Here is a 57,303-nt window from a genome sequence, read left to right on the forward strand (position 1 = left end):
GTGTTGAGGAACCCGGTGACCATCCCGCCCTGCGTGAAGGCGATGGCGAAGTTCTCGAGGTTGAACCAGTTCGAGGGCGGCGTGAGCGCTCCTGCACCCCCGAACGACGGAAGGATCGACCATGGCGATCACCGACGCTCCGCCCATCGAGGTCGGAGCGAGCAAGCGGATCCGGCCCCGCCGCCGGCAGCGCCTCACCGGTAGGCGCATCACCCCCTGGCTCTTCCTGGCGGTCCCGCTGGCGTTCCTGGTCGTGCTGACGTACATCCCGGTCGCGAACATGTTCTGGTACAGCGTCACCGACTGGGACGGCCTGGACCCCGACAAGACCTTCGTCGGCCTCGAGAACTACGTCGAGATCTTCACGCGGCCCGAGATCTTCCGGGTCTTCTTCGTCAGCCTGTTCTACCTCGCCGGCGCGATCGCGCAGCTCGGCCTCGCCCTCTTCTTCGCGACGCTGCTGAGCTTCCGCACCCGGTTCCGCAACTTCTTCAAGGGCGTCATCTTCTTCCCCTACCTGATCAACGGCGTCGCCATCGGGCTGATGTTCCTCTACTTCTTCCGCCCGGACGGCACGCTCGACGCGGTGCTCGGCGTCTTCGGCGTGCAGGACACCCCGCAGTGGCTCGGCGACCCCTCCGTCGTCAACGTGTCCCTCGCGGCCACCTCGGTCTGGCGCTACATGGGGCTGAACTTCGTGCTGTTCCTCGGTGCGATCCAGTCGGTCCCGGAGGAGCAGTACGAGGCGGCGGATCTCGACGGCGCGAGCGCGTTCGACAAGTTCCGCTACATCATCGTGCCGAGCATCCGGCGCATCCTCGGGCTGTCCTTCATCCTCGCGATCGCCGGGGCGCTCTCGGCCTTCGAGATGCCCTACATCATGACCGGCGGCGCGAACGGGTCCGAGACCTTCGTGATCCAGACCGTCGACACCGCCTTCCGCTACTCCAAGGTCGGCCTCGCGTCGGCGATGGCCGTGGTGCTGCTGGCGATCGTGCTGATCATCACGGCCGTGCAGCGGCGCGTGTTCCCCGACGAGAAGGCGAGCCAGGAATGACCAGCACCCAGCAGCGCCCCCCGGCGGTCACCGGTCTCCCGGTGACGCGGCAGGCGGCCGTGAAGGAGCGGCGCACCCGCCGGTCGGCGGGATCCGTCCTCGGCTCGATCGGGAAGTACGGCTCGCTGATCGTGGCCTGCCTCTTCGCTCTCGTGCCGATCGTCACGATCGTGATGCTCGCGTTCAAGACCTCGGCGGAGTACCGGGGCACCGGACCGCTCACGCCGCCCTCGAACTGGTTCAACCTCGAGAACTTCGCCATCGCCTTCACGCAGGGCGGGATGGTCACCGGGTTCCTCAACACCGGGATCATCCTCGTCGTCTCGATCGTGGGCACCGTGCTGATCGGCACGATGGCCGCCTACGCGATCGACCGGTTCCGCTTCCGCGGGCGGAGCCTGGTGACCGGGCTCTTCCTGCTCGCGACGCTGGTCCCCTCCGTCACCACGCAGGTGGCGACGTTCCAGGTGATCAACGCCCTCGACCTCTTCAACACCCGATGGTCGGCGATCCTGCTGTTCACGGGCACCGACATCGTCGCGATCTACATCTTCCTGCAGTTCATGCAGTCGATCCCGGTCTCGCTGGACGAGGCCGCGATGCTCGACGGAGCGAGCCGCTTCACCGTGTACTGGCGGATCGTGCTCCCGCTGCTGAAGCCCGCGATCGCGACCGTCGTGATCATCAAGGGGATCGCGGTCTACAACGAGTTCTACATCCCCTTCCTCTACATGCCCTCGCGCGACCTCGGCGTGATCTCGACCTCCCTCTTCCGCTTCATGGGGCCCTTCGGGGCGCAGTGGGAGGTCATCGCCGCCGGCACGATCCTCGTGATCGTCCCGACGTTGATCGCGTTCCTCTTCCTCCAGCGCTTCATCTACAACGGACTGACATCAGGAGCTACGAAGTGACCCACACCCTCGACACCACTCCTCGCACCGCGGCGGCCACCAGCCGTCCGCTGCACGACGGCTGGAGTGTCCGCGCGACCCGCGGGCCGATCCCCGCCGAGCTGGTCCCGGCCGTCGTCCCCGCGGTGGTCCCCGGCCTCGTCCACACCGATCTGCTCGCGGCCGGGCTGATCCCCGACCCGTATCTCGACCAGAACGAGAAGAAGGTCACCTGGATCGGCGAGACGGACTGGGAGTACTCCTCCTCGTTCGACTGGGCCCCCGACGGCCGCGACGTGCACGAGCTCGTCTTCGAGGGCCTGGACACGGTGGCCGTCGTCATGCTGAACGGGCGCGAGATCGCCCGCACCCGCAACCAGCACCGCACCTACCGGATCCGCGTCGACGAGGCTCTGCAGGAGGGGGCGAACGAGCTGGTCGTCGCCTTCGCCTCGCCCGTCGCCGAGGCCGACCGAGCGAGCCTCGAGATCGGCTACCGGCCGCACACCTACTCCCACCCCTTCAACGCCCTGCGGAAGGCCGCCTGCAACTTCGGCTGGGACTGGGGGCTGGACGCCGCCTCCGCCGGCATCTGGAAGCCGGTGACCCTCCAGGCCTGGAGCGGTGCGCGCCTCGCCTCGGTGCGCCCCGTGGTCACGGTCGACGGGACGACCGGCCGCGTCGAGCTGCACGTGGGGCTCGACCGGGCCTCGGACGCCGAGGTGGAGGTGCGCGCCTCCGTCGCCGGCGCGGAGGCCGTGGCGAGCATCCCCGGTGGCGAGCGCACCGCGGTCCTCCATCTCGAGGCGGCCGACGTGGCCCTCTGGTGGCCGCGGGGCTTCGGCGGGCAGCCGCTCCACGACCTCGAGGTCGCGCTCCTGCAGGGCGGAGCCGTCATCGACGAGCGCTCCCAGCGGATCGGCTTCCGGACCCTGGAGGTGCAGCTCGACCGCGACGACGAGGGCACCTCGTTCCGCTTCGTCGTCAACGGCGAGCCCGTCTGGATCCGCGGAGCCAACTGGATCCCGGACGACGCCTTCATCACCCGGGTCGACCGCGAGCGCCTCGCCCGCAGGATGGACCAGGCCGAGTCCGCGAACCTCAACCTCCTCCGCATCTGGGGCGGCGGCTACTTCGAGTCCGACGACTTCTACGACCTCTGCGACGAGCGCGGCATCCTCGTCTGGCAGGACTTCCTCTTCGCCTGCGCGGCCTACGCGGAGGAGGAGCCGCTCCGCAGCGAGGTCGAGGCGGAGGTCCGCGACAACGTCACGCGGATCATGCCGCACCCGAGCCTCGCGCTCTGGAACGGCAACAACGAGAACATCTGGGGCTTCGAGGAGTGGGGCTGGGAGAAGCGCCTCCAGGGCCGCACTTGGGGCCTGGGCTACTACCTCGATCTGCTCCCGCGCCTGGTCGTCGAGCTCGACCCGGCGCGCTCGTACACGCCCGGGAGCCCCTGGTCGGGCGACCCGCAGATCTTCGCGAACGACCTCGACCACGGCTCCGTGCACCTCTGGGAGCTGTGGAACCGCGTCGACTACCCCGCCTACCGGGACGCCCACGCGCGATTCGTCGCCGAGTTCGGCTGGCAGGGGCCGGCGTCGTGGTCGACCATCCAGCGCTCGATCTCGGACTCGCCGCTGACTCCCGAGTCGCCCGGGATGATCCACCACCAGAAGGCGACCGACGGCAACGACAAGCTGACCGACGGTCTCGTCGCTCACCTCCCGCTGCCCGACGACACGGAGGACTGGCACTGGGCGATGTCGCTCAACCAGGCGCTCGCGGTGACGCTCGCGATCGAGCACCAGCGCTCCGAGAGCCCGCGCTGCATGGGCTCGATCGTCTGGCAGCTCAACGACTGCTGGCCGGTCACCTCGTGGGCCGCGGTGGACGGCGACGGCACCGCCAAGCCGCTCCTCTACGCGCTCAAGCACGTCTTCGAGGACCGTCTGCTCACCGTGCAGCCGCGCGGGGAGGGGCTCGCCGTGGTCGCCGTGGGCGACTCCCCCGAGGAGTGGGCCGGCGAGTGCGTCGTGCGCCGCCTGGCGTTCGACGGGACGGTGCTGGCGGAGGAGCGGCAGGAGCTCGCGGTCGGGGCGCGCTCGGTGCGCACCCTGCCGATCGGGTCCGGCGTGGCGACGCCCGAGGACGCCGCCGCCGAGCTGCTCGTCGTCGACTTCGCCGGGACGCGCGCGTTCTGGTTCTTCGCCGAGTACCGCGACTCCGCCCTGGAGGCCGCGCGCCTGCGCACGAGCGCCGCCCCCGTCGAGGGCGGAGTGCAGGTGACCGTCACCGCCGAGAACCTCGTGCGCGACGTCACCCTCCTGGTCGACAAGGTGGACCCGTCCGCCGTCGTCGACGACCAGCTGGTCACGCTGCTGCCGGGCGAGAGCGTCGTCTTCACGGTGCGCGGCTCCGGTCTCGACACCGAGGCGCTGGTGTCGCCGAGCGTGCTGCGCACGGCCAACCAGCTCGTCGCCGACTGGGCCTGATCCGCGGTGAGCACGCAGCCCGCCCTGGCCGTCGACGTCGGCGGCACGAAGATCGAGACCGCCCTCGTCGACGCCGGGGGCGGGCTCGTGCCCGGCACGCGGCACCGGCGCGCGACCGGCCCCGCCCTGACTCCTGAGGAGTTCGAGCGGGCGCTCGCGGAGTGCGTCGCCGCCTCGACGGCCGGGGCGGACGTCGTCGGCGTCGGCGCCGGATCCGCGGGGCCGATCGACCTCGACGGCGGCCGGATCCGACCGAAGAACCTCCCGCTGCTCCACGGCGTCCCGCTCCGGGAGGCGCTCGAGCGGCTCGTGCCCGGTCGGCCGGTCGAGCTGCGCCTCGACGGGACCTGCATCGCCCTCGCCGAGCACTGGTACGGGGCCAACCGGGGCGCCGTCTCCTCGGTGAGCCTCGTCGTGTCGACCGGGATCGGCGGCGGGATCGTCCTCGACGGCCGGGTGCTGGCGGGCCGCTCCGGCAACGCCGGCCACCTGGGCCAGGTCCACGTCGCCGACGCCGACCCCGAGGAGGGGAGCGACGGGACGCTCGAGAGCATCGCCTCCGGACCGAGCACCGTCGCCTGGGCCCGGCGCCGGGGCTTCGCCGGGAGCACCGGGGAGGAGCTCGGGCGCGCGGCCGCGGACGGCGACGCCGTGGCCCTGTCCGCGGTCCGCCGCTCCGCCGAGGCCGTCGGCACGGCGATCGCGGGCGCGGCGACCCTGCTCGACGTGCACGACTTCGCCGTCGGCGGCGGTTTCGCGGGCGTGACCCGCGACTACCTCCACCTCGTGCAGGCGAGCGCCCGGGAGCACGCTGTCCTGGACTACGCCCGCGGTCTCGACGTCCGCCCGTCCGGGCTCGGCGGGGAGGGGCCTCTGATCGGCGCGGCCGCCCTGATCCTCCGATCGACGGCGGCGGCGCGCGAGCCCGCCCTCGTGCCGTGAGCGGCATCTCCTCCGAGCATCCGCTCCGCTCGGCCCTGCGCCCGTCGCGGCACCGGGTCGTCGGGGCGGCGCTCGCCTACGTCGTCAAGGACAGCCCGCTGTGGATCCTGCCGCTCGTCACCGCCGCCGTGGTCGACGCCCTCGTCGACGGCCGGTCGCCGTCGGCGCTCGTCGTGCCGGCCGCGGCCGCCGCGGCGACGATCCTCGCGAACATCGGGGCGAACGCGGTCTACGTGCGGCTCTCCTCGTCCGCCGTCCGCGCGCTGGGCCTGCGGCTGCGGGAGGCGCTCGCCGAGCGGCTGCAGAGCCTCTCGCTCGACTACCACTCGCGAGGCAGCGCCTCCATCGCCCAGACGAAGGTGGTGCGCGACGTCGAGAACCTCGAGCTGATGCTGCAGCAGGCCTTCGGGCCGGTGCTGACAGCGCTGGTGGTGCTCGTCGGAGCCGGAGTGGCGACGGGCACGAGGGTGCCGCAGTTCCTGCTGGTGTTCGCGCTGACCGTCCCGCTCGCGGCCGCACTCGTGCTCTGGCTCCGTCGGCGGACAGCGGCCGGCAACGAGGCGTTCCGGCGCCACGTCGAGACGATGTCCGGCACCGTCGGCGAGATGTCCGCGCTCCTCGAGGTCACCCGCGCCCACGGCCTCGAGAAGGTCTCGGTCCAGCGGGTGGTGGAGGCCGCCCGCCGCGTCGAGCGGGCGGGCGTCGCCCTCGACCGCCTGAACGGGCGCTTCGGGGCGCTGTCGTGGAGCAGCTACCAGCTCATCACGCTCGGCTCGCTCTTCGGCGCAGCCGTCATCGCGATGACGGGCGTCCTGCCGGTGACGGTCGGCGAGGTCGTGCTGCTGAGCTCCTACTTCGCGCTGCTCACCGGGACGATCACGGCGGCGTTCCAGACTGCTCCGCTGGTCACCCGCGGCCTCGAGTCGCGCCGCTCGATCGCCGAGGTCCTGGCAGACCCCGACGTGGAGCACAACGAGGGCGAGCCGGTCGTCGACGCCCTCGCCGGAGGAGTCGAGCTCGACCGGGTGAGCGTCGACTACGGCGACCGGCGCGTGCTGCACGACGTGTCGCTCCGGATCGCCCCGGGGGAGACCGTGGCCTTCGTCGGCCCCTCCGGCTCGGGGAAGTCGACGCTGACCCGGGTGGTCCTCGGATTCGTCCGCCCCTCGCAGGGCCGAGTACTGCTCGACGGCCGTGACATCGCCGCCCTCGACATGCGCACGGCCCGCCGCTTCGTCTCGGTCGTGCCGCAGGAGTCGGTGCTCTTCCGCGGCAGCATCCGCGACAACGTGCTCTACGGGACAGGGGACGCTGACGACCACCGGCTCGAGGCGGCGCTGCGGGCGGCGAACGCGGAGTTCGTCCTCGAGCTGCCCGACGGCTGGGACACGGTCGTAGGGGAGCGGGGCGCCCTGCTGTCGGGAGGCCAGCGCCAGCGCCTCGCGATCGCGCGGGCCCTGATCCGCGACCCCCGTCTGCTCGTGCTCGACGAGGCGACCGCCGCACTCGATCCGCGCACCGAGCGCGAGGTCCGGCTCGCCCTCGACCGGCTGCGCGAGGGGCGCACGACGCTGATCGTCGCCCACCGCCTGAGCACCGTCCGCACGGCCGACCGGATCGTGGTGCTCAGCGAGGGGCGCGTCGTGGAGCAGGGGACGCACGATGAGCTGCTCGCGACGGGCGGCGCGTACGCCGCGCTGCACGCGACGGCCTGAGCGGGCCGCCGCCGCGCCGATCCGTCGCCCGCGGCCCGTGCCCGCCGCGGGGACAGGCCGCTGCTGACGGATCGATCGCGGGTGCGGCCCAGCGGGAGCCTCGTTAGCGTGGAGGTCCGCGCCGATCGCCGGCGCCGAGGGGAGCCCCATGGACCAGACCGAGGAGATCGACGCCCGGGCGGAGGCCCTGCGCGCCGACCCCGAGAGCTTCGCCGCGATGGACGCGCTCTGGCGCAGCGTCTACGCCCTGCCGATGTGGTGCTTCATCGCGCGGGGGCCGGACGACGCGCCCACCCCCTTCGTCGGCGGCCTGGAGTCGGGGCCGATGGTCTTCGCCTTCACCACGGGGGAGCGGGCGCGCGCCGGGGCGCTGCACGCCGGCCTCTCCGACGAGGACGCGTCGCGCGTGCTGAAGGTACCGATGCCGGCCGCGCTCGAGTGGATCGCGGCGATGGGATCCTCCGGAGTCGCGGGAGTGGTCTTCGACCTGCCCCGCTTCGGGTACTTCGCGCCCCTCCAGAACCTGCTGCCGATGCGCGACTTCATGGCGGCTAACCCGCCGGCCTGAGCCCCGTCGGCCTGAGCCCGGCGGGTACCAGCTGATCCGCTGGTTGTCGCCGCCCCGAACTGGTCACTGGACGACGCCCGAGGATGGTGGGCCGGAGGCGCGCCCGTCCTCCGAGGACGAGGCCGGGAGACGCCGAGGGGGAAGCTGCACTACGACGGATCGGTCGAGATCGACGTCGAGGAACGGGTGCTCGCCCACCTGCAGATCGTCCTCACCGCGAAGCTGCGCCGGGGGGAGTCGTGCCTGCTCACCTGGCGCGACGAGAACGGGATGAGCGACGGCCGCAGCGCGATCTGGCTGCACCCCTCGCACACGCTCCGCTACACCTACGCCGGCGGCCGCATGCCCCGCATCAACCCCGCCTGGATCGCGGCGCTCACCGATCTCGCGAACTCGGCCGGCGGTCTCCGCTCCGTCCCCGAGCCGCCGGAGCCCGTGCATCCCCCCGGCGGGAGCGCTCGCCGGTGACCGGCGGCCGGCCCCGTGCCCGGCCTCGGGCTCAGCAGTCGGAGTCGGCGGTGTCCGCGTCGAGCGCCGCCGCGGTGCCGAGCGCGATCAGCGACTGATCCGTCGCGACCGCGACCCTCGGGAAGCCGAGCGCTCGCAGCAGCCCGGCGCGCTCGCGGTCGCCCGCGTAGGCCCCGGCACCCTTGCTCGCGCACCGGGCCGCCGCGGCGATCCTCGGCAGCGGGTCGTCCGGACCGTCGGCGGCGAGCAGGTCGGACAGGTCCCGTCCGAGGCCGATCGCGAGGTCGAACGGGCCGACGAAGACTCCGCTCACGCCCGGCACCGCGAGAATCCGATCGACGGCGTCGAGACCGGCCTGCGTCTCGATCATGACCCAGAGCGCGGTGCGCGCCTCGGCGGCCGACGGGGGAGCGGCGCCCCAGAGATCGGACATCGGCCCCCAGCTGCGGCGGCCGAGCGGCGGGTAGTGCGCGGCGCGGACGGCCGCGAGCGCCTCCTCGACCGTCTCGATCATCGGGACGACGACGACGTCCGCTCCGGCGTCGAGCGCCCTGCCGATCAGCGCGTCGGAGAGCCCCGCGACCCGGACGCCGACGGGCGGCCTCCCGCTCACGGCGCCGAGTGCGCGAAGGGAGGCGAGGACCGCGGCGTCGTCGAACGCGCCGTGCTGCGCGTCCAGGCACAGCCACGCGGGTCCGCCGTGCGCGATCTGCGCGACCGTCAGCGGCTCCCCGAGCCGGCACCACACCCCGTCGGCCCGACCGTCACCGAGAACCCGTTCCGCATCCACGGGTCCGATCCTCGCGCACGGAGCGCCGCCTAGGCGAGGACCGCCAGCGCCGTCGACAGGATCCCGAGGACGACGCCCGCCCCGAGCAGGATCAGGCCGGTCAGGCGCAGGGCCCGCACCGCGTCGCTCCACCGGTGCAGGCGGATGCGGTGCGGATCCTCCTCGCGGTAGTACACCTCCCGCTGGTCCGACCACGTCGGCGTCAGCGGGTCCCCGGCGGACAGCGGACGCGATCGCACCTCGCCGGCCCGGGTCACCCAGTGCAGCGCGAGGGGCGGCCCCTCCTCGAGGTAGGCGGTCGTCGTCAGCCAGCGTCCGTCGATCAGCGCCGCGACGAACGCGGCGAGCAGGAACAGCACGCCGAGGGGGAGGGTGACCAGCGAGAGGGCCTCGGAGATCGTCTCCAGCATGCAGCGTCCCTCCGACCGGATCCGGTGCTGAGCGTACCGAGTCGGCGGCCGGCGCGTCCGCAGTGCAACGCGCCCCGCCGCCGAGCCCGCGGGCCTCAGCCCCAGGCGACCTCGAGGTCGACGACGAACGTCACTCCGAAGCGATCGCGCAGCATCCCGTAGAGGGGCGACCAGGCCGCCGGGGCCAGGGGCACGACGACCGCCGCCCCCTCCGAGAGGCCGTCCCAGAGGCGGTGCAGCTCGTCGGCGTCGGAGCCGCGCAGCGACACGAACACCGGGATCGTGCCCGGGTCGTAAGCCGTGTGCGCGGGGACGTCGTACGCCATGACGCGGAAGCCGGCCTCGGAGACGACCTGGCCCCACATCAGCTGGTCGGCCTCGTCGGGCGCGGTGACAGCGTTCGCGTCCGCGTAGGACATCGCGTCGAGCCGGCCTCCCGTGACCGAGGCGTAGAACTCCAGCGCCTCGCGGGCCTGCCCGCGGAAGTTGAGGTGGGTCGTCGTGGTGATGCTCATGGTGCGCTCCTCGCAGTCGTGCCGGGTCGATCACCCGGTGCCCCGACGCTCCCAGGAGAAGAGGACGGTAACGGTCCTCTTCTCGGAATACCCTCGGGACGTGCCCACGACGACCGAGCGGCTCCTCCTGCTCCTCTCCCTCCTGCAGACCCGCCGCGACTGGCCGGGCGGAGTGCTCGCCGAGCGCCTGGGGATCGCGCCGCGCACGGTGCGCCGCGACGTCGACCGGCTCCGCACGATGGGCTACCGGATCGACGCGGCGAAGGGCCCCGACGGCGGGTACCGGCTCGAGGCCGGCGCCGAGCTCCCGCCGCTGCTCTTCGACGACGAGCAGGTGCTCGCCCTCACCGCCGCCCTGCGCGCGCCGGTCGCGGGGCTCGAGGAGGCGTCGGCCCGCGCGCTGGCGACGGTGCGGCAGGTCCTGCCCGCCCGGCTCCGGCCCCGAGCGGATGCGCTGCGCTTCACGGTCGCGGCGGCGCCGGCCCCCGCAGTCCCTCCGGAGCGGCTGGTCGCGGTCGCGGCGGCCGTCCGGGCCTCGGAGGTGCTCCGCTTCGCGTACGCGGAGGCGGTGCGCCGCGTCGAGCCGCACCACCTGGTCGCGCGTCAGGGCCGCTGGTACCTCATCGGCTTCGACCTCGACCGCGACGACTGGCGGGTGTTCCGCGTGGACCGGCTCGAGCCGCGCTCGCCCCGCGGCGCCCGCTTCCGCCGCCGGGTGCTGCCGGGCGGGAGTCCCGCCGAGTTCCTGGAGGCGCGGTTCCGCGGCGGAGCGCCCGGGGAGGGGTGGCCGTGCCGCGGCTCGGTGGTGCTCGAGGCGCCCGCCGCCGAGGTCCTGCCCTACGCGGGCGACGGGGAGGTGGAGGACCTCGGCGACGCGGGCTGCCGACTCGCCCTCGGCGCCTGGTCGTGGGAGGCGCTCGCCGCGTCGTTCGGCCGGTTCGACGCTCCGATGGCCGGGGCCGAGCCGCCCGAGCTGGCCGCCGCGTTCCGCGTGCTCGCGGAGCGGTACGCCGCGGCGGGAGCCTGACCGGAGCGTGGCGGCCGTCCGGCGCCGCTACTTCACCGAGTACCGGGCGCTCCCGGTACTGCCGTCCGCCGTCGTGACCGTCAGCGTCCAGCAGGTGCCCCGCTTCGCGGGCACCGTCCACGCCTTCACGTAGCGGTTCGTCGCGGTGTCGTAGCGGAGGCGTCCGGTCAGGGTGGTCGTCGGCGCTCCGGTGAGGACGGCGCCGGCGGTGCAGGAGGTCTGCTTCTGCGTGACGCTGCGCACGTCGGCGAGGGCGGAGTGGCGGAACGTTCCCGCGGAGGACGTCGAGGTCACCTGGAACGTCATGCCGGTCGCGGCTCCGGCGGCCACGCTCTTCACCGAGGTGCTGAGCCCGCCGATCGTCCACGGGGTCACGGTGTAGGACGCGGTGAGGGTCGAGACGTTGCCCGCCCGGTCGGTCGCGGTCGCCCGGTACACGTGCGGTCCGACGGAGCGGCCGCCGCCCGTGATCACGCAGTCGCCGGTGAGGCCCGAGAGCGCGTCGTCCGCGAGGCAGCGCGCCTCCGGGAGCACGGTGCCGAAGGGGTAGGACCCCTCGGGCCTCGACGTGAACGAGAGCTGCGGCTTCGTGGTGTCGATGGCGATGCCGCTGCGGGTCGTCGTGGCGCGGTTGCCCGCGTTGTCGACGGCGGTGCCGGTGACGCTCTGGCCGGGGCCCTCGCGCAGGATCCGCGCGGGGGTGCAGCTGCGGATCCCGGAGCCGCTGCCGTCGGCGCAGGAGAAGCCGACGGAGACGGGGGAGCGGAACCAGCCCGCGGCGTTCGGAGCCGTCGGCGCGGTCGTCGCGGCGATGGTGGGGACGCCGGTGTCGACGATCCGGTAGGTCGCGGCGGCGGTCGTGGTCAGTCCTCCGGGGTCGGTCCAGGTGCAGGTCGCCGTGCGGGTGCCGAGGCCGTTCACGAGCGTGCCGGTGACGACGGCCTCCTCGCTGAACGTTCCGCTCTCCGCATCCGTGATCGCGCAGGCGGCCCTCGGCTCCGAGCCCTTCTCGTAGGAGGCGCCGTCGGTGGCGGAGGCGACCGTCACGACGGGCGGGGTGTTCGCGGGGACCACGGTGACCGTGTGCGGCACGCCGGCCGTGGTGCCGTACGCGTTCCGCGCGCTCACCGTGAAGGTGGAGTCGCCTGCGGTGGTCGGCGTGCCCGAGACGACGCCCTCCGGCGAGAGGGCCACCCCCGCGGGAAGGGCGCCGGACGAGACCTCGAAGGTCGCGGCCGGGCCGGACGCCGTGAAGGTCGCGGAGTAGCGGGTCCCGGTCTTGACGAGCGTCTCGGCGGTGTCGGCGGTGAGGGTCGGCAGCGGGCCGATCGCGAAGGCGTGGTTGAAGCCGACCGCGATGCCGGTGGCGCCCGTGATCCCGGCCGGGACGTCCAGCTCCGTGTCGCCGTCGGGGTGGAGGGAGACGACGGTGCCGTCGGACGTCAGCAGGACGCTGAAGCCGATGCCGGCGGCGATCGCGGTGATGCCGCCGAGATCGGCGGGGACCCGCGGCAAGCCGGAGTCGGCGGGGTCGCCCCAGGTGACGACGGTGCCGTCCCGCTTCAGGGCGAGGCTGTGGGAGTAGCTGACCGACACGGCGACGACGTCGCGGAGGCCTGCCGGGGCGGTGTACGCGCCCCTGTCGTCGCCGCCCCACGCCACGACGGTCCCGTCGGCGCGCAGCGCGAGGCTGTTCCAGCCGCCCGCGGCGATCGCGACCACTCCGGAGAGACCCGCCGGCACGTCGGTCGCTCCGAACTGATTCGAGCCCCAGGCCGCCACGGTCCCGTCGCCCCGCAGAGCGAGGGTGTGGTAGCTGCCCGCGGCGACGGCGGTCACGCCGCCGAGTCCGGCCGGGACGTCGGTCTGGCCCTGACGGTCGTCGCCCCACGCGACGACCGTCCCCTCCATCGTGAGGGCGATGCTGTGGAGGTACCCGGTCGAGATCGCCGTCACCTCGCGGAGCCCGGCCGGCACGTCCCGCTCGCCCTCCAGATCCGCTCCCCAGGCCTCGACGGTGCCGTCGGTGTGGAGCGCGAGGGTGTGGCTGTAGCTGCTCGCGACGTCCGTGAGGTCGGACATGCCCGCCGGCACGTCCCACTCCCCGTTGAGGTAGCGCCCCCAGGCGGCGACGCCGTTGGCGAGGTGGTCGTTCCCGACCGGCACCGGGTCCGGCTCGGCGGAGGCGAGGGGAGCCGCGGTGCCGGCGAGCAGGGCGACGGTCGCGGTCAGAGCGAGCAGAGTGCGGCGCAGACCCGCGGCGGTGCGGGCGGGGCGCGGAGAAGCGGGGTCGGTCACGGGCTCACGCTAGGGGTCCGCTCTCGTCCACGGCGGGGGCGGGGGCGCCCTGTAGCGGACATGTCCTCTAGAGGGCGGAGCGCCGCTTCTCCAGGGCGGAGCCCGGGCCCTCCAGGGCGGAGCCTGGCCCCTCGGGGCCCGCGGCGGAAGGGCTTGCCCGGATCCGCGGCGGGCGATTGGCTGGAGGGCAGGAGAGAGAGGTGTCACCATGACGCAGACCTTCCCCGCCTGGTTGCGGGATCAGCAGAAGAGGGACGACGAGGTCGGCCGCTTCGCGCAGGCCTTCGGCGGTCGCGACGACCTGCCCGAGCACGGCGGCCGCGCGATCTACGACGGCTACTTCGCCAGCGAGCCCGAGTCGGCGCAGGCCGATCTGGACCGCGCCTGGATGGAGTTCGAGGCGCACCCCGAGCCGTCCGCCACGTCCGACGAGCCGGAGGGACTCCGATGAGCGACCAGACCCCGAGCCCCGTCGAGGACCCGGACGACCAGTCCGACAAGCCGTCGCAGGCCGAGGGCGAGGACGAGCGCGACACCCCGCACGAGGTCCTGCCCGCCGAGGGCAAGCCCTCGAAGGCCGAGGGCTGAGCCGACGCACTGAGCCGACGCACTGAGCCGACGCACTCCCCGGAGGGGCGCATCCTGCAGAGGGTGCGCCCCTCCGTCGCGTCAGCGCCCGGTGACCGCCAGCAGCTCGTGCGCCGCGGCGCTGTCCGGGTAGCGGGAGAGCACGCGCTCCAGATCGCGCCGAGCCGGAGCCGTGCGCCCGTCCGAGAGGAGCGTGCTCGCGCGCTCGAGCAGCGCCTCCGCCCGCAGCTCCACGGGACGCGCGCTGGTGACGGTCGGGCGCACCACGCGGTCGAACGCCTCGAGGGCGCCCTCGATCAGGCCGAGCTCGCGGAGAGCGACGCCGCGGCGGATGAGCACCGCGGCGGAGGCGGCGTCCACGTTCTCGACGGGCGCCGAGAACTCGGCCACGTCGCTCCAGCGGCGGCGGGCGGAGTAGAGGGAGGCGAGCGTCGACGCCGCGAGGGTCGACGGCTCCAGGGTCTCGACCGCCACGACCGCCGCGGCCGGATCCGTGGGGGCCGCCAGCTCGGCGTAGAGCAGGCGCAGCGCCGGGGCGTCGAGCGGCACCTCCACGTCGAGGCCGCCGCTCAGCGGCAGGCGGACGGTCAGCGCGATCCCGTAGCGGCGGAGGAAGGAGTCGGCCGACGGGTCGTAGCGGATGCGCACCAGCCAGCCGGTGAGCCGCAGAGCGCGATCGTCGTCCGCGGAGTGCAGGGCGTCGCGGACGAGCTCGACGACGGCCGCGAGGCGCGAGCCCTCGGGGGAGCCGGTGGTCGCCTCGTGCAGGTCCTCCGCCGGCGCCCCGGCGCGCACGAGCCGGAGCAGGGGCGCCTCCCACGCCGGAGCGAGGGCGGAGGGGCGCACGAGACCCGGCCCGCCGGGCATGCTGAGCCAGCCGGACAGCCGGGAGCGGTGGTCCTCGAGGGAGAGCGGGTCGCCGGCCGCCCGGAGCCGGGGGCGCGCGAGGGCACGGAGCTCACCGCTCCGCCGGAAGCCGACTGCCACGGCCGATCCCCCTCCGCGTGCGACGGCGGCTGAGGACCGTCGATCCGCCGAGTCTACGGCGTCGCGCCCCGCCGTCACCCCCGAACGGGGAGCGACGCGCTGGCGGCGATCCCCCGCCTCCCGTCGTCGCCCCCCGGCGCTGTCAGGCGCCGATCGAGCCCGCCGTGCGCAGCGGCATCACGTCGGGCTTCTCGGCGGTGCTCGCGATCGTCACGACCGCCTTCTCCTCGTTCGAGCGGAGCACGGCGTCCATGATCTCGAGCACGTGCAGGGCCACGCGGCCGGAGGCGCGGTGCGGGCGGTCCTCCGCGATCGCCTCCGCGAGGTCGGCCAGTCCCACTCCGCGACCGGTGTCGATCACGCCGGCGGAGTCGGGGACGACCCGCCAGTCCTCGTCGCGGACGGCGACCTCGACCGGGTCCGAGAACATGTTCGGATCCGGGACCGAGATGGTGCCCTCGGTGCCGTAGACCTCGAACTTCGGGGCCCGGCTGCGCCAGACCTCGAAGCTCACGGTGACGGTCGTGGCGACTCCGCTCGCGTGCTCGAGCAGCGCGGTGATGTGCGTGTCGATCGTCACCTCGATCGGCGTGCCCGCCTTCGGCCCGGTCTCGATCGTGCGCGGGCGGTCGGAGCGGGTGGCCAGGCCCGTGACGCGGACGACCGGCCCGAAGAAGTGCACGAGCGCCGTCAGGTAGTACGGGCCCATGTCGAGCAGCGGGCCGCCGCCGGGCTGGTAGTAGAACTCGGGCGCCGGGTGCCAGCGCTCGTGGCCGGGAGCGGCCCAGTGCACCTGCGCGGCGATCGGGGTGCCGATCGCTCCGGAGTCGAGGGCGAGGCGCGCGGTCTGCACGCCGGTCCCGAGCACCGTGTCCGGGGCGCTCGCGAAGCGCAGGCCCAGCTCGTCCGCGAGGTCGAGCATCGGCGCGGCCTCGGCCGGGTTCAGCCCGAGCGGCTTCTCGGCGAAGACGTGCTTGCCCGCCTTCAAGGCGCGGGTGCCGATCTCGACGTGCGCCGCCGGGATCGTGAGGTTCAGCACCGCGTCGATCTCCGGGTCGTCGATCAGCGCGTCGACGGTGAGGGCGCGGACGCCCTGCTCGTCGGCGACCTGCTGCGCCCGCTCCTGGTTCAGGTCGGCGACCGCGACGAGGCGGAGGCCGGGGAAGGTCGGGAGGTTCGCGAGGTACTGCTCGCTGATCTTCCCGACGCCGATGATGCCGACTCTCAGCGGGACGCCCACAGCATTCCCCTCTCGATGATCGTGCGGACGTTGTCGTCCTGGAGGATCTCGACGCGGTGGCCCGGCGTCGAGACGAAGATGCGGCCCTCGCCCCAGAGGCGGGTCCAGATCGCGGGGGAGGTGATGGGGCGCTTCCACGGGTCCCACGGGCGGACGGCCTGCGTGGTCGTGGCGAGCACGTCGTTGTAGTCGTCGTGCAGCACCCAGTACTGCTCCGTGACCAGCTCGAAGTCGGTGATGCCCTGCGTGATCGGGTGGTCGGCGGCGAGGGCCGTCATCTCGATCGTGTGCGGCATGTAGTTGTCCGACTGCTCGCCGGTGCGCTCGTCCGGGTGCTTGCCGGGGTGCGAGGCGAACTGGCCGCCGATCAGCTGCAGGTAGTCGGAGTTGTCGCGGTAGGAGTCGGCGATCCCGCCGTGCCAGCCGGCGAGGCCCGTGCCGCGCTCGACCGCCGCGCGGAGGCCCAGGAACTCCTCCCACTGGATGGAGGTCATCGTGTTCGACTGCACGATCAGGTCGACCGTCCGCATGTAGGCCTCGTCGGCGTACACGGCGGTCGACTCCTCGACGCGCACGTCGTAGCCGTTGTCGCGGAGGAACGGCAGGAACAGCTCGGTCGCCTCGACCGGTTGGTGGCCGTCCCAGCCCCCTCGGACGACGAGGGCCGTCTTGCCGGGAGTGGTCGGGGAGTGGTCGGTCATCGTCGTCCTCACGTGCGGGCGGATCGTTCCGCGGTTCGTCATCGAACAGGACTTGCGCAACTGTTGTGCGAGGGTCCCGGCGTTCGACCATCATGCACCGCGGTTCCCAGCGGGAGCAAGCCGTCCGCGTGCCGGTCCAGTTGCGAAAGTCGGCATCCGCTACGGTGATCTCATGCCCGACCACGACGACGTCTCCGGAGCGACCACCCGCCCGACCATGGCGCTGATCGCCGAGCGCGCCGGGACGAGCGTCCCCACCGTCTCGAAAGTGCTCAACGGCGGCACCGACGTCTCGGAGGCGACCCGCCTGCGCGTGATGGAGGCGGCGCACGCCCTCGGCTACCGCCGCCGTCCGCGCCTGCGCCCGCCGGTCGAGGACCCGCACTCCGCGCAGATCGTCGACGTCGTCGTCGGCCACATCGGCGGCACCTGGATCGGCCCGGTCCTCGAGGGGATCGAGGCCGAGGCGTCCGCCGCCGGGGTCGACCTGGTGCTCACCCGCGCCCGCGACGACGGCGCCTGGATCAGCCGCCTCCTCCGCCGCCCCTCGCTCGGCGCCATCGTGGTGCTGGTCAACGTCTCGGCCGCGCAGCTGCATCTGCTCACCACCGCCGAGCTGCCCGTCGTCGTCGTCGACCCCAGCACGCGGCCCCCGGCCGACGTCGCGAGCGTCGGCGCGACCAACTGGGACGGGGGCCGCATGGCCGCCGAGCACCTGCTCGACGCCGGCCACACCCGCTTCGGCGTCCTCGGCGGCACCCGCACCCAGCTCTACAGCAGCGCCCGGATCGACGGCTTCACCACCGCGCTCCGCGCCGCCGGGGTCGAGGATCCGCGCGTCGCCTACTGCGACTGGGACCGCGAGCTGGCCCGCGAGGCCGCCGGGCTGATGCTCGCCGAGCCCGACGCGCCGACCGCCTTCTTCGCCTGCTCCGACGTGATGGCGCTCGGCGTCTACGAGGCCGCCGACGACGCCGGCCTCCGCATCCCCCGCGACCTCAGCGTCATCGGCTTCGACGACGTCGAGGAGTCGGCCTGGGCGACCCCGCCGATGACCACGATCCAGCAGCCCATCGGCGAGATGGGCGCCATCGCCTTCCGGATGCTGCACCAGGCGCACCGGTCGGCGACCCCGCTCGCCTCGGGAGCCTCGGCCACCCGCATGGAGCTGGAGACGCGGCTGATCCGCCGCGCCTCCGTCGCGCCCGTGCGCGTCTAGCGCCGCCCGCTCGCCCTCCCACCCCCGCCCCCTCGGGATCGATGCGTCACGAACGGTCCTCATCCGCCCGCCGTGACGACCGTTCGTGAGGCATCGACCCCGGTGGGCGCCGCGGAGGGCAGCGACCCGGGCCGCACCGCCTATGCTGCCCGGATGCGCAGCGCGACCGGGGGGATGGTGGTCGCGTCGTTCGTCTCGCGGATCCTCGGGTTCGTCCGGCTGGCGCTCCTGATCGTGGCGGTCGGCGGCACGAGCGCGTCGGTCGGCGGGCAGGTGTTCGAGGTCGCGAACTCCGCGCCCACCTACCTGTACGGGCTCATCGCGGGCGGGGTGCTCGGCGCGGTGCTCGTGCCGCAGATGGTCCGGGCGCGGGCCGACGGACCGGAGGGCGTGCGGACCCTCGAGCGGCTGCTCACCGTCTGCCTCGGCGGAGCGGCGCTCCTCACGGCCGCCTGCACGCTCGCGGCGCCGCTGATCGTCGGGCTCTACGCCGGGGGCTGGTCGGCCGACTGGGCTCTGCTCGCCACCCAGATGGCCTACTGGTGCCTGCCGCAGATCTTCTTCTACATCGTCTTCGCCGTCTTCTCGCAGCTGCTCAACTCCGCCGAGAAGTACGGGCCGGGCGCGTGGGCGCCCGCCTGCGCGAACGTGATCTCGGTGCTCGGGATCGCGGTGTTCCTCCTGATCCACCCCGAGGCGGCGTCGACACCCGCCGACGAGTGGACGCCGGAGATGGTGGCGCTCCTGTGCGGCACTGCCACTGCGGCGATCGTGGTGCAGGGGGTGATCGCGGTCGCGTTCTCGCGGTCCGTCGGCGTCCGCCTGCGGCCGCGCTTCGGCGTCGCCGGGCTCGGCGGAGTGTCGCGGGACGCGGTCTGGGTGTTCCTGGGCGCCCTCGTCGCAGAGGTAACGTACATCGTCGTCTCGAACGCGGCGACGGCGGCCGGCCAGGCCATGAACCGCGCCGGCGTCGACGGGCCGAGCCTCAACTCCTTCTCGAGCGCGCAGCTGCTGCTCCTGCTGCCGCACGGCATCCTGGTCGTCTCCGTCGCCACGGCGATGTTCACGCCGCTCAGCCGGGACCTGCACCGCGGCGATCGGGCGGCCGCGGCGGTGAACCTCCGACGGACCGAGGACGCGGTGCTCGCCGTCACTCTGCTCGCGACGCTCCTGTTCGTCGCGGCGGCGCCACTGCTCACGCAGCTCGTCTTCGGCACACCGGTGATCGGCGGAGTCCTGCAGCTGCTCGCCCTGAGCCTGGTCGGCTTCAGCCAGACCTACGTCCTCAACCGGGCGATGTTCGCGCTGGGTCGGGCCCGCGACTCGCTGGCGACCCAGGTCGTCTCGGCCGTCGGCGTCGCGGTGGGGGCGCTCGTCGGCGGGCTCCTCCTGCCTGCCGAGCTCGTCGTGCCGGCGATCGCGGGCGGCACCGCCCTCGGGACTACGGCCGCGTGGGCCCTCGCCCACCGGCTGGTCCGGCGCCGGATCGGAGTCGTGCCGCAGGCGACCCGGGACCGCCGCGCCGCTCTCGTCGCGGCGCTGGTCGCAGCCTGCGCGTCGGTGCCGCTCGGCCTGCTGCTCGCCGTGCCCACCGACCGCCTCGCGGCCGGCGCCGTGCTGCTGCCGGTCGGACTCGGGATCACCGCCCTGTTCGTGGTCGTGCACCGGGTCGTCGGCGGGCGCTGGCTCTGGTCGCTGGTGCTCGCGCCGCTCTGAGGGGCTGCGCGTGCGGTCCCGCAGCCCCGACCCTCAGTGCCCCGCGCCGAGGTTCCCGGCGAGGCGGCCGTGCATCCGGGTGGAGGCGTCGTTCATGCCCTCGATCACGGCGCGGGTGCCGTGGCGCTCGTACTTGGTCGTGACGGCGTCCAGCGCGGCGACGGTCGAGGCGTCCCAGATGTGGGAGCCGGAGAGGTCGATCACGACGTGCGCGGGGTCCTCCGCGTACGAGAACTGCGTGGTCAGGTCGTTGCTGGAGGCGAAGAACAGCTCGCCGGTGACCGTGTAGTGGGCCGTCGATCCGTCGGCGGAGAGGGTGCGCTCGACGGTCGCGAAGTGGGCGACCCGGCGGGCGAAGACGACCATGGCGGCGAGGACGCCGATGACGACTCCGATCGCCAGGTTGTGGGTGAGGACGACCACGACGACCGTGGCGATCATGACGACCGTCTCGCCGACGGGCATCCGCTTCAGGGTCGACGGGCGGATGCTGTGCCAGTCGAACGTCGCCACCGAGACCATCACCATCACCGCGACCAGCGCGGCCATCGGGATGATCGCGACGAGGTCGCCGAGCGCGACGACGAGGATCAGGAGGAACACGCCGGCGAGGAAGGTCGAGATGCGGGTGCGGGCGCCGGACGCCTTCACGTTGATCATCGTCTGGCCGATCATCGCGCAGCCGCCCATGCCGCCGAACAGGCCGGAGAGCACGTTCGCGGCGCCCTGCCCGAGCGACTCGCGGGTCTTGCGGGAGGGGGTGTCGGTGATGTCGTCGACGAGCTTCGCGGTCATCAGCGACTCCAGGAGTCCGACGAGCGCCATCGCGACGGCGTACGGCGCGATGATCGTGAAGGTCTCCCAGGTCAGCGGCACATCCGGGACGAACAGCTCGGGGAGGCTGCGGGGCAGCTCGCCCTGATCGCCGACGGTGGGGACGGCGACGGCCGTGACGACGACCGCCGCGGTGATCAGGACGATGGCGACGAGGGGCGCCGGAACGGCCTTCGTCAGGCGCGGCATCACGACCATGATCACGATGCCGACGGCGACCAGCGGGTAGACCAGCCAGGGCACGCCGATCAGGTTGGGGATCTGCGCCGAGAAGATGAGGATCGCCAGTGCGTTCACGAATCCGACCATCACGCTGCGGGGGATGAAGCGCATGAGCTTCGCCACTCCGAGCAGCCCGAGCACGATCTGGAGCACGCCCGCGAGGATCACCGTCGCGATGAAGTAGTCCATCCCGTAGTCGCGGGCGACGGGGGCGATCACGAGGGCGACGGCGCCGGTGGCGGCGGTGATCATCGCGGGGCGCCCGCCGAGGAACGCGATCGACACGGCCATCACGAACGACGAGAAGAGGCCGACCCGCGGATCCACGCCCGCGATGATCGAGAACGAGATCGCCTCGGGGATGAGCGCGAGCGCGACCACGAGGCCGGCGAGGACCTCGCGGGTCAGGATGCGGGGGGTGCGCAGCGCCGTCATCACGGTGGGCTCGGCGTGCGGGCGGGCAGGGGTCTTCGAGGCGAGGGCCATCGCGGCGGCTCCAGGGAGTGGGAGGGGTGCTCGACGAGGAGCGCGGAGAGCTGCGGCATCGGGTCGGCGGAAGCGGGCGGGGATGCCAAGCTTGCAGAGGCGTGTCAGCAGCACGGGCAACCCTACCCTCACGTAAGGGTAGATCTGAAGGGGTGAGCAGGATCGGCACCATGCACATCGGCGAGCTCGCCGAGCGGACCGGCCTCTCGCTCCGGACCCTGCGCCACTACGACGAGATCGGCCTCGTGAAGGCGTCCGGCCGCACCGAGGGCGGCTTCCGCCTCTACACGTCCACCGACTACGACCGCCTGATCCTCATCCGCCGCATGAAGCCGCTCGGCTTCTCGCTGGAGGAGATGGCCGCGCTGCTCCGCGTGATCGACACCCTCGAGGCCGAGGGCGACGACGCGCCGGCCGAGGTCCGCGCGCAGCTCGACGCCTTCGTCGCGCAGGCCCGCGAGCGCCGCGAGGCGCTGAGCGCCCAGCTCGCGATGGCCGACGAGTTCGTCGAGCTGCTCACCAGCCGCTGAGCCCGGCCGCTGAGCCCCGGCCGCCTGCGCGATCGATGCGTCGCGAACGGCTCCCACGCGGCTCCGATGACGACCCTTCGCGACGCATCGGATCCCGGGAGCGCGGGAGAGCCGCTCAGGTCGCGCTCGCGTCGGGCAGCTGCTCCGGGCAGTCGCCGCCCGGCTCGGGGGCGAGCTCGAAGTGCCAGATCTCGTTCGCGTAGATCTGGCAGAGCCCGTAGTCGGTGCCGTGCTGCGCGAGCCAGCTGTCCGCGTCCGTGTAGCCGATGTCGACCGCGCCGCCGGTGAGGTGGGCGGAGGAGGTGACGGATGCGACGCGGCGGCCCGCCTCCTCCGCGCCGTACTCGCGGACGGCGTCGTCGACCAGCGCCTGCTGGTAGCGCTCGCTGCGCCAGCCGCTGGTCACCACGAAGGGCACGTCGTCGGCGGCCGCGTCCGTGGCGGCGGCCTGGACGGCCGCGCGCAGGGCGGGGTCGAGGCGGGCGATCGCCGGGAGGTCGTCGGCGAAGGGAGAGACCGACTCGCCCTCCTCGATGTAGCCGTCCTCGTCGCCGAGGGGGTCGGAGAAGAGCTCGGCCGCCGCGGGCGCGCTGCCGCGCCGCTCGCTCAGGAGGGCCCACGACGCCGCTCCGAGGAGGGCGGCGATCAGGACGACGGCCAGGGACGCGGCGATCACGGCGGAGCCGGCGCGGCGAGGGCGGTGAGGGGAGACGAAGGTGGAGCGCATGCAGCGAGCACACCAGGGGAGGGGTGACGGGAGCGTCAGGGCCGAGCAGACGCCGACCATACGCCGGGAGGGGGGAACCGCACCGTCACCGTGAGCCCGCCCTCATCGCGGGCGTCGAGGCGCAGCTCGCCGTCGTGCACCTGGACGATCCGGGCGGCGAGCGCGAGCCCGAGCCCGGCGCCGCGCGGGGCCGCCCCGCCCGCGGTGCGTCCGGCGCCGCGCACGAAGGGCTCGGTCATCGTGGCGAGCAGCGCGTCGGGCACCACCGGTCCGGTGTTGACGACCGCGACCTCGACCGCTCCGTCGGGTGCGGTCCGCGTCGCGACGACCACCCGGCCGCACTCCGGCACGTTGTGGCGGACGCCGTTCAGCACGAGGTTGCCGAGCAGCTGCCGCACCAGCACCGGATGCCCGTCGAAGGAGCCCTCGCCCAGCTCGTCGACCACGACGATCCCGGAGGCCTCGGCCAGCGGGCGCAGCTCGTCGACGACGTCGGAGGCGGTCTCGGCGATGTCGACGGGCTCCCGGAGGAGCGGCTCGGACGAGTCGAGGGCCGCCAGGGCGAGCACCGCCTCCACGATCTCGGTGCCCCGCCGGTTCGTCTCGTCGAGGCGCCGGAGCGTCTCGCCCGGGTCGCCGCTCCCGGGGTCGGCGAGGGCCGCGTCGAGGATGCTGCGCGCGATCGCCTGCGGGGTCCGCAGCTCGTGCGAGGCGTTCGCCGCGAACCTCCGCTGCTCCGCGAAGGAGCGCTCCAGCCGCTCGAGCATCGAGTCGAAGGCGTCGGCGAGCAGGCCGAACTCGTCGGCTCGGCCCCCGAGCCCGACCCGCCGGTCGAGCGAGCCGGCGGCCACCTCCCGGGCGACCGCGCTGATCCTCGCCAGCGGGCGCAGGATCCGCCCGGCGAGGAACCAACCGCCGATCAGCCCCACCACCGCCAGGGCGAGGAGCACCTGCCACACCCGCGGGAGGAGTGCCTCGATCAGGTCCGTGCGGCTCGGCACGAAGGGGCCGCCCGCGTCGATCTGCTCATCGGGCACGAAGCGGAGGACGTAGAACAGCAGGGCGATGAGCGCTCCGCCCGCGACGAGGAGGAACCCCGCGTAGCTGAGGGTGAGGCGGAGGCGGACGCTCACGGTGCCGAGGCGCCGGGGTCGACCATCCCGTAGCCGACGCCCGGCTCGGTGCGGACGACCCAGGGGTCGCCGAGCCGCTTGCGCAGCGAGGAGATCGTGATGCGGACGGCGTTGGTGAACGGATCGGCGTTCGCGTCCCAGGCCCGCTCGAGCAGCGTCTCGGCGCTCACGATCCCGCCGCGCGCGGCCATCAGGACCTCGAGCACGGCGAACTCCTTGCGCGTCAGCGCCACGTAGCGGTCGCCGCGGTAGACCTCGCGGCGGAACGGATCGAGCCGGAGCCCGGCGAACTCCAGCACCGGGGGCGCGCCCTCGGCCGGCCGGCGCGCGACGGCCCGCAGCCGCATCACCACCTCGCGGAGGGCGAAGGGCTTGGTGATGTAGTCGTCCGCCCCGAGCTCGAAGCCGCGCACCTTCTCGTCGAGCCGGTCCGCCGCGGTCACCATCAGCACCCGCACCGGCAGCGCGTCCGCGACGATCCGCCGCAGCACCTCGTCGCCGGGGATGCCGGGCAGGTCGCGGTCGAGCAGCACGGCGTCGTAGTCGGTGACCGCCAGCTGCTCGAGGGCCGTCTCGCCGTCGGGGGCGATGTCGGCCGCGATCGCCTCGAGGCGCAGCCCGTCGCGCACCGCCTCGGCGAGGTAGGGCTCGTCCTCGACGATCAGCACGCGCATGCCGTCATGCTACGGACCGGGGCGTATGGCGGGCGTCTGGTGTGCCGGGGCTCGCTCCCCGCACTCTGCTCCCCGGCGTCTGCTCGTGGCCGCGTCAGCCGAGCACGCGGATCGGCGCTCCCGAGGCCCAGGCGCGGATGCACTCCAGCGAGTCGGCGAAGAAGCGTCGGTAGGTGTCCTCCGTGACGTAGCCCAGGTGCGGGCTGAGCACGGTGCGCGGGGCGCTGCGCCAGGGGGAGTCCGAGGGGAGCGGCTCCTCGTCGTGCACGTCGAGGGCCGCGCCGCCGAGCGCGCCCCGGTGCAGGGCGTCGAGGAGGGCGGGTCCGTCGACGAGGGCCGAGCGGGCCGTGTTCACCAGCAGAGCGGTCGGCTTCATCCCGGCGAGCTCGTCCTCGCCGATCATGCCGCGCGAGCCGGGAGTGAGCCGGGCGTGCAGGCTGACCACGTCGGAGGTCGCGAGCAGCTCCTCCTTCGACACTGCGGCGGCCCCGGCGGCGACGGCCCGCTCGGTGTCGAGGTGCGGGCTCCACGCCACCACGTCCATGCCGAACGCCGCGCCGACCCGGGCCACCCGCGAGCCGATCGCCCCCAGCCCGAGGAGTCCGAGCCGGCGCCCGGCGAGGTCGCCGCCGATCGTCCGCTGCCAGCCGCCCTCGCGCACGGAGCGGTCCTCCTCGGGCAGGTGCCGCAGGGCGGCGAGGATCAGCGCCCAGGTGAGCTCGGCCGCGCCGGTGGTGCCTCCGGAGGCTCCGCTGGACACCACGACGCCCGCACGGGAGGCGGCGGCGAGGTCGATCGCCGAGTTCGCCCGGCCGGTGGTGACGAGCAGGCGGAGGGAGGGGAGCGCCGACAGCACCGCCTCGTCGAAGCGGGTGCGCTCGCGCATCGCGACGACCACGTCGAACGGCGCGAGCGCGGCGACCACCTCCTCCGCGGTGCCGAGGTGCTCGCGCAGCACGGAGACCTCGGCACCGCCCGGCACGTCCGTCCAGTCGACGGCGCGACCGGCGACCCCCTGGTAGTCGTCGAGGACGGCGATGCGGATCGGACCGGGCACGGTGGACTCCTTCTGACGGACGGCCGGACGGACGGGCGGGCGGTTCGGCGGCGGCGCGGATCAGGCGAGCGCCGACGGCACCACGACGAGCAGCAGCCAGCAGATCGCCGGCGCGATCGCGACCACGATCCCCGCGTTGACCAGCAGCTGACGGTAGAACCGGCCCCTGTCGATGTTCTGCGCGTTGGCCAGCACCAGGGCGCCGTTCGTCGAGAACGGCGACACGTCGACCACGGTCGCCGCGATCGAGAGCGCGGCCACGACCCCGACCACCGGCAGCTCCCCGAGCTGCAGCAGCGGCAGCGAGAGCGGGATGATCGCGGCCAGCAGCGCCGTCGAGGAGGCGAAGGCGGAGGAGATGCCGATCACGTAGCAGAGCACCAGCGCCACCAGGAGGGGCGCCCCGATGAGCAGCGCCATGTCGGCGAGGTCGTCGATCGTGCCGAGCTCCTCGAGCATCGCGATGTAGGTCACCATGCCGGCCACCAGCAGCACGGTCGGCCAGCTGATCCCGGCGATCGACCGGCTCGTGTTCTTCAGGTCGGTGAAGGAGAGGAGGACGCCCGCCGCGATCGCGACGAAGCTGATGGGCTGGTGCAGGACGAGCACGATCAGCAGGATCGCGGCGATCAGCACCAGCGTGAGCAGGCGGGTGCGGGTGAGCGGGATCCGCTCGGCCTCGACGGCGTTCGGCCCGACCGTGCGGATGGAGCCGGTGGCCGTGTACTCGAGGGTGCGGACGCGGGAGGCGACGGCGTAGACGACGACCGTGAGCACCGAGAGGAGCGTGTTGATCCCGAAGCTGGAGAGGAACAGCTGCCACGGGTCGAGCGTGAGGCCGGCGTCCTCGACGATGCCGCGGACGAGCACACCCGAGACCGAGATGGGGGAGAAGGCTCCGGCGTGGGCGCCGTTGATGGTCATGATGCCCATGACGAGGGGGCTCATCCGAGTGCGGCCGGCGAAGCTCATCGCGGCGGGGGCGATCAGCGCGACCGCGGCCGGGCTGAAGGTGCCGAGCGAGGTGAGGAAGGCCGCGACGAGGAAGAACACCCACGGGATGAGGTAGACCCGGCCGCGCACTGCCCGGATGCAGGCGTTCACCATCAGGTCGATGGTGCCGTTCTGCTTCGCCATGCCGAAGAAGTAGGTCACGCCGATGATGGTGAGGACGATCGACGCCGGGAAGACCTCGAGGATCTCCTTGTCGTCGTAGCCGAACGCGATCGCGCCGACGAGGAAGGCTCCGATGAAGCCGAGGAAGCCGATGTTGATCGGGAACACGGTCGCGATGACGAACATCACGACGAGGCCGATGAGGGGGATGATCTCGATAGACGACACTGTCTTCTCCTGATTGGTGCTGACGGTAGCGCGTCAGCGCGCGAGGGTCTGGTGGGTGAGCAGCTCGGAGTCGGCGATCCGGCGGGCCGCGCGCTGCAGGAGCACGAGGGTGGTGCCGGCGTCGGCCTGCACCTCGCAGCGGAGGGGGCCGCCGAGGGTGCCGATGCGCAGGGCGGTGGTCGACGGATCGACCCCCGTCGCGGTGAGGACGGAGCCGTCGACGCCGGCCGCGAGGGCCACGGCGACGGCGCTGGTGAGGCCGATGGTCGGGTGCGGGGCGTTCATCGAGAGCATCCGCACCGAGACGTCGTAGTCGGCGGCGGCGACGTGCTCGCCGAGCGAGGTGACGTAGTCGACGGCCGGGCCGACGACTCCGACCTTGGGCACCGCGTCGCCGGCCGCCTCGACCGACGGAGCCAGCCCCATCGCGACCGCGGCGTGCGCGCGGATCCGGCGCAGCAGCGGCACGTGGGCGAGCAGGTCGATCTCGCCGGCCGCCGGTCCGAGGCCGAGGGCGCTCGCCGCGACGAGCACCACGGGGGCGCCGGCGTCGGCGAGGGTGACCTCGAGCTCCCGTCCGTCGACCGCGAGCGTGGTGAGCGGGCCGCCGCCGGGCCAGAGCGAGCCGGTGGAGGAGCCGGCCGGGTCGACGAACGCCAGGTCGACCGCCGTGCCGGTCCCGCGGACGCCGGGGACCGAGACCTCCTCGGAGGAGCCGCCGGCCACGCGGGCGTCGACGACCGCCGAGGTGTTGAGGTTGCGCATCCGCACGCCGGTGAAGCCGTTCTCGTCGCGGGGGAGGCCGAACTGCTCGACCGCCCAGAGGGCGACGGCGGTGGCGCAGTTGCCGCAGTTGCTGCCCCACTCGACGACGTGGGCGCCGATCGCGACCTGGGCGAACAGGTAGTCGATGTCGATGCCGGGCTCGGTGCTGCGGCCGACGACGACCGCCTTCGAGGTGACGGAGGTGCCGCCGCCCACGCCGTCGAGCTGGCGGGGGTCGTCGGCGCCGAAGAGCTCGATGAGGAGCTCGGCGAGGGCGTCCCGGTCGGCGGGGACGGCGTCGCGATCGAAGAGCCAGCACTTGCTGGTGCCTCCTCGCATGAGGGTGGCGGGAATGCGCACGGTGCCTCCTGAGCGTCGGTGATGGGCTCACGCTACGAATCAGGAGGCTTCGGCAAAATCTCAAAATGCTACGGAGGCCTTAAGCAGAGCTACACTCGGCCATGGCCACCTTCGATCTCGTCACGCTCGATCTGCTCCTCGACGTCGTCGAGACGAGCACCCTGACGGGCGGCGCCGCCCGCTCCCGGATGACCACCTCGGCCGCCTCGCAGCGCATCGCCAAGCTCGAGCAGCTCATCGGGCAGCCGGTCCTGGACCGTCTTCCGCGGGGCGTCCAGCTCACCGAGGCGGGGCGGGTCCTTGTCGAGCGGGCGCGGGCGGTCCGCCGGGAGCTCCGGGCCGCCGAGGGGGAGCTCGAGGCGATCCGCGGACTCGAGCGGGGCACCGTGCGCCTCGGGTCGTTCCCCACCGTGAGCGCCTCGCTCCTCTCGGACGCGCTGAAGGACGCCCACGCGGCCTGGCCGGGGATCGAGATCCGCGTGCAGTCCGCTCTCCGCCCGCAGCTGATCGACATGCTCAGCTCGGGCGAGATCGAGCTGGCGCTGCTGTGGAGCTACGCCTGGACGGAGGAGACCGAGAAGAACCTCGTGCTGCGCCGCCTCGTGCAGGACGAGACGATGCTGCTGGTCGCCGCGGACAGCCCCATCCAGGACGGCGTCCCCCTCCGCTCGCTCGCGCGCGAGCAGTGGATCACGCGCAACGGAGGCCACCCCGCCGCCGACGTGCTGTACCGCAGCTGCGCGCGCGCCCGCATCACCCCGGACGTCGTCTACGAGGCGTACGACTACCAGGAGGTGCAGGCGATGGTGGCTGCGGGCGTGGGCATCGCGATGGCGCCGCGGCTCGCGCTGGCGACGCACCGGGACGACGTCCGGGCCGTCTCGTTCCGGCAGGCCGACGCCGTCCCGGCGCGGACGATCTACCTCGCGACGCTGGCCCGGCGCGTCGAGACCCCGGCGATCCGGGCGCTCTCGGAGGCGGTCACCCGCGCCGCCCGGGCCTTCGCCGCCGCGGCCTGACGGCGGCTCTCAGGCGCGCGGGCCGCGGGCCAGCAGGGCGTGCAGCAGCGGCAGCGCCGACGTGATCATCAGCACCGTCCCGAAGCCGCTGTCGTCCGGGCGCACGACGGCGCCCGCGATCAGCAGGCCCGCGAACAGCACGGCCGAGATCACGCGGCGGACGGTGCCCTCGAGCCGGTTCAGCCGGCGCTCGATGGTGGGGACGGTGACCGCGAGCTCGCCGTCGTCGAGGGTCGTGACGAGCTCGTCGAGTCGGCGCGGCAGGCGCCAGATCAGGCCGAGCGTGTCGACGGCCTGCTTGCCGACGTCCTGCACGACGGAGCCGCGCTCCTCGCGGATCAGCTGCTGCGCGTAGGGCTCGACCGAGTCCCACAGGTTGAAGGCCGGGTCGAGCGCGCTGCAGACGCCCGAGGTCAGCGACATCGCGCGGATGACGAGCAGGAAGTTCTCGGGGAGCTGGAACGGCAGCGCGCGCACCACGTCGCCGAACTGCACGGCGAAGTCGCGGAACTCGCGCGGATCCACCTCCCGCAGCTCGGCGAAGCCCATGCCGCCGAAGCGGGCGAAGAGCTGCGTGAGCGCCCGCTCCAGCTCGCGGGAGTCGGCCGAGGGGAGGAGGACGCCGACCGCGCGGGCCGCGTCGACGAGCCCCTTGCCGTCGCGGGAGGCGGCGGCGATCAGCATCCGGCGCAGGCCCGCGCGGGTGCTCGGCGGCACCTCGCCCATCATCCCGAAGTCGATGAAGGTGAGGCGCCAGGGCAGCTCGCCCCCGGGGGTCGGCGTGACGAAGACGTTGCCGGGGTGCGGATCCGCGTGGAAGTAGCCGTTGGTGAAGAGCTGGTCGAACATCACGGCCGCGAAGACCGGAGCGACCTCCCGCGGGTCGATCCCGGCGGCCAGCAGCGCGGCGTGGTCGGTGATCTTGATCGCGGTGACGTCCTCGAGCGTGAGGACCTTGCGGGTCGAGCGCTCCCAGACCACGTCCGGGACGGCCACCCGGGCGTCGCCCGCGAAGTCGGCGGCGAAGCGGACGGAGTTGGCCGCCTCCTGCAGGTAGTCGATCTCCTCGAGGCTGGTGACCGCGAACTCCTCGACTAGCGCCGGGGCGTCGACGCGGTCCGAGACCAGGCGCACGTGGCTGAGCCAGCCGCCGACGCGGCGCAGAGCCGCGAGGTCGACCTCGACGATCTGGTCGATCCCCGGCCGCTGCACCTTCATGATGGCGGCGGAGTAGCCGGTGTCCTCGGCGTCGACGGGGGAGAGCCGGGCGCGGTGGGCCTGCCCGAGGGAGGCGGCGGCGACGGGCGACTCGTCGACTCCGGCGTAGGCGCGCTCGAGCGGCAGCCCGAGCTCGGACTCGGCCAGCGCCCGGATCCGCGGGAACGGGACGGGCGGGACCTCGTCCTGCAGCCCCTCCAGCTCGCGCGTGATCTCGGGCGGCAGCACGTCCAGGCGCGACGACATGAACTGGCCGACCTTGATCATCAGGCCGCCGAGATCGACCGCGAGCACGTGGAAGCTGCGGGCGAAGCGGCGCATCCGGCCGGGCCGGGTGCGGAGCGCGACGCGCGTGAGCCCCACCCGCGGCAGGAGCAGGTCGAAGAACCAGGTGACCGCGAGATGCCACGCGGCGAAGCGGAGGATCCGGCGGTAGCGCCGCCGGTCCTCCCGCTCTCGGTGGCCCGGGGCGGCAGGACCCGGGCTGACCGAGGCCACCCGGGTCAGTCCTGCGCGAGGATCGCGTACAGGCGGCGGCGCACGTCCTCGAGTTCGGCGACGGCCTTGCGGATCTGCTCGGGGGTGCCCGAGCGTCCGACCTGGGCCGCGGCCTGGGCGAGCTCGAGGCCCGCCTTGGGCAGGGCGCCGAAGTCGACGTGGTCGGAGTCGTTCCACGGGGTCGAGGTGCCGTGCTCGGCGACCGTCGCGCGGCCGGCGTCGGTCAGCGTGTAGGTCTTGCGGCCGTTCTGCTCGTCGGCCGTGATGAGGCCCTCGTCCGCGAGGAGCTGAAGGGTCGGGTAGACGGAGCCGGGGCTCGGCTTCCAGTCGCCTCCGCTGCGCTCCTCGATCTCGCGGATGATCTGGTAGCCGTGCATGGGCTGCTCGGCGAGGAGCGCGAGCACCGCGGTGCGCACGTCCCCGCGGCCGACCCGGGAGCCGACGCGCTTCTCCATGCGGGAGCGGGCCTGCTCCATCGCGCGCCAGATGCTCTCGATGGGCGTGCCGGTGCCGAACGCGCCGGTCGATGACGATCCGTTCATGATGACCTCCTGTTTCTCCGAACGATACTCAGCGATATGGGTGGCGACTGTGAACGACTGCCGCGTCGGCTCAGAGCTTCGCGAGCTTCGCCCGGGCGACGAGGAACAGCCCGTACATGACCAGTCCTGCGCTGACGAGGGTCAGGGCGATCGTGCCGTACGGAGGGACGTCGAGGAAGCGGATGGCCCCGTCGAGCCCGGTCGCCTGGCGGGCGTCGCCGGTCAGCGCCGCGACCACGAAGATCCCGCCGGCCAGGCCGAGCGCGAGCCCCTTCGTGATGTAGCCGGTCGCACCGAGGATCAGCACGGCGGTCCCGGTCGGGCCCTCGGGGATGCGGACGAGCTTGCGGAAGCCGCGCCGGATCCCGATCGCGACGAAGCCGATCCCGCTGCCCAGCACGATCCCGCCGACGATCACGAGGATCACGACGCCGACCGTGCTCGTCAGCAGCTCGGTGTTGATGCGGCGGATCGTGGCCGAGGAGCTCGTCGAGCCGCCGAGCGCGAAGACGAGCGTGGTGCCCGCGAGCGTGAGCGAGGCGAAGCCCTTGCCCGACTCGACGATCCGGCGGCCCAGGCGGGCGGCGAGGCCGGGTGCGGAGGAGCGCCCGCCGAGGGAGAGCTGCCAGAGGCCGAGCGCGACGAGCCCGACCAGCGCGGCCCAGACCACCACGAGCCCGACGGGGGAGTCCGCCATGCGCCCGATCGCCCCGGACGCGTCCGCCTCCCGCGAGGTCTCGTCGCTGACCGCGACGCGCAGGGCGAGGCCGCCGATCAGGAGGTGGATCAGTCCGTTGACGGCGAATCCCGTGCGGGCGAGGCGCCGGAAGCGCCGGGTCCGGACTCCGGCGCGCGGCGACGGCACGCTCGCAGTGGACATCGCGCAACCCTCTCATCCCCGGCGGCCCCGGCGCCTCCTGACCCGCCGACGCGCGTGAGGGACCTGCTCCGGCGGCGGCGGCTCGAGAGGGGGACGGGCTTGCGGCGTCAGCGCGGAGAGAGGGCCGCCGAAGCGCGCCGTCCCGCCCTCCTCGTCGGAACAGCACCGCCCGTCAGCAGCAGCCGCAGGCCTCGGAGTCCTCCCTCGTCAGCGCGGAGATCGGCGTCGTGCAGGACTCGCCGCGCCAGGCCTCCAGGCCCTCGCGGACGGCGACCGCGGCGATCACGAGGCCGGCGACGGGGTCGGCCCACGTCCATCCGAGCGTGCTGTTCAGCAGCAGGCCCACCAGGACGGCGGCGGAGAGGTACGAGCAGAGGAGCGTCTGCTTCGAGTCCGCGACGGCCGAGGCCGAGCCGAGCTCGCGGCCGGTCCGGCGCTCGAGCAGGGAGAACGCGGGCATCACCAGCAGGCTGACGGCGGCCAGCACGATGCCGACGGGGGAGTGCTGGGCCTCCGAGAATCCGAGCAGCGCCCGGACCGAGTCGACGGCGACGAACGCGGCCAGGCCGAGGAACGAGACGGCGATCACCCGCAGCGCGGCGCGCTCGCGCGCCTCCGGATCGCGGCCCGAGAACTGCCAGGCGACGGCCGCGGCGGAGAGCACCTCCACCACGGAGTCGAGGCCGAAGGCGACGAGCGCGGTGGACGAGGCGACCGTCCCGGCGGCGAGGGCCGCGATCGCCTCCACCACGTTGTAGCCGATCGTCGCGCCGACGATCCAGCGGATGCGCCTCTGCAGCACGCGGCGGCGGGCGGGGAGGAGCGGAGCGCGCAGGGCGGTCATGCGCAGCGGCAGTCGTCGCCGGAGCAGCAGTCCGGATCGACGACCAGGGCCAGGCGGAGCAGGTGGTCGAGCGCCCCGGCGATCCGGGTCTCGGCCAGCCGGTACCAGGTGTACCGGCCGTCCTTCACGGCCTCCACCAGCCCGCATCCGCGGAGGCACGCGAGCTGGTTCGACATCACTTGCCGCGAGACCCCGAGCGCGTCCGCGAGGTCGGAGGGGACGGCCGGAGCCTCGCGCAGCGCGAGCAGGATCCGGGACCGCGTCTCGTCGGCCAGGGCGGATCCGAGGCGCGCGAGAGCAGCGGAGTGGGTGAGGGTCGCGGTGGCGGGCACGGGAGCGACGATACACGCGATGCTGTATCGAGCGCGAGGGCGGTGGTCTCTCCTCGAACGTGCGAGCCCCCCCTCCTGCTCCCCCCGTCGGGTGGGCGGACGGGCCGCACTGCCGCGGATCCCCGGGGCCGGCCTCCACGGCGCGCCGCGTACGGCCCGTGCGCCGTGCCAGGATCCCCTTGATCACGGCGCCCGTCCGCCGCTCCGCCGCTCGGTCTCCTGGAAGGGCCACGGACCCGCCTTGCTCGATGCCACGACCCTCCGCGTCGCCTTCGGGGTCACCGCCCTCACCCTCTTCCTGCTGTTCGCGCTGGTCACCTACCGGTCGACGCGCTCGTCCTTCAGCTTCTGGTGGTGCACGGCGCTCGCGCTGTTCATGGGCGGCTCGCTCGCCTACCTCCGCGACGGCACGGCCGACCAGGTGTGGGCGAATCCGCTCGGGAACGGGCTCATCGTGGCCGGCGCCGCCGCGGTCTGGGCGGCGAGCCGCTCCCTCCGCGGCCGACCGATGCCGTGGTGGCTGGTGGTCGCTCCGACCGTGGTGGTGACGGGCGTGTCCAGCCTCGACTCTCCCGCCGTCAACGACTGGTCGGGAGGGCCGCTCTACCTCGCCTCGATGGCGCTCCTCATCGGCCTGTCGACCCGCGAGATCGCGCTGCTCGGCGCCGGACGCTCGCGCACGCGCTGGCCGCTGCTGCTGAGCTCCGGCGCCCTCTCCCTCTACTACGCGCTCCGGTTCGCCGTGTTCCTGGCCGCGGGGCTGCGCAGCGAGCTGTTCGCGACCTGGTTCGGGACCCCGACCACCACGCTGATCACGCTGGTGCTGCTGGTCGTGGTGTCGTTCAGCATGGCCTCGCTCAGCGGCGAGCAGGTCGCGCAGATGCTCACCGCCGGCGCCGCCCGCTCGCGGCAGGAGCTCGCCGACGGCGAGAGGGTGCAGCGGCGGCTCGAGCCCCGCTCGGTCCCGGACCTCCCGGGCTACGACGTCGCCGGCGCCTGCGTGCCCAGCGGGACGGTGAGCGGCGACTTCTTCGACTGGCGCTGCACGCCCGACGGGCTCGCCGTCACCGTCGCCGACGTGATGGGCAAGGGGGTCGGCGCCGCGATGATCGCGGCCACGGTCCGCGCCGCCCTGCGCGTCACTCCTCCCGCCCTCGGCCCCGCGGCGACGATGGCGCTCATCGACCGGGTCGTCGAGCCGGATCTGTCGGCGAACGACGCGTTCGTCACGCTCCTCCACCTGCGGCTCAGCGCCTCGACCGGCGACATCGCGCTCGTCGACGCCGGCCACGGACTCGGGATGGTCTGCCGCGCCGACGGCTCGCGCGAGCGCATCCCCTCCGCCCACCTGCCGCTCGGCCTCCTCGGCACGCAGGAGTGGGAGCCGACCGGCCTCCGGCTCCACCCCGGCGACCTGCTGCTGATCTGCAGCGACGGTGTGCTCGACCTCTTCGACGGCTCCCTCGCCGCCCTCGACCGGGTGGCCGACGCGGCCGTCGCCGCCCCGGCGACCGCCGCCGACGCGGTCGCCGGCGTCACAGGCCTGGCGGCCGAGGGAATGCTGGCGGACGACGTGACCGTGGTGGCGATCCGGCGGACCTCGGGGAGCTGACCCGGCTCGTGCCCGCCCCGCCTGCAGGCGCAGCGTGTCGGCAGCAGGTCGGGGCCGGGAGCGCGCCTCATTCCGATCGCCGACGTCGTTCCGGCGACGAGGTGCTACGGTGTCACCTGCGGCGTCTGAAGCGCTTCAATCACAGCTCTAGGTTCAAGGAGGAACCCATGCCCAGCACCAGCATGAAGTCTCGACGCACGGTCACCGCCCTCAGCGCGGCCGCTGTCACTCTTCTCGCCCTCACCGCCTGCAGTGGTGGAGGCGGTGGCGGCTCGGCCGCTGCCACCGAGTTCACCTTCCTCGCGATCAACGAGAACACGACCATCCCCGCGGTCCTCACCTCCCTGAGCGAGAACGAGTGCTCGGCGGAGAACGAGGCCCTGCCGCTGAAGATCAACAAGCAGGCGCAGGGCTCGCTCGACCAGCAGCTCCAGCTGCTCGGCGGCCAGAACGCCCTGCCGTCCGCTTTCGTGTCGGCCAACTCGCCCGACCTGATGAAGGACCTCTTCGCCGCCGACAAGGTCGCCGACTTCACCGGTTCGGACATCGCGAAGAGCTTCGTGCCGGTCGCGGCGTCGAGCATCGCCTCCATCTACGGCGACACGACCATGGTCATGCCGACCGAGCTCAACATCGAGGGCATCTGGTACAACAAGCAGATCCTCAAGGACAACGGGATCACGATCCCGGACTCCTGGGACTCCCTGGTGTCGGCCTTCGACACGCTGAAGGCCGCGGGCGTGCAGCCCGTCTCCGCGGCGGGCAAGGGCGGCGACGGATGGGGCGTCACCCGCTGGGTCGGCGCCTACCTCTACCGCGAGCTCGGCCCGGACGCCATGAGCAGGATCGAGAGCGGTGAGGCGAAGCTGACCGATCCCGAGTACGTGAAGGCCGCCGAGCAGGTCGCAGCGCTCGGCTCGGCCGGCGACTTCGGACCGTCGCCCTCGTCCATCGACTACGCCACGGCTCTCAACAGCTTCCTGACCGGCGACGCCGCCTTCATCTACATGGGGTCCTGGGCCGTCTCGAACTTCACCGACGAGACCGCCAACAAGATCGGCGTCGACAACGTCGGCTTCATGCCGTTCCCGACCGTCGACGGCGGAGTGGGCACCACCGACCAGACTCCCGCCAACGTCGGAACGAGCATCGCGTTCTCGAAGACGGCCTACGAGGACGAGAAGGTCCAGAACTGGGCCTCGTGCATCTCCGAGAACTACGCGGCGGCCGCGCTGCGCGAAGCCGGGCAGATCTCCGGATTCACGGTGAACGGGGACGTCGAGATCCCCGCCCTCACCCAGCAGGTGCAGGACCAGATCGCCGCGACCGACCAGAGCGTGGCCTGGTTCGAGGCGCTCTTCGGCGCCAATGCCACCACGACGAGCCAGAGCAACGGCGGCCCGCTCGGCGCCGGTCAGGTCTCGGGACAGGACTTCATGAACACCGTGCAGTCCTCGCTCGGCCAGTAGCAGCCGCTCCGACGAGGGCGGGGCTCCGGCCCCGCCCTCGTCTCCCTCCTCTCCCTCCCTCTCCCCCTGAGGACACCATGAACTCTGTGCTCGCCGACAAGCGCGCCATCGCCCTCCTCCTCGGCCCCGCGCTCGTGGTCTACACGGCCGTGATGCTGCTGCCGATGCTCTGGTCGCTCGGCTACACCTTCTTCACCGGCGGCGTCCTGGGCGGTTTCAGCTTCGCCGGGCTGACCAACTTCGAGCGGCTCTTCAGCGATCCGTCCGTCGGGCCGGCCGTCCTGTTCACCGTCAAGTACGCGCTGCTGGTCACTGTCGGCCAGGTCGTCGCCGGCTACCTGCTCGCGTTGCTCTACCAGTTCTTCCTCAAGCGTGCATCGAGCCTCATCCGGACGCTGATCTTCTTCCCCGTCGTGCTCCCGACCGTGGCCGTCTCGCTGCTGTTCCAGAAGCTGTTCGAGTTCGCCCCGCAGACGGGGCTCGTGAACTCCGTCCTCAACTCGGTCGGCATCCCCTCCGTCGACTGGCTAGGCAGCGCCGACACCGCGTTCATCGTCATCGCCCTGATGGACATCTGGCGGGCGATGGGCTTCTACGGAGTCCTGCTCTACACCGGCCTCCTCGACATCCCGGACGACGTCATCGAGGCCGCGAGCCTCGACGGCGCCTCGAAGGGGAAGCTGATCCGCCACGTGATCCTCCCGCTGTCGCTCCCGATCGTGGTCTCCTCTGCGATCTTCAGCATCAACGGCACTCTCAAGGTCTTCGACTCGATCTACGCACTGACCGGAGGCGGGCCGGGGACCTCGACCACTCCGCTCACGCTGTACATGTACCGGACCTCCTTCGCAGGCGGCGACTACGGGTACGGCGCGACGATCGCTCTGCTGCTGACCGTGATGTGCCTGCTCGTGACAGCGGTCATCTTCCGCGGCTCCATGACCACCGACAAGGATCGCGCATGACCACCACCGCTGCCGCAGCTGCGGCCACCGCCGTTCGATCGCCACGACCCGGCGGACCGCGCCGCGCGGGCCGGGGCGTCGGCGCCGCCTTCGTCAAGCGACTGCCGCTCTACCTCGTCGTCGCCGTTCTCCTCGTGGTCTTCGTCTATCCGCTGGTGTGGCTCCTGCTCGGATCGCTCAAGACGCAGGACGAGTTCCTGAACAATCCGACGTGGGCCCTCCCCGAGAACTGGCTCAACTTCTCGAACTACACCACGGCCTGGGGCTCGGTCGCGGGCTACCTGCTCAACTCGGTGCTCGCCGTCTTCCCTGCGCTGCTGATCACTCTCGTGATCGGCACAGCCGCGGGCTTCGCGCTCGAGATCATGGTGTTCAAGGGCCGGCGCACGATGCTGCTGCTCTTCCTGGTCGGGATCATGATCCCGGGCCAGATGATCCTGCTGCCGCTCTTCTCCGTCTACTTCAACCTCGGGCTGAGCAGGTCGCTGTGGCCGCTGATCATCACCTACACGGCCACGGCGCTTCCGCTGACGGTGTTCATGATGGCGACCTACTTCCGAGCGATCCCGCGCGAGATCTTCGAAGCGTCCACTCTCGACGGCGCCAGCATCATCCGCTCGTTCGTGTCCGTGGCGTTCCCGATGATGCGCAACGCCGTCTTCACCATCGCGCTCGTCCAGTTCTTCTTCATGTGGAACGACCTGCTCATCGCCCTGACGTTCACGACGGACGACAGTCTGCGCACGGTCCAGGTCGGCCTGCTGAACTTCACCGGGCAGTTCGGAGTCGTCGACTACGGCCCGACCTTCGCGGCCATCTGCATCAACGTGCTGATCATCCTCGTGCTCTACGTGTTCCTGAACCAGCAGGTCATGCGGGGGCTCGCCGCGGGCGCGGTCAAGGGATGAGCGCCGCCGTCTCCGTGTCCTCCGTCCGATTCGAGCACCACGAGGACGGCCGCCTGGGCATCGGGGAGAGCGCTCCGCGGCTCTCCTGGCGCTACGACGAGGCCCCGACCGGCTACGTCCAGACCGGGGTCGACATCGAGGTGTCGATCGAGCGGCCGGGCTCCGATCCGGAGGTGAGCCTCCACCGGCACGCCGGCCCCGAGCAGGTGCTCGTCGCGTGGCCGGCTCGTCCGCTCCGCTCGCGGGAGCGCGTCACCGTGCGCGTCCGCCCTCTTCTCGAAGGAGCAGGCTGGAGTGCTCCGTCGACGGTCGAGGTCGGTCTCCTCGGTCCGGACGAGTGGACCGCGTCGTTCGTCGGGCCGGACGACGAGGACGCATCGGGTCTCCGGCGTCCTTCACGCGTCCGAGCCGAGTTCGACTCTCCTGCCGACGTGGTCCGGGCACGCCTCTACCTCAGCGCGCACGGCCTCGCCCAGGCAGAGGTCAACGGGCTGCGCGTCGGCGACGAGGAGCTCACGCCGGGCTGGACGACCTACCGTCACCGGCTCCGCTATGCGACCTACGACATCACCTCCCACCTCCGCTCCGGCGCGAACGCGGTCGGGATCTGGCTCGCGGACGGATGGTGGCGCGGCCTCGTCGGGTTCGACGGCGGCCTCACCGACGTCTACGGAGCCGATCAGAGCGCGCTGGCGCAGATCGAGTTGACACGGGCCGACGGCACTCTCCTCACGATCGCCAGCGGCCCGGACTGGACCGTCGGCGGCGGCCCGATCCTCAGCACCGGGCTCTACGAGGGCGAGCACACCGACCTCCGTCTCGACGATCCCTCGTGGTCGACCCCCGACTGGACGGGGGAGCGCGTCGCAGCACGAGTGATCCCTGCGGATCCCTCGATCCTGGTCGCTCCGACCGGCTCGCCCGTCCGCTGCACCGGGGAGCTCGCTCCTGTCTCTGTCCACGACCGGGGCGACGGCCGGTGGCTGCTCGACTTCGGTCAGAACCACTCCGGCCGGCTCCGCATCACCGGAAGCGGTGAAGCGGGGGACACCGTCGTACTGCGGCACGCCGAGGTCCTGCAGGACGACGAGCTCTACACCCGGACGCTCCGGGGAGCCGACGCGACCGACCGCCTCGTGCTCGCCGGCGGCGACTTCACGTGGGAGCCGAAGTTCACGATCCACGGATACCGCTACGCCGAGATCTCGGGATGGCGCGGTCCGCTCGACGCCTCCTCCGTGGTCTCGCGGGTCCTGCACACCGACATGGAGCGGACCGGATGGTTCCGCAGCAGCAACGCGGCCGTGAACCGGCTGCACGAGAACGTCATCTGGAGCGCACGCTCGAACTTCGTGGACCTGCCCGTCGACTGCCCGCAGCGCGACGAGCGCCTGGGGTGGACCGGGGACATCCAGGTGTTCGCGCCGACCGCGGCCTTCCTCTTCGATGTGACCGGGATGCTCGCCTCCTGGCTCCAGGACCTCGCGCACGACCAGGACGACCGGGGCACGGTTCCCTTCTACGTGCCCTACCTCCCGCTCGGCTCCTGGGCGGACGCGCCGGTCGACCCGGTCGCCGTCTGGGGCGACGCCGCCGTCCTCACTCCGGAGGTCCTCTACGACCGCACCGGGGACGCCGGGATACTCCGCCGCCAGTACGCCAGCGCCCGGGCCTGGGTCCTGCAGGTGCAGGAGCGGGCGGGCGGCGATCTGATCTGCGAGGGCACGATGCAGCTCGGGGACTGGCTCGATCCGGCCGCACCGCCGGACGACCCGGCGCTCGCGACGACCGATCCCGCTCTTGTGGCCACCGCGTACTTCGCGCGCTCGGCGCGGGCCATGGCCCGCATCGCGGGGATCGTGGGCGAGCGGGAGGACGAGGCCTACTTCGGTGACCTCGGGGAGCGGGTGGTGCGAGCCTTCGCGGCCCGGTACATCGATCCGGACGGGCGGCTCCGCGAGGAGACCCAGACCGCGCTGTCCCTGGTCACGGTCTTCGGGCTGTGGCCCGACGCCGACTCCTCCGAGACCGGCGCCCGACGGCTGGCGGAGCTCGTCGACGCCGCCGGTGGACGGGTCGCCACGGGCTTCGCCGGGACACCTGTCGTCTCCGACGCCTTGACGCTCGGCGGGCACCTGGACGAGGCCTACCGGATGCTCCTCACCGAGGAGTGCCCGTCCTGGCTCTACACGGTCGCGATGGGCGGCACCACGACCTGGGAGCGCTGGGACTCGATGCTCCCCGACGGGACGGTCAATCCCGGGGACATGACCTCGTTCAATCACTACGCCCTGGGCGCCGTGGCCGACTGGCTCCACAGGGTCGTCGCAGGCCTCACACCGGCCGCACCCGGCTACAGCCGGATCCGGTTCGAGCCGCGACCCGGAGGGGGGCTGACGTCGGCCGGAGCGACGCACCGCACGCCGTACGGCGACGCGAGCATCGACTGGGAGGTCTCGGACACGACGGTGTCCGTCTCCGTCGTCGTCCCCATCGGCACGACGGCCGAGGTCGTCCTGCCCGGTCGGAGCGTGGTGGAGGTCGGCCCGGGCGAGCACTCGTTCGCCGAGCCGCTGCCGACGGGCACCAGGACGCTGGAGGAGTCGCGGTCCCGGTGACCCGACGAGGCGACCGCGGGGTGGCGAAGGGGATCGGCAGCAGCCGCAGGCCTTCGGGACGGCCGCTTCCGTGCCGAGGGGTTCAGCGCGGAACGGTGCTGCCGCGGACCACGAGGCGCGGACGCAGGACTTCGTGGCGGTGCACGTGCTGCGGATCGGAGATCTCGTCGAGGAGGAGCCTCATCGCTGCCTCCCCCATGGCCTCGCCGGGCTGGGCGAGGGTCGTGATCGGCACGACGCTGTCCCAGGCCGAGCGGTTGTCGTCGTACCCGGTCACCGCGATGTCCTCCGGGACGCGGAGGTCGGGGCGCGCGAGGAGGGACTGGAGGACGCCGAGGGCGAGGAGGTCGGCAGCGGCGACGACGCCGTCGGGCCGGTCGGCGACCGCCCTGTCGGCGAGGAGATGGCCGAAGCGGCGTCCGTCCTCGACCTGCACCTCGGGTGTGAGATCCAGTTCCAAGGAGACCGCGCCGTTGCTCTCGGCGACGGCGCGCTCCACTCCTCGGAGCCGGTCCCGGACGGGGACCGCGATGGCGGGATCGCCTGCGAAGGCGAGCCGCCGGCGCCCGAGCTCGATCAGGTGGCGCGCGGCGAGGTACCCGCCGTGCTCGTCGTCCGCGCTGACCGTGCAGGCCCCGTCGACCGCCGAGTCGTTGAGGAAGACCAGCCGACGCCCCGGGGGGAGCCTCCCGATCGCATCGGCGGCCGTCTCGGGGAGCGGGGCGAGGAGGATGCCGGCGACCTGCTCCTCGACGAAGAGATCGAGGTACGTGCGCTGCTTGATCGCCCGGACGTCAGCGTTGCCGAGGACGACGGTCATCCCCGCGGTCTCCGCGGTCTGCTCCGCTCCCCGCGCCATATCGAGGAAGAAGGAGTTGCTCAGGTCGATCACGACGAAGCCGATGGTGCTGCTCGTCCCCGCGGCGAGGGCGCGGGCGGCACGATTCGGTGCGAAGCCGAGCTCGTCGATCACCTGCTGCACTCTCGACCGGGTCGCTGCCGAGACGAGCGACGGGCGGTTCAGCACGTTCGAGACGGTGCCCAGAGCCACGCCGGCGCGTCTCGCCACGTCCTCCATCCGCGGAGGGGAGACCCGCTCGGGAGTGCCCGGGGCCGATCCGCTCCTCGCCCCATCGGTCGCGCGGACGCCCTGTCGCGCATCGTTCGTCGCCGCCGGAGAGTCCATCGCCCCATCTTCGCGCACCTGAGGAGGCGACGGCGCCCTCCGCGCCCGTCCGGTCCGCTCCGGTGAGGCGGCCGGAGGCGAAGCGATTCGACACGACCTCTTCGCAAGTCCCCAGCTCCGTCACGGGTCAGCCGGATGGCGAGCGCCCACCGGAATGCATTGACTTGATGCGCTTCAACTGCCACGTTGAGCGTGCACAACGGCGTCCCCACACCCCCTGACCGCTGTGCGCTCTCACCGCCTGGAGGTCAGCGATGACGCTGTCGAAGCCCGATTCACCACGAGGGGGACCCTCGTCCCGCCGACCTTGGCTGCGGGGGCTCGTCTCCGCAGCCCTCGCGGGTGCCCTCATCGCCACCGCTGCGGCGGTGCCGGCCGCCGCAGCGGAGGGGGACCCGTGGATGGATACGACCCTCTCCTCGGACGAGCGCGCCGATCTGCTCGCGGACGCCATGACCTTCGACCAGAAGCTCACTCTCTTCGCCGGCAGCGGCAGTGGTGCCGTCGCCATCCCCGAGCTCGGCATCCCCGCACGGCGCGAGATCGATGGCGCGAGCGGCGTGATCGCAGCCGGCACCCCGACGACCGCGTTCCCCGCAGGCCAGGCCATCGCCTCGTCCTGGAACCTCGAGCTCGCCCGCGAGTTCGGGCGCATCGCCGGGGAGGAGGCCCACCTCACGGGCTTCTCCGGCTGGGCGGGACCCGCCGCCGACCTCCGACGCACGCCGTTCCACGGCCGCCAGTTCGCGACATACGGCGAGGACCCTCTGCTCGGCGGCCTCATGCCCGCCGGGGTGGTCGAGGGCGTCAACGAGACGAACGACACGATGGGCGTCTACTCCCTGCCCAAGCACTTCGTCGCCAACAACCAGGAGACCTCGCGCACCACGATGAACACCGTCGTGGACGAGCGCACCCTGCGCGAGCTCTACGTCCGGCAGTGGGGCCCCATCGTCGAGGCGGACCCCGGCGCCATCATGTGCGCCTACCCCAAGGTCAACGGCAGCAAGGCGTGCGAGAACCCGTCGCTGATGACCGACACCCTGAAGGGCGACCTCGGCTTCCCGGGCTGGATCTCCTCGGACTTCAACGCGTGCATCACTCTGAAGGCGTACAACTCCGGCACCGACGTCTGCGGCCCGAACTTCCCCGACGCGGCCACCTTCCGCGCCGCGGTCGAGGACGGCACGATCGCGCCCGACCGGTTCGACGACATGGTCCACCGCGTGCTCCGGACCTACTTCGAGCACGGACTGATCGACAACCCGCCGCCCGGGAGCCTGCAGAACCCGGCGCCCGCCGCCTCGCCTCTGCCCGCCTCCGTCGTGCAGGAGGGCCGTGACGCGGCCTACCGCATGGCCGTGGACGGCTCCGTCCTCCTCCGCAACGACGACGACGCTCTGCCCCTCGACTCCGATCAGGTCGACTCCATCGCCGTCATCGGCGAGGGCGCCGACCGGTACATCACCGGCTTCGGCAGCGACATCGTCGTGAACCCCACCGACACGTCGACGATCCTCGACGGCATCACCGAGCGCGCAGGCGCCGGAACGACCGTCGAGCACGTCGAGGGCTGGGACCCGGTCCGCCCCGGAGACCTGCTCCCCGGTGCTCAGCCGATCCCCTCGGGCGTGCTCCGCGCCGCGGACGGCACCACCCCCGGCATCACCGGCGAGTGGTTCGGCTCGCCCGACTTCAGCGGCCCCGCCGTCACCACGCGTGTCGACGACCAGGTCAACTGGGGCCAAGGACTCGTGGCGCTCCTCGCCACCTTCGGCTACGACCCCTCGCCTGCTCCGAAGCTCCCTCCCGTGACCACCTTCGCCGGATCTCCCACCGCCACCCGGTGGACCGGCTCGCTGAACCCGACCGTGTCGGGGACCTACGGGCTCGGCTTCACCGCCCTCGGCTCGGCCACCCTGTACGTCGACGGCGAGAAGGTGCTCGACGTCGACACCGACACGATGGACACCTACTCCGTCGACCGCGTCCTCGAGGCGGGCCGCAGCTACGACATCCGGATCGACTACGTCCCGGATGCGCCCGGGCAGTGCTGCTCGACCGGCGGCAATATCGGGACGGCCATCCGCCTCGACTGGACCCCGCCGAGCGCCGCCGCCTCCCCGCAGATCGTCGAGGCGGTCGCGGCAGCCGCGAAGTCGGACGTCGCGGTCGTCGTCGCGAACGACTACATGGGCGAGTCTCTCGACCGCGGAACCCTCGCGCTGTCGCAGAACCAGGACCGCCTGATCTCGGCCGTGGCCGCGGTCAACCCGAACACCGTCGTCGTCCTCGCGACGGGAACCGGTGTCGAGATGCCGTGGCTGAACGACGTCGCCGCGGTCTTCGAGTCCTGGTACCCGGGACAGGAGGCGGGGGCCGCGGTCGCCGCTCTGCTGTTCGGCGACGAGAACTTCTCCGGCAAGCTGCCGATCACCTGGCCCAGGTCGACCGAGCAGGTCACCGACGACCTCGGCATCGAGAACCCCGTCTACGACGTGAACACCGGGAACCTGACGGTGGAGTACAGCGAAGGCGTGAACATCGGCTACCGGGGCTACGACGCGAAGGACATCGACCCGCTGTTCGAGTTCGGCTACGGCCTCTCGTACACGGACTTCGACTACCGCAGCATCGACGTCCAGGACCCGGTCACCGACGCGAGTGGAGCGACCGACCCCGGTCTCGTCCGCGTGGAGGTCGAGAACACCGGTGACGTCGCCGGCACCGAGACCGTGAACCTCTACCACGGCGTTCTGCCGACCGACGCCGTCGTCACGCCCGAGCGCCAGCTGCTCGGCTGGGGCCAGATCACCCTCGAGCCCGGAGCCACCGGGACCGTCGAGATCCCCGTGCCGGTGAACGACTCGACCCACCGCCTGGCCTACTGGGACACGGCGTCCGACGCCTGGGTCACGCCCGAGGGGGAGACGGCGCTCTTCGCCGGGGCCTCCTCGCGCGACATCCGCCTGACCGACTCGATCGTCGTCGGCGCCTCCGACGATGAGGTCGCCCCGGTCGTGAGCCTGAGCATCGATCCGGCCGAGCCGACCGGCAAGGCCGGCTGGTACCGCACCCCGGTGACCGTCACCGCCACGGCGACGGACGACGTCGACGCGGCACCGGCCGTCGAGGCGAGCATCGACGGAGCCGACTTCGCCCCCGTCACGGGACCCGTCGTCTTCGACACGGACGGCGAGCACTCGCTCGTCGCACGAGCGACCGACGCCTCGGGCAACGTCTCCGAGACGGTGCAGTGGTCCGGTCGGATCGACCGGACCGCACCGACCGTCGCGGCGGCGCAGAAGTCGCGCTACCGCGTGACGCTTACCGCCTCCGACGAGACGTCGGGCGTGGAGAAGGTGGAGTACCGGTACCAGATCTCCGTGAAGGGGGTCACGCGCATGACCCCGTGGCTGACCTACCGCAGCCCGGTCCTGTTCGGCCTGCCGAGCTACATCAAGGTGGAGTACCGCGCGACCGACGTCGCCGGCAACACGGGCCCGGTCCGCTCGTACCGCTAGGCGCACGCCGGACGCAGTGAACGGCCGTCGGCCCTCCTCGGAGGCCGGCGGCCGTTCGCCGTGTGCGGCGCAGGGAGCGGGAGGGTCCGCGGCGGCACGTCCGGCCGAGCGCACGCCGCGCCGGAGCGGCAGTCGCCGCAGACGACCGACGCCGAGCTCCCCCGGAAGGAGGGACGGGATCTGGCAGTACCCGAGTGACGGCCCCCGGGGGGAGCGGGCGCGGACGAGGACCTCTACGGGAGGCGGCACGACGAAGGGCGCCGCCCCTCGGACAGGAGGAGCGGCGCCCTTCGTGCGCGAGACCGTTCAGGCGGCCGGCACCAGTCGGAACTGCTGCTCGGTGGTGTTCCAGGACGTCGGCGATCCGGCGAGCTCGCGCGCGGATCCGTACGCGCCGTACGGGTCCCCAGTGACCTGCAGCGCGGTCCCTCGGGCCTTGTTGATGAAGCGGTAGTAACCGTCGCCGGTCGGCTCGATCCGCCAGAGCTGCTCGTCCCAGTTCAGAGCACCCGACACGCTCGCGATGCTCCAGACGGACGCCGACCCGCGGTAGTGCTCGCCGGTCGTGTGGAGCACGGTCGACGGGGCGCTGCGGCTCGTCACCCGGTAGTAGCCGCCGCCCGCGGTCGTGATGCTCCACCGCTGCTCGAGGAGGTTCAGGGCGAGGGGTGTCGCCACGGCGTGGGTCGCATCCGGGTTCCCCAGGTAGGTCTCCCTGGTGGTGTGCACAGCCAGGTCGGGGTGGGCTCGGTTGACCAGCTCGAACGAGCCGAGCCGGGCGTCGGACTGCACTGTCGTCCCCGCCCAGCGGTAGGTGGCGACGGCAGCGGCGGGAAGCGTGTCGGTCACCACGCCGTCCGGGGACGTGATCGTCACGGAGCGGGCGCTCGCGGCCCTGTTCGCCACCACGACGACGGTCGTCCCGGTCGGCGTCCGGAACGCGACGTTCGTCACGTCGCGCGACGTCTGGTCCGACCCGATCCTGACCGAGCCCGGCGTGACGTAGCGCGAGAACTGTCCGTAGAGGTAGTAGTCGCGGTTGAGCGTGTACGCGTCGAGCGCCCCCGGAGCCGCGGTGACGGGGAGGGAGCAGCATTCGGCGCGGAGCGGACCGGTGTTGGGCTCTCCGTTCGTGTCGAAGAAGCTGAGCCAGTACGTCCAGCTCGTCAGACCGTTGCGGAAGAAGTCCATGACCCGGGTCACCCCCGCCTGCTGGCTGCCGTCCACAGCGTTCCGCTCGCCGGTGACGCCGTAGTAGGTCCGCTCGGTCAGATGGAGGGGGACGCCGGGGTACTTCACCTGGAACTCCGACAGCACGGTCGGGTCGTCGCCGCTGTAGTCGTGGATCGCGACGCCGTCGACGTACCGGGCCGCGTTCGGGTCGTCGAGGATCGCCGGGACGAAGTCCTTCAACCGGGGCGGGTTGTCGTCGCCCACCCAGATCTCGGTCGACAACCCGGACCGCTCCAGCTCGGGGCCGAGGTGGTCGCGGATGTAGTCGCGCATCTGCTCGCCCGTCCACTCGCCGGTGGGGTAGTTCGTGACGACCCTCGGCTCGTTCTGCGGGGTCAGTGCCGTGATCGGGATCCCCTGCGCCTGGTAGGCCTGGATCGCGAGCCTCTGGTAGCGGGCGAGCTCGTCGTAGTACTCGGGCTTCACCGAGCCGCCGTTGCTCAGACTCTGGTTGGTCTTCATCCAGGCAGGGGCGGACCACATCGACAGGTAGAAGGTCATGGCCGGATTGATCTGCTTCGCCCGTTGAGCGAGCGCGATGATGCCCGCGTCGATGTCCTTCTGGATGGAGAAGCCGGACAGGCTCTCATCGGTCCGACCGGCCGGGACGTCGTCATAGGTGTAGAACTCCTGCGAGCAGAAGTCGGGGCATCCCATCGAGAGGCGGATGATGCTGTATCCGTTCCCGGTCGAGGGGCTGAACAGCTGGTTCATCAGCTGCTCCCGCTTCGTCGGCGACAGCGCGGCGATGTTCGCGACGCTGCTGCTCTCGAGCGACTGGCCCTGGCCGAGGATGCGCTGGTAAGCGGCTCCCGGGTCGACGGTGATCCTCGCATCCGTGGTGGTGGTCGTGGTGGTCGCCAGGGTCGCGGTGGGCCGGTCTGTCAGGCGGTAGGCGCCGTCGTCCGAGCTCCAGGTGATGGAGACGCTGCCTCCGGCTGCGGTTGCTGGGGCGGCCGCCGGCCCTGCAGCCGTCACGCCGAGTGCCGCGATCGCGAGTGCGGCCACTCCGGCGAGGCCGGCCCGCCTGCGGCGCCGGTGGTCCGGGACGCCCCCGTCCGCTGATCGTCGGGGTTCTGTCGTCGAATGCATGTCCTGCTCCTCGTCATTGAGTCGTCGGAAGAATGAAGCGCTTCAAGACTAGCGAGAGGACGAGACGTTCGGAGGAGTGGGGACGTCTTCGGAGGAAGGACGCAGACGTCCGCGCTGCTCGTCTCAGCTGCGGGGCCGCGGCAGCAGGCGCTCGAGCTGGGTCACGTGCTGCGGCGTCAGCTCCTCCAGGGAGTGAGCGCCGAGGAGCTTCATGGTGCGGACGATCTGGTCGGAGAGGATCGCGATGGTGCGGTCGACGCCCTGGCGTCCGCCGGCCATGAGGCCGTAGAGGTAGGCGCGGCCGATCAGGGTGAACTTGGCTCCGAGGGCGATGGAGGAGACGATGTCGGCGCCGTTCATGATGCCGGTGTCGACCATCACCTCGGTGTCGGTGCCGACCTCGCGGACGACCTCGGGGAGGAGGTGGAAGGGGATGGGGGCGCGGTCGAGCTGGCGTCCGCCGTGGTTGGAGAGGACGATGCCGTCGACGCCGAAGTCGGCGAACCTGTGGGCGTCCTCGACGCTCTGCACGCCCTTGACGACGAGCTTGCCGGGCCACATCTCGCGGATGACCTTGAGGTCCTCGTAGCTGATGGTGGGGTCCATGGCGAGGTCGAGGAGGTCGCCGACGGTGCCGCCGGTGGCGCTGAGTGAGGCGAACTCGAGCTTCTGCGTGGTGAGGAAGTCGAACCACCACCAGGGGCGCGGGAGAGCGTCGAGGACGGTTCCGACGGTGAGCTGCGGCGGGATGGAGAAGCCGTTCCGCTTGTCGCGGAGCCGTGCGCCGGCGACGGGGGTGTCCACGGTGAAGAAGAGGGTCTCGTAGCCGGCCTGCGCGGCGCGCTCGACGAGGCCGTAGGAGATCTCGCGGTCGCGCATGACGTAGAGCTGGAACCAGTTGCGGCCGTTCGGGTTGGCCTTCTTCACGTTCTCGATCGAGGTGGTGCCGAGGGTGGAGAGGGTGAAGGGGATGCCCGCGGCGGCCGCGGCGCCGGCTCCTGCGGTCTCGCCCTCGGTCTGCATCAGCCGGGTGAAGCCGGTCGGCGCGATCCCGAACGGCAGGGCGGAGGGCGCGCCGAGGACGGTGGCGGTGGTGTCGACGGAGGCGACGTCGCGGAGCACCTGGGGGTGGAACTCGACGTCCTCGAACGCCTGGCGGGCGCGGGCGATCGAGATCTCGCCCTCGGCGGAGCCGTCGGTGTAGTCGAACGCGGCCTTCGGGGTGCGGCGCTTCGCGATCGAGCGGAGGTCCTCGATGGTGAGGGCGGCGTCGAGGCGGCGCTTGCGGCCGTCGAGCTCGGGCTTCTTGAAGCTGAGGTACTCGAGCAGCTCGACGGGCTTTGGGAACTGGCGCTGGACCATGCTGGTCAGCCTTTCTCGGGGGAGGAGGTGGGGCGGGGGTCGTAGCGGACCGGCGAGAAGGCCCGGAGCACGAGGGAGCGGAGCGATTCGAGGGATCCGTGCGCGAGGCCCTGAGCGCGGGCCTGGACGAGGATGTTGCCGATCGCGGTCGCCTCGACCGGACCGGCGAGCACGGTGAGGCCGGTGCGGTCGGCGGTCAGCCGGCAGAGCAGCTCGTTCTGCGATCCGCCGCCCACGATGTGCACGGTGTCGATCGGTGTGCCCGAGAGCGCGGACGCCTGCTCGAGGGTCGTGGCGTAGGCCTCCGCGAGGGACTCGAGGATCGAGCGCACGAACTCCGCGCGGGAGCGGGGCTGAGCGAGCCCGCGCTCGACGCACCACTCCACGATCCGGCCGGGGATGTTCCCCGGTGCGACGAAGCGCTCGTCGGCCGCGTCGAAGACGGTGACGCGGCCGCGGATCGCGGCGGCCTCGGCGAGGAGGAGCGGCAGCTCGATCCGCTCGCCCGTCTGCTTCTCCCAGGTCCGGATCGACTCCGAGAGGAGCCAGAGTCCCGACACGTTCTTCAGGAAGCGGACACGCCCGTCGACGCCGCCCTCGTTGGTGAAGCCGGCGGTCCGACCCTCCAGCGAGACCACCGGCCTCTCGAGCTCGACGCCGACGAGCGACCAGGTACCGCTGGAGATGTACGCCACGTGATCGCCCGTCGAGGGCACCGCGACGACCGCGGAGGCCGTATCGTGCGAGCCGACGGCGACGACGCCCAGGCTCTCCGGCGCGCCGAGGTCGGCCGCGACGGAGGGCAGGAGCATGCCGAGCCGGGTGCCCGGCTCGATCAGGGGCGCGAGGATCCCGCGCGGAAGGTCGAGGCGCGTGAGGAGGTCCTCGTCCCACGCGCGCATATGCGGGCTGAGGAGCCCGGTGGTGGAGGCGTTCGTGATCTCGGTCGCCGCGACACCGGTCAGCCAGTAGCCGATCAGGTCGGGAACGAGCAGCGCCCGGTCCGCCAGGGCCAGCACGTCGCGCTCGGCGGCGAACTGGAACAGCGTGTTGAACGGCAGGTGCTGCAGGCCGTTGCGCCGGTACAGCTCGTCGCCGTCGATCCGGGCGTGGACGTCGGCGACGCCGCGCACGGTCCGCTCGTCGCGGTAGTGGTACGGGGTGCCGAGCATCCGGCCCTGACGCAGCAGCGCGTAGTCCACGGCCCACGAGTCGACGCCGATGGAGAGGGTCTCCGGCTCCTCGCGGAGAGCACTCGCCAGCCCCGCCGTCAGCGAGCGGTACAGCTCCAGGATGTTCCAGTGCAGTGCGGACGAGGCGCCCTCGTGGGTGCGCACCGGCTGATTCGGGAACCGCGCGACGTGCCGCAGCCGCAGCTCGTCGTGGCTGACGGAGCCGAGGATCACCCGGCCGCTGGTCGCGCCGAGGTCGACGGCGGCGACGGCCTTCATCGGAGGAGCCCTCTGACGGACGCCTTCAGCGTGATGCGACCCATTGAGGGTCGCCGTCGCGTTCCCGGGTCTCCCGGGCCGAGGGCTGCCGCCTTTCGAGCGATGCTGCGGCGTTCCCGCGATGACGATGTCATCGCAGGAAGGCCGCAGCCACGCCCGCATCCACGGGAACGTGCAGACCCGTGGTGTGGGAGAAGTCGGACGTGCAGAGGGCGAAGACGGCGTTGGCGACGTTCTCGGGGACGACCTCGCGCTTGAGGATCGTGCGCTTCGCATAGAACGCGCCCAGGTCCTCCTCGTCGATGCCGTAGGTCTTGGCGCGGTTCGCGCCCCAGCCGGAGGCGAAGATGCCGGAGCCGCGGACGACGCCGTCGGGGTTGATGCCGTTGACCTTGATGCCGTGCTCGCCGAGCTCGGCCGCCAGCAGGCGCACCTGGTGGGCCTGGTCGGCCTTGGTCGCGGAGTAGGCGATGTTGTTCGGGCCCGCGAAGACCGAGTTCTTCGAGGAGATGTAGACGATGTCGCCGCCCAGCTTCTGGTCGACGAGCACCCGGGCAGCGGCCTGCGAGACGAGGAACGAGCCCTTCGCCATCACGTCGTGCTGGAGGTCCCAGTCGGCCTCGGTGGTGTCGAAGAGCGACTTCGAGAGCGAGAGCCCGGCGTTGTTGACGACGAGGTCCAGTCCGCCGAAGGCGAGCACAGTCGCGTCGATCGCGGCCTTCACGGCAGCGGCATCGGCCACGTTCGCCGCGACTCCCACCGCGACGTCGGTCGAGCCGAGCTCGGCAGCCGCGGCCTGCGCCTTCGCGAGGTCGAGGTCGGCCACGACGACGCAGGCGCCCTCTGCCGCGAGGCGGGTGGCGATGGCCTTGCCGATGCCCGAGGCGGCACCGGTCACCAGGGCGATGCGGGAGGCGAGGGGCTTGGGCTTCGGCATCCGCTGCAGCTTCGCCTCCTCGAGCGCCCAGTACTCGATGCGGAACTTCTCGGCCTCGTCGATGGGTGCGTAGGTCGAGATCGCCTCGGCGCCGCGCATGACGTTGATCGCGTTGACGTAGAACTCGCCGGCGACGCGGGCGGTCTGCTTGTTCGCGCCGTAGGAGAACATGCCCACGCCCGGGACGAGCACGATCAGCGGGTCGGCGCCGCGGATCGCGGGGCTCTCCGGCGTCGCGTGCGCGTCGTAGTAGGCCTGGTAGTCGGCGCGGTACGCCTCGTGCAGGGCGGGGAGGCGCTCGAGGATCTCCTCGACGGACGCGGTGGCCGGCAGGTCGACGAGGAGCGGCTTCACCTTGGTGCGGAGGAAGTGGTCGGGGCAGGAGGTGCCGAGCGCGGCCAGGCGCGGGTGCTCGGTGCTCGCGAGGAAGTCGAGGACCTCGGCGGAGTCGGTGACGTGGCCGACCTGGGGACGGTCGTGCGAGGCGATCGCGCGCAGGTGCGGGGCGAGGGCGGTGGCCTTCACGCGGCGCTCCTCCTCCGGGAGGGCGGCGAAGCCGTCGAGGGCCGGGCCGAAGGGCTCGGGGCGGCCGTGCTCGGCGATGTAGGCGCTCGCGGTCCGGATGATGCGGAGCGAATTCGCCTCCGCCTCCTCGCTCGTGTCGCCCCAGGCGGTGATGCCGTGGCCGCCGAGGATCGCACCGATGACCTCGGGGCGCGCCTCCTTGACGGCGGCGATGTCGAGGCCGAGCTGGAAGCCGGGGCGGCGCCACGGGACCCACGCGACGGTGCCGCCGAAGGCCTCAGCGGTGAGGCGCTCGCCGTCGGCGGCGGTCGCGAAGGCGATGCCGGAGTCGGGGTGCAGGTGGTCGACGTGCGCGGCGTCCACGAGGCCGTGCATCGCGGTGTCGATCGAGGGGGCGGCGCCGCCCTTGCCGTGCAGCGTGTAGTCGAAGGCGGCGACCATCTCGTCCTCGCGCTCGATGCCCGGGTAGACGTTCACGAGCGCACGGAGGCGGTCGAGCCGGAGCACGGCGAGGCCGGACTCGGTGAGCGTGCCGAGGTCTCCTCCGGAGCCCTTCACCCACAGCAGCTCGACGGGCTCGCCGGTCACGGGGTCGGTCTCGACGCCCTTCGCGGAGGTGTTGCCGCCCGCGTAGTTCGTGGTGCGCGGGTCGGCTCCGAGGCGGTTCGAGCGGGCGATGAGCTCCGCGGCGGTGTCGTTCGTCATGGGGTGCGGGGGTTCCTGTTCGGAGAAGAGGGGTGAGGAGGAGGGAGGGGTCGGGACGGGACCGTCCGCCGCGGCGACGGACGGCCCCGCCCTGGATCGGTCAGGCGCCCCAGGAGCTCTGGGTGCCGCCGATGCGCTCCTCGGCGAGCTGCTGAGCGCGGCCCGAGTCGGCGTAGGCGCGCATCGGGTCGGCGGGGAGGCCCCGGGTCTCGCGCCAGGCGGCCAGCGCGGGGCGGACGTCCGAGTAGAAGGCGTCCATCAGGATCCCGTTCGCACCGAGCACGTCGCCGGCGAGCTGCGCCTGCTCGAGCTGGTCGCGGTCGACGAGCAGCGCGCGCGCCGTCATCTCCTGCACGTTGAGCACGGAGCGGATCTGGCCCGGGATCTTGTCCTCGACGTTGTGGCACTGATCGAGCATGAACGCGACCGGCGAGTCGGGGCCGAAGCCGCCGCCGCGGACCACCTCGTGGAGGATGCGGAACAGCTGGAAGGGGTCGGCCGCGCCGACGATCAGGTCGTCGTCCGCGTAGAAGCGCGAGTTGAAGTCGAAGGAGCCGAGCTTCCCGAGGCGCAGCAGCTGCGCGACGATGAACTCGATGTTCGTGCCCGGCGCGTGGTGGCCGGTGTCGAGGCAGACGAGCGCGCGGTCGCCGAGCGCGGCGACGTGGGCGTAGGAGGTGCCCCAGTCCGGCACATCCATGTGGTAGAACGCGGGCTCGAAGAACTTGTACTCGAGGACCATCCGCTGATCGGCGCCGAGGCGCTCGTATACCGCGGCGAGGGAGTCGGCGAGGCGATCCTGGCGACCGCGGATGTCCTGCTGACCGGGGTAGTTGGAGCCGTCGGCGAGCCAGATCTTGAGGTCGCGCGATCCGGTCGCGTCCATGACGTCGATGCAGGCGAGGTGGTGGTCGATCGCCTTCTGGCGGATCACCGGGTCGGAGTGCGTCAGCGAGCCGAACTTGTAGTCGTCGTCCTGGAACGTGTTGGAGTTGATCGTGCCCAGCGCGACGCCCTTCGAGGCGGCGAAGGCGCCGAGCGCGGAGTAGTCGTCGACCTCGTCCCAGGGGATGTGCAGCGCCACGGTCGGCGCGAGTCCGGTGAGCTCGTGAACGGTCGCCGCGTCCGAGATCTTCTCCTCGATGGTGCGCGGGGTCCCCGGAGTGGTGAAGACCTTGAAGCGGGTGCCGGCGTTGCCGAAGGCCCACGAGGGCAGCTCGATCGCCTGCTGCTCGAGCCGGCTGAGGAGATCGGGGGAGAGGTCGGTCACGGGCGGATCCTTCGAGACGGCGGTGGCGGAAGGCGATGGATGAATCGTTTCATCGCTCGGCAGCGACCCTAGTCGCCCCGTCCACCCGGTGTCAAAGAACTCGGCCTCCGGCGGTCCGGGCGGGGAGGGGATGGCCTACCCTCGGGCCCGGGGCTCCGAGCGTCGGACCCGACCCGACAGGAGGCGGATCCGCTGTGGCCGTGAGCATCCGGGACGTCGCCGCCCGCGCGGGCGTCGCCGTCGGCACCGTGTCGAACGTCCTCAACGGGCGATCGAGCGTGAACGCCGACACCGTCCGCCGGGTGCAGGACGCGATCACCGAGCTCGGCTTCGTGCGCAACGACGCCGCCCGCCAGCTCCGCGCCGGCCGCAGCCGCAGCGTCGGCCTCATCGTCCTCGACGGGGGGAACCCCTTCTTCGCCGAGCTCGCCCGGGGCGCCCAGGCACGGGCTGCGGAGGCCGGTCTCGCCGTCCTGCTGGCGAGCACCGACGGCGACGCGGAACGCGAGGGCGCCTACCTCGACCTCTTCGAGGAGCAGCGGGTGACCGGTGTCCTCCTCTCGCCGCAGGGTGAGAACCCGACGCGGCTCGCCCGTCTCCGATCGCACGGCATCCCCTGCGTCCTGGTCGACAGCGAATCGGACGACCCCGCCGTCTCCTCGGTCTCGGTCGACGACGTCGCAGGGGGGCGCCTCGCCGCGGAGCACCTCCTCGGTCTCGGTCGCCGCCGCCTCGCCGTGATCGGGGGTCCGGAGTCGATCCGGCAGGTCGCCGACCGCCTGGCCGGTGCACGCGCGGCCGTCGCCGCCGTCGAGGGCGCGGTCCTCGAGGAGATCCCCACCGACGCGCTCTCGGTCCTGGCGGGCAGAGAAGCCGGCCGGGCTCTCGCCGAGCGGGACGCGGAGGATCGCCCGGACGCGGTCTTCTGCGCCAACGACCTGCTCGCGGTGGGGGTCCTGCAGGCGCTCGTGCTCCTCGGCCGGGTCCGCGTCCCCGAGGACATCGCCCTCATCGGCTACGACGACATCGCCTTCGCGACCGCCACGGTCGTGCCGCTCTCGAGTGTCCGGCAGCCGAGCGCGCTCCTCGGCGCGACGGCCGTCGAGCTCCTCCTCGAGCGGGAGCCGCGTCAGGTGCGCTTCCAGCCGGAGCTCGTAGTGCGCCGGTCGTCGGGCGGTCCTGACTCCCTGGACGAGCGGTAGGGGCGGCGGAGCCGGCTCAGCCCCGCCCCGCCTGCAGCCGGAGCCCGGCCAGCAGCAGGTCGAGGCCGGAGCGGAACACGTCGAGGTCGTCGTGCGTCGCCATGACGTCGGCCGCGTGGTGGCCGAAGGGGAACTCCTCCGGATCGAGGGCGCGCCAGCGGTCGGCCAGGTGCTCGAGGAACTCGCCCCTCTCCATCCCGCTCTCGAGGAACTCGCGGGGCGGCGGCTGCGCCAGGTCGGCCGCGACTCCGACGACGTAGCTGACGATGGACGACACGGCGTGGAACCGCTGCCGGGGCGTCAGGTCGAGAGCCATGAGCTGCTGCCCGAGGCGCTCGTACATCGCCATCGAGTTGGGCTGCACCCCGGTCGTGCGGAGCATGTAGAGGCCGAACCAGGGTCGGCGGACGCACTCGTCGAAGAGGGCCAGTGCGACGGCGCGGACGTTGTCGATCGGGTCCGGCCCGTGGATGAGCGGCTCGCTGTCGGCGAGGACCCGACCCATGATCTCGTCGGTCGCCCGCTCCAGCAGCTCGTCGCGGCTGCCGACGTACCAGTAGATGCTCGCCACGCCGCCGCCGAGTCGGGCCGCGAGCGCGCGGAACGTGAGGGCCGACTCCCCGGACTCGTCGAGGATCGCGATCGCCTCGGCCAGCACGGTGTCGAGCGAGTGCGACGCTCGGCGGCGGCCCCGGGCGGGGGAGGGCGCGGCAGCGGTCTCCGTCGGGCGATCTGCAGGCATGGCTTGCATCTTACCGAACGGCGTTCCATACTATCGAACGCCGTACGAGAGTCGAACGGCGTTCGATAGGAAGGCGCCTCGATGTCCGCTCCGACGACCACCTCCGCCGAGTCCCGCGCTCACACCTCCCTCCGCTCCGCGGCACTCCCGCTCGCCGCGCTCTGCCTCGCGTTCTTCGTCGAGATGGTCGACAACACGCTGCTCTCGATCGCCCTCCCGACGATCGGACGCTCACTCGACGGCTCGACCGCCGGACTGCAGTGGGTGACCGGTGCCTACTCCCTGACCTTCGGCGGGCTGCTGCTGACAGCCGGGTCCGCCGCCGACCGGTTCGGCCGCCGCCGCGTGCTCCTCACCGGCCTCGCCGCGTTCGGGCTGATCAGCCTCGCCGTCGTCCTCGTCACCGACATCGGCCAGTTGATCGCCCTCCGCGCGGCGCTCGGCTGCGCCGCGGCCGCCATGGCGCCCGTCACGATGTCGCTGGTGTTCCGGCTCTTCGACGACGAGAGGCTCCGCATGCGGTCGATCACGATCGTGATGATCGTCGGGATGTCCGGCATGGTCCTCGGCCCCCTCCTCGGCGGCTCGATCCTCAGCACCGTCAGCTGGCAGTGGCTGCTCGTCGTCAACGCCCCGATCGCGCTGCTGGTCTGGATCGGCGTGCGCCTCGGAGTCCCCGCGGACCGGCGCGCCGACCTCACCTCCGGTCGGCTCGACCTGCCGGGGACCGCCCTCACCGTCGCCGCGGTCGGGCTCGGCTGCTACACGCTCACCAGCGGAGTCGAGAACGGCTGGCTGTCGCTCCTCACGATCGCCTGCGCCGCGGGCACCGTCGCCGCCGTCGCGGGATTCGTCGTCCGCGAGCGCCGCGCCGTCTCGCCCATGATCGACCTCGCGATCTTCCGCGCCGGCCCCGCGCGGGGAGCGGCGCTCACGCAGCTCGGCGCCTCGGTCGCCTTCGCGAGCGTCCTGTTCGGCCTGATCCTGCACTTCCAGTACGCCTACGGCTGGAGCCCGGTGCGCGCCGGCCTCGCGAACCTGCCCGTCATCGTCACGATGCTCGCCGCCACTCCGATCACCGAGCGCCTCGCCGCGAAGCTGGGGCACCGCGCGGCCTGCCTGATCGGCACCGGGCTCCTGGTCGGCGCGCTGCTCGGGATGTCCTGGGCGGTGGACCGGGGCTACCTCGCGATCGCCGTGATGATGGTCGTGATGACGGTGGGCCTGCGGACGATCATGACCATCTGCGCCGTCGCCCTCGTCGAGGCGATGCCCGCGAACCGCACGTCGATCGGTGCGGCGCTCAACGACACGGCCCAGGAGATCGGCACCAGCATCGGCACGGCCGTCGTCGGCACGCTGATCGCCGCACTGGTGGCGACCACCCTCCCGGCGGGCGCGTGGAGCG

The 57,303-nt window shown here is 72.4% G+C and carries 48 protein-coding genes (1 of these 48 only partly in view); 22 read left to right on the forward strand and 26 right to left on the reverse strand.

The window, feature by feature from the left end; translation table 11 throughout:
• Positions 1-121 precede the first annotated feature (121 nt).
• From C5C59_RS12940 to C5C59_RS12970, 7 genes are all read left to right on the forward strand, one after another.
• Entirely contained in the window at positions 122-1,057 is a 936-nt protein-coding gene (locus tag C5C59_RS12940; RefSeq protein WP_104234025.1) for a carbohydrate ABC transporter permease, read from the forward strand.
• On the forward strand, positions 1,054-1,968 hold the full coding sequence (locus C5C59_RS12945; protein ID WP_104238482.1) for a carbohydrate ABC transporter permease: 915 nt from the start codon (positions 1,054-1,056) through the stop codon (positions 1,966-1,968). Before C5C59_RS12940 ends, C5C59_RS12945 begins: the two co-directional genes overlap by 4 nt.
• Entirely contained in the window at positions 1,965-4,445 is a 2,481-nt protein-coding gene (locus C5C59_RS12950; RefSeq protein ID WP_181134904.1) for a glycoside hydrolase family 2 protein, read from the forward strand. Before C5C59_RS12945 ends, C5C59_RS12950 begins: the two co-directional genes overlap by 4 nt.
• A gap of 6 nt (positions 4,446-4,451) precedes the next feature.
• Positions 4,452-5,387, forward strand: coding sequence for an ROK family protein (locus tag C5C59_RS12955; protein WP_104238483.1), 936 nt, complete (start codon positions 4,452-4,454; stop codon positions 5,385-5,387).
• Entirely contained in the window at positions 5,384-7,102 is a 1,719-nt protein-coding gene (locus C5C59_RS12960) for an ABC transporter ATP-binding protein (protein WP_104238484.1), read from the forward strand. The genes C5C59_RS12955 and C5C59_RS12960 overlap by 4 nt, the downstream gene beginning before the upstream one ends.
• Positions 7,103-7,250: 148 nt before the next feature.
• The gene (locus C5C59_RS12965; protein WP_104238485.1) at positions 7,251-7,670 is read left to right on the forward strand and encodes a hypothetical protein; all 420 of its coding nucleotides are present in this window, start codon (positions 7,251-7,253) and stop codon (positions 7,668-7,670) included.
• A gap of 186 nt (positions 7,671-7,856) precedes the next feature.
• Complete coding sequence (locus C5C59_RS12970) at positions 7,857-8,138, forward strand: ATP-dependent DNA ligase (RefSeq protein ID WP_258062774.1); 282 nt, start codon at positions 7,857-7,859, stop codon at positions 8,136-8,138.
• 31 nt (positions 8,139-8,169) lie between these two features.
• On the opposite strand, the gene C5C59_RS17350 is transcribed toward C5C59_RS12970, so the two are convergent.
• The 3 genes from C5C59_RS17350 to C5C59_RS12980 all read right to left on the reverse strand — a co-directional run bounded on the left by C5C59_RS17350 (position 8,170) and on the right by C5C59_RS12980 (position 9,853).
• The gene (locus C5C59_RS17350) at positions 8,170-8,928 is read right to left on the reverse strand and encodes an HpcH/HpaI aldolase/citrate lyase family protein (protein WP_181134905.1); all 759 of its coding nucleotides are present in this window, start codon (positions 8,926-8,928) and stop codon (positions 8,170-8,172) included.
• Positions 8,929-8,957: 29 nt separating this feature from the next.
• Positions 8,958-9,338, reverse strand: a complete 381-nt coding sequence (locus C5C59_RS17355; RefSeq protein WP_181134906.1) for a hypothetical protein — start codon at positions 9,336-9,338, stop codon at positions 8,958-8,960.
• A 95-nt stretch (positions 9,339-9,433) separates the two neighbouring features.
• Entirely contained in the window at positions 9,434-9,853 is a 420-nt protein-coding gene (locus tag C5C59_RS12980; RefSeq protein WP_104238488.1) for a VOC family protein, read from the reverse strand.
• Between the two features lie 100 nt (positions 9,854-9,953).
• On the opposite strand from C5C59_RS12980, the gene C5C59_RS12985 reads away from it, so the two are divergent.
• Positions 9,954-10,880, forward strand: a complete 927-nt coding sequence (locus C5C59_RS12985; protein ID WP_258062776.1) for a YafY family protein — start codon at positions 9,954-9,956, stop codon at positions 10,878-10,880.
• A 27-nt stretch (positions 10,881-10,907) separates the two neighbouring features.
• Here C5C59_RS12985 and C5C59_RS12990 read toward each other — a convergent pair whose 3' ends face one another.
• Complete coding sequence (locus C5C59_RS12990) at positions 10,908-13,178, reverse strand: putative Ig domain-containing protein (RefSeq protein WP_104238489.1); 2,271 nt, start codon at positions 13,176-13,178, stop codon at positions 10,908-10,910.
• Positions 13,179-13,386: 208 nt separating this feature from the next.
• Here C5C59_RS12990 and C5C59_RS12995 point away from each other — a divergent pair, with 208 nt between their 5' ends.
• On the forward strand, positions 13,387-13,629 hold the full coding sequence (locus C5C59_RS12995) for a hypothetical protein (protein ID WP_104227148.1): 243 nt from the start codon (positions 13,387-13,389) through the stop codon (positions 13,627-13,629).
• Complete coding sequence (locus C5C59_RS17360) at positions 13,626-13,766, forward strand: hypothetical protein (RefSeq protein WP_159940045.1); 141 nt, start codon at positions 13,626-13,628, stop codon at positions 13,764-13,766. Before C5C59_RS12995 ends, C5C59_RS17360 begins: the two co-directional genes overlap by 4 nt.
• Before the next feature lie 81 nt (positions 13,767-13,847).
• Here the strand turns inward: C5C59_RS17360 and C5C59_RS13000 are convergent, their stop codons facing one another.
• The 3 genes from C5C59_RS13000 to C5C59_RS13010 form a co-directional block, all read right to left on the reverse strand.
• Positions 13,848-14,753, reverse strand: a complete 906-nt coding sequence (locus C5C59_RS13000; protein ID WP_104238490.1) for a tol-pal system YbgF family protein — start codon at positions 14,751-14,753, stop codon at positions 13,848-13,850.
• A gap of 142 nt (positions 14,754-14,895) precedes the next feature.
• Positions 14,896-15,993 (reverse strand): Gfo/Idh/MocA family protein, encoded by a 1,098-nt coding sequence (locus C5C59_RS13005; protein ID WP_104238491.1) that lies wholly within the window; start codon positions 15,991-15,993, stop codon positions 14,896-14,898.
• Positions 15,978-16,694 (reverse strand): ThuA domain-containing protein, encoded by a 717-nt coding sequence (locus tag C5C59_RS13010; RefSeq protein ID WP_104227162.1) that lies wholly within the window; start codon positions 16,692-16,694, stop codon positions 15,978-15,980. Before C5C59_RS13010 ends, C5C59_RS13005 begins: the two co-directional genes overlap by 16 nt.
• A gap of 172 nt (positions 16,695-16,866) precedes the next feature.
• On the opposite strand from C5C59_RS13010, the gene C5C59_RS13015 reads away from it, so the two are divergent.
• A complete protein-coding gene (locus C5C59_RS13015) occupies positions 16,867-17,913 on the forward strand; it encodes a LacI family DNA-binding transcriptional regulator (protein WP_104224297.1) in 1,047 nt (348 codons plus the stop codon).
• Positions 17,914-18,066: 153 nt separating this feature from the next.
• The gene (murJ, locus tag C5C59_RS13020) at positions 18,067-19,629 is read left to right on the forward strand and encodes a murein biosynthesis integral membrane protein MurJ (RefSeq protein ID WP_146082829.1); all 1,563 of its coding nucleotides are present in this window, start codon (positions 18,067-18,069) and stop codon (positions 19,627-19,629) included.
• A gap of 33 nt (positions 19,630-19,662) precedes the next feature.
• Here murJ and C5C59_RS13025 read toward each other — a convergent pair whose 3' ends face one another.
• Positions 19,663-21,171 (reverse strand): SulP family inorganic anion transporter, encoded by a 1,509-nt coding sequence (locus C5C59_RS13025; RefSeq protein ID WP_104238493.1) that lies wholly within the window; start codon positions 21,169-21,171, stop codon positions 19,663-19,665.
• A gap of 170 nt (positions 21,172-21,341) precedes the next feature.
• On the opposite strand from C5C59_RS13025, the gene C5C59_RS13030 reads away from it, so the two are divergent.
• A complete protein-coding gene (locus C5C59_RS13030; protein ID WP_104227142.1) occupies positions 21,342-21,701 on the forward strand; it encodes a MerR family DNA-binding transcriptional regulator in 360 nt (119 codons plus the stop codon).
• 115 nt (positions 21,702-21,816) lie between these two features.
• On the opposite strand, the gene C5C59_RS13035 is transcribed toward C5C59_RS13030, so the two are convergent.
• The 6 genes from C5C59_RS13035 to C5C59_RS13060 form a co-directional block, all read right to left on the reverse strand.
• The gene (locus tag C5C59_RS13035; RefSeq protein ID WP_104238494.1) at positions 21,817-22,428 is read right to left on the reverse strand and encodes a D-alanyl-D-alanine carboxypeptidase family protein; all 612 of its coding nucleotides are present in this window, start codon (positions 22,426-22,428) and stop codon (positions 21,817-21,819) included.
• A gap of 35 nt (positions 22,429-22,463) precedes the next feature.
• Complete coding sequence (locus tag C5C59_RS13040) at positions 22,464-23,561, reverse strand: HAMP domain-containing sensor histidine kinase (RefSeq protein ID WP_104238495.1); 1,098 nt, start codon at positions 23,559-23,561, stop codon at positions 22,464-22,466.
• A complete protein-coding gene (locus C5C59_RS13045) occupies positions 23,558-24,235 on the reverse strand; it encodes a response regulator transcription factor (RefSeq protein ID WP_104238496.1) in 678 nt (225 codons plus the stop codon). The genes C5C59_RS13040 and C5C59_RS13045 overlap by 4 nt, the downstream gene beginning before the upstream one ends.
• A gap of 94 nt (positions 24,236-24,329) precedes the next feature.
• The gene (locus C5C59_RS13050) at positions 24,330-25,292 is read right to left on the reverse strand and encodes a D-2-hydroxyacid dehydrogenase family protein (RefSeq protein WP_104238497.1); all 963 of its coding nucleotides are present in this window, start codon (positions 25,290-25,292) and stop codon (positions 24,330-24,332) included.
• Positions 25,293-25,352: 60 nt separating this feature from the next.
• On the reverse strand, positions 25,353-26,636 hold the full coding sequence (locus C5C59_RS13055; protein WP_104238498.1) for an SLC13 family permease: 1,284 nt from the start codon (positions 26,634-26,636) through the stop codon (positions 25,353-25,355).
• Between the two features lie 33 nt (positions 26,637-26,669).
• Positions 26,670-27,761 carry a PrpF domain-containing protein gene (locus tag C5C59_RS13060; RefSeq protein WP_104238499.1) on the reverse strand — a complete coding sequence of 364 codons (1,092 nt, stop codon included), beginning with the start codon at positions 27,759-27,761 and terminating at the stop codon, positions 26,670-26,672.
• A 101-nt stretch (positions 27,762-27,862) separates the two neighbouring features.
• Here C5C59_RS13060 and C5C59_RS13065 point away from each other — a divergent pair, with 101 nt between their 5' ends.
• Entirely contained in the window at positions 27,863-28,780 is a 918-nt protein-coding gene (locus C5C59_RS13065; protein ID WP_104238500.1) for a LysR substrate-binding domain-containing protein, read from the forward strand.
• Positions 28,781-28,789: 9 nt separating this feature from the next.
• Here C5C59_RS13065 and C5C59_RS13070 read toward each other — a convergent pair whose 3' ends face one another.
• From C5C59_RS13070 to C5C59_RS13090, 5 genes are all read right to left on the reverse strand, one after another.
• The gene (locus C5C59_RS13070) at positions 28,790-30,496 is read right to left on the reverse strand and encodes an AarF/ABC1/UbiB kinase family protein (RefSeq protein ID WP_104238501.1); all 1,707 of its coding nucleotides are present in this window, start codon (positions 30,494-30,496) and stop codon (positions 28,790-28,792) included.
• A 5-nt stretch (positions 30,497-30,501) separates the two neighbouring features.
• Positions 30,502-31,038 carry a PadR family transcriptional regulator gene (locus tag C5C59_RS13075; protein ID WP_104224292.1) on the reverse strand — a complete coding sequence of 179 codons (537 nt, stop codon included), beginning with the start codon at positions 31,036-31,038 and terminating at the stop codon, positions 30,502-30,504.
• Positions 31,039-31,108: 70 nt separating this feature from the next.
• On the reverse strand, positions 31,109-31,918 hold the full coding sequence (locus tag C5C59_RS13080; RefSeq protein ID WP_104238502.1) for a DUF1206 domain-containing protein: 810 nt from the start codon (positions 31,916-31,918) through the stop codon (positions 31,109-31,111).
• Between the two features lie 172 nt (positions 31,919-32,090).
• Positions 32,091-32,762, reverse strand: a complete 672-nt coding sequence (locus tag C5C59_RS13085; protein ID WP_104238503.1) for a cation diffusion facilitator family transporter — start codon at positions 32,760-32,762, stop codon at positions 32,091-32,093.
• Positions 32,759-33,094, reverse strand: a complete 336-nt coding sequence (locus C5C59_RS13090) for a helix-turn-helix transcriptional regulator (RefSeq protein WP_104234042.1) — start codon at positions 33,092-33,094, stop codon at positions 32,759-32,761. Before C5C59_RS13090 ends, C5C59_RS13085 begins: the two co-directional genes overlap by 4 nt.
• 241 nt (positions 33,095-33,335) lie before the next feature.
• Between C5C59_RS13090 and C5C59_RS13095 the strand changes: the two genes are divergently transcribed.
• From C5C59_RS13095 to C5C59_RS13115, 5 genes are all read left to right on the forward strand, one after another.
• On the forward strand, positions 33,336-34,706 hold the full coding sequence (locus tag C5C59_RS13095; RefSeq protein ID WP_104238504.1) for a PP2C family protein-serine/threonine phosphatase: 1,371 nt from the start codon (positions 33,336-33,338) through the stop codon (positions 34,704-34,706).
• Positions 34,707-34,873: 167 nt separating this feature from the next.
• A complete protein-coding gene (locus tag C5C59_RS13100) occupies positions 34,874-36,175 on the forward strand; it encodes an ABC transporter substrate-binding protein (protein ID WP_181134907.1) in 1,302 nt (433 codons plus the stop codon).
• Positions 36,176-36,252: 77 nt separating this feature from the next.
• Complete coding sequence (locus C5C59_RS13105) at positions 36,253-37,140, forward strand: carbohydrate ABC transporter permease (RefSeq protein WP_104238505.1); 888 nt, start codon at positions 36,253-36,255, stop codon at positions 37,138-37,140.
• Complete coding sequence (locus tag C5C59_RS13110) at positions 37,137-38,048, forward strand: carbohydrate ABC transporter permease (protein WP_104238506.1); 912 nt, start codon at positions 37,137-37,139, stop codon at positions 38,046-38,048. The genes C5C59_RS13105 and C5C59_RS13110 overlap by 4 nt, the downstream gene beginning before the upstream one ends.
• Positions 38,045-40,666: an alpha-L-rhamnosidase gene (locus C5C59_RS13115; protein ID WP_104238507.1), complete on the forward strand. Its 2,622-nt coding sequence runs from the start codon at positions 38,045-38,047 to the stop codon at positions 40,664-40,666. The genes C5C59_RS13110 and C5C59_RS13115 overlap by 4 nt, the downstream gene beginning before the upstream one ends.
• 82 nt (positions 40,667-40,748) lie before the next feature.
• Here the strand turns inward: C5C59_RS13115 and C5C59_RS13120 are convergent, their stop codons facing one another.
• Positions 40,749-41,744, reverse strand: a complete 996-nt coding sequence (locus tag C5C59_RS13120; protein WP_104238508.1) for a LacI family DNA-binding transcriptional regulator — start codon at positions 41,742-41,744, stop codon at positions 40,749-40,751.
• A 509-nt stretch (positions 41,745-42,253) separates the two neighbouring features.
• Here C5C59_RS13120 and C5C59_RS13125 point away from each other — a divergent pair.
• Positions 42,254-45,376, forward strand: a complete 3,123-nt coding sequence (locus C5C59_RS13125; RefSeq protein WP_181134908.1) for a glycoside hydrolase family 3 protein — start codon at positions 42,254-42,256, stop codon at positions 45,374-45,376.
• A 306-nt stretch (positions 45,377-45,682) separates the two neighbouring features.
• On the opposite strand, the gene C5C59_RS13130 is transcribed toward C5C59_RS13125, so the two are convergent.
• The 5 genes from C5C59_RS13130 to rhaI form a co-directional block, all read right to left on the reverse strand.
• Positions 45,683-47,701 carry an RICIN domain-containing protein gene (locus C5C59_RS13130; protein WP_146082830.1) on the reverse strand — a complete coding sequence of 673 codons (2,019 nt, stop codon included), beginning with the start codon at positions 47,699-47,701 and terminating at the stop codon, positions 45,683-45,685.
• Positions 47,702-47,824: 123 nt separating this feature from the next.
• Positions 47,825-49,063, reverse strand: coding sequence for an alpha-hydroxy acid oxidase (locus tag C5C59_RS13135; RefSeq protein WP_104251288.1), 1,239 nt, complete (start codon positions 49,061-49,063; stop codon positions 47,825-47,827).
• A 5-nt stretch (positions 49,064-49,068) separates the two neighbouring features.
• Positions 49,069-50,514, reverse strand: a complete 1,446-nt coding sequence (locus C5C59_RS13140) for a rhamnulokinase family protein (protein WP_104239614.1) — start codon at positions 50,512-50,514, stop codon at positions 49,069-49,071.
• Positions 50,515-50,644: 130 nt separating this feature from the next.
• Positions 50,645-52,681, reverse strand: a complete 2,037-nt coding sequence (locus C5C59_RS13145) for a bifunctional aldolase/short-chain dehydrogenase (RefSeq protein ID WP_104239615.1) — start codon at positions 52,679-52,681, stop codon at positions 50,645-50,647.
• A gap of 100 nt (positions 52,682-52,781) precedes the next feature.
• Positions 52,782-53,951 carry an L-rhamnose isomerase gene (rhaI, locus tag C5C59_RS13150; RefSeq protein ID WP_104239616.1) on the reverse strand — a complete coding sequence of 390 codons (1,170 nt, stop codon included), beginning with the start codon at positions 53,949-53,951 and terminating at the stop codon, positions 52,782-52,784.
• A 194-nt stretch (positions 53,952-54,145) separates the two neighbouring features.
• On the opposite strand from rhaI, the gene C5C59_RS13155 reads away from it, so the two are divergent.
• Positions 54,146-55,153: a LacI family DNA-binding transcriptional regulator gene (locus tag C5C59_RS13155; RefSeq protein ID WP_104239617.1), complete on the forward strand. Its 1,008-nt coding sequence runs from the start codon at positions 54,146-54,148 to the stop codon at positions 55,151-55,153.
• A gap of 16 nt (positions 55,154-55,169) precedes the next feature.
• Here C5C59_RS13155 and C5C59_RS13160 read toward each other — a convergent pair whose 3' ends face one another.
• Positions 55,170-55,895, reverse strand: a complete 726-nt coding sequence (locus C5C59_RS13160; protein WP_219812506.1) for a TetR/AcrR family transcriptional regulator — start codon at positions 55,893-55,895, stop codon at positions 55,170-55,172.
• Positions 55,896-55,976: 81 nt separating this feature from the next.
• Between C5C59_RS13160 and C5C59_RS13165 the strand changes: the two genes are divergently transcribed.
• A protein-coding gene (locus C5C59_RS13165) for an MFS transporter (protein ID WP_104251289.1) crosses the window boundary here: on the forward strand, positions 55,977-57,303 show its 5' portion. It continues 137 nt past the right edge of the window; the window shows 1,327 of its 1,464 coding nt (coding positions 1-1,327); it begins with the start codon at positions 55,977-55,979; its stop codon lies off the right edge, out of view.

The sequence above is a fragment of the Rathayibacter sp. AY1F4 genome, from assembly GCF_002931775.1.
Taxonomy (GTDB): domain Bacteria; phylum Actinomycetota; class Actinomycetes; order Actinomycetales; family Microbacteriaceae; genus Rathayibacter.

What these genes read in the sequence shown, in the direction of transcription:
- C5C59_RS12940 (WP_104234025.1), top strand. Translation starts at nt 122, where the DNA reads ATGGCGATCACCGACGCTCCGCCCATCGAGGTCGGAGCGAGCAAGCGG.
- C5C59_RS12945 (WP_104238482.1), top strand. Translation starts at nt 1,054, where the DNA reads ATGACCAGCACCCAGCAGCGCCCCCCGGCGGTCACCGGTCTCCCGGTG.
- C5C59_RS12965 (WP_104238485.1), top strand. Translation starts at nt 7,251, where the DNA reads ATGGACCAGACCGAGGAGATCGACGCCCGGGCGGAGGCCCTGCGCGCC.
- C5C59_RS17355 (WP_181134906.1), bottom strand. Translation starts at nt 9,338, where the DNA reads ATGCTGGAGACGATCTCCGAGGCCCTCTCGCTGGTCACCCTCCCCCTC.
- C5C59_RS12980 (WP_104238488.1), bottom strand. Translation starts at nt 9,853, where the DNA reads ATGAGCATCACCACGACGACCCACCTCAACTTCCGCGGGCAGGCCCGC.
- C5C59_RS12995 (WP_104227148.1), top strand. Translation starts at nt 13,387, where the DNA reads ATGACGCAGACCTTCCCCGCCTGGTTGCGGGATCAGCAGAAGAGGGAC.
- C5C59_RS17360 (WP_159940045.1), top strand. Translation starts at nt 13,626, where the DNA reads ATGAGCGACCAGACCCCGAGCCCCGTCGAGGACCCGGACGACCAGTCC.
- C5C59_RS13010 (WP_104227162.1), bottom strand. Translation starts at nt 16,694, where the DNA reads ATGACCGACCACTCCCCGACCACTCCCGGCAAGACGGCCCTCGTCGTC.
- C5C59_RS13015 (WP_104224297.1), top strand. Translation starts at nt 16,867, where the DNA reads ATGCCCGACCACGACGACGTCTCCGGAGCGACCACCCGCCCGACCATG.
- murJ (WP_146082829.1), top strand. Translation starts at nt 18,067, where the DNA reads ATGCGCAGCGCGACCGGGGGGATGGTGGTCGCGTCGTTCGTCTCGCGG.
- C5C59_RS13025 (WP_104238493.1), bottom strand. Translation starts at nt 21,171, where the DNA reads ATGGCCCTCGCCTCGAAGACCCCTGCCCGCCCGCACGCCGAGCCCACC.
- C5C59_RS13030 (WP_104227142.1), top strand. Translation starts at nt 21,342, where the DNA reads ATGCACATCGGCGAGCTCGCCGAGCGGACCGGCCTCTCGCTCCGGACC.
- C5C59_RS13035 (WP_104238494.1), bottom strand. Translation starts at nt 22,428, where the DNA reads ATGCGCTCCACCTTCGTCTCCCCTCACCGCCCTCGCCGCGCCGGCTCC.
- C5C59_RS13045 (WP_104238496.1), bottom strand. Translation starts at nt 24,235, where the DNA reads ATGCGCGTGCTGATCGTCGAGGACGAGCCCTACCTCGCCGAGGCGGTG.
- C5C59_RS13065 (WP_104238500.1), top strand. Translation starts at nt 27,863, where the DNA reads ATGGCCACCTTCGATCTCGTCACGCTCGATCTGCTCCTCGACGTCGTC.
- C5C59_RS13075 (WP_104224292.1), bottom strand. Translation starts at nt 31,038, where the DNA reads ATGAACGGATCGTCATCGACCGGCGCGTTCGGCACCGGCACGCCCATC.
- C5C59_RS13080 (WP_104238502.1), bottom strand. Translation starts at nt 31,918, where the DNA reads ATGTCCACTGCGAGCGTGCCGTCGCCGCGCGCCGGAGTCCGGACCCGG.
- C5C59_RS13085 (WP_104238503.1), bottom strand. Translation starts at nt 32,762, where the DNA reads ATGACCGCCCTGCGCGCTCCGCTCCTCCCCGCCCGCCGCCGCGTGCTG.
- C5C59_RS13100 (WP_181134907.1), top strand. Translation starts at nt 34,874, where the DNA reads ATGCCCAGCACCAGCATGAAGTCTCGACGCACGGTCACCGCCCTCAGC.
- C5C59_RS13105 (WP_104238505.1), top strand. Translation starts at nt 36,253, where the DNA reads ATGAACTCTGTGCTCGCCGACAAGCGCGCCATCGCCCTCCTCCTCGGC.
- C5C59_RS13110 (WP_104238506.1), top strand. Translation starts at nt 37,137, where the DNA reads ATGACCACCACCGCTGCCGCAGCTGCGGCCACCGCCGTTCGATCGCCA.
- C5C59_RS13115 (WP_104238507.1), top strand. Translation starts at nt 38,045, where the DNA reads ATGAGCGCCGCCGTCTCCGTGTCCTCCGTCCGATTCGAGCACCACGAG.
- C5C59_RS13120 (WP_104238508.1), bottom strand. Translation starts at nt 41,744, where the DNA reads ATGGAGGACGTGGCGAGACGCGCCGGCGTGGCTCTGGGCACCGTCTCG.
- C5C59_RS13125 (WP_181134908.1), top strand. Translation starts at nt 42,254, where the DNA reads ATGGATACGACCCTCTCCTCGGACGAGCGCGCCGATCTGCTCGCGGAC.
- C5C59_RS13130 (WP_146082830.1), bottom strand. Translation starts at nt 47,701, where the DNA reads ATGCATTCGACGACAGAACCCCGACGATCAGCGGACGGGGGCGTCCCG.
- C5C59_RS13135 (WP_104251288.1), bottom strand. Translation starts at nt 49,063, where the DNA reads ATGGTCCAGCGCCAGTTCCCAAAGCCCGTCGAGCTGCTCGAGTACCTC.
- C5C59_RS13140 (WP_104239614.1), bottom strand. Translation starts at nt 50,514, where the DNA reads ATGAAGGCCGTCGCCGCCGTCGACCTCGGCGCGACCAGCGGCCGGGTG.
- C5C59_RS13145 (WP_104239615.1), bottom strand. Translation starts at nt 52,681, where the DNA reads ATGACGAACGACACCGCCGCGGAGCTCATCGCCCGCTCGAACCGCCTC.
- C5C59_RS13160 (WP_219812506.1), bottom strand. Translation starts at nt 55,895, where the DNA reads ATGCCTGCAGATCGCCCGACGGAGACCGCTGCCGCGCCCTCCCCCGCC.